The sequence below is a fragment of the Streptococcus sp. 27098_8_66 genome (assembly GCF_041431945.1).
GTDB lineage: Bacteria > Bacillota > Bacilli > Lactobacillales > Streptococcaceae > Streptococcus > Streptococcus dentalis.
Genome location: NZ_JAPVYS010000014.1, coordinates 1 through 46,876, shown reverse-complemented (window position 1 = coordinate 46,876; position 46,876 = coordinate 1). Strand labels below are relative to the sequence as shown.

The following is a 46,876-nucleotide window of genomic DNA, read 5'->3' as shown; positions in this document are numbered from 1 at the left end:
CGCACAATATAGAAAGTTATTGATACCTGACCTAATAATTAAAGGAGTGGGATTGATTCTATCCTTAATTCTCTATCCTCCGATTATGATGTATAGTGTTTTGATTGCGGCATTTTACATCATAACTTTAAAAACACTATCTGAAAAAAGAGTGAATAACTAGAAAACGGTGACCAAAGTTAGGTGTATTATTTTAATGCTTACAGACCTAAACTATTCCCCTATTAAAACAATATTGATTCAAATTTTATGAAATGAATAAGTAGATTTCGTTCAGAAAATCCTTGATATTACGCTGTTTTTAGTCCAACTGAAATCCATACTTTCCAAACCAGGTCTTAAGAAAGCTCGTAAAGCATCACAATTATCAAAACGTTAATCAACACGCTTATATCAACGTTTACAGACATTTAAGAAATTTCTCTTGGATGTCTTTTTTTGTCTAGCTAAATTTTACAAATTGGGCAATTTAGGTTACTCAATAATATAAAAAAGATAAAAATTTAAAGTTCGAATTTTAATTTTAAAAAAAGTAATTATTATTGAATATCTGTTCAAACATTTTTTCTTTTCTAAGGTTAATATAAGTATATATACTTTAAAAAAGGAAGTCAAACATCTTGCTCATAGATTTTTGCATTTTTAAAAAATACATTTTGTCATATAATAATGTGGAAAATTGACGGATTCCTTAAATAATCATATAATATGAAAATGTAAACCCTTACATACTATTCTACTTATACTTGATAAAATGCAAGTTCTTGAGGATCTATAAATATATAGACACTCTTCTATTTATAAAGTGAAATAAAGAATCACGGAGAAAGTTTATGGATATTAAAGAGACATTCAACCAGCTAGACAATACAAAATTTAATGATTTCAATAATCGCCTTGAAGGTTTTGAGAAACTTTTTAAAGACAAATATTATTTTACCCATCCCGAAGATTTTAGCTCAATCTTTAGCATTTTGGTAAAGTATGGAAAAAGTACAAGTAAATATATTTTATCGAAAGGAGAGATATATGAGTGAAATAGTTATTAATGCTCAGAATTTATCTAAAAATTTTTATAATTTTGATTCAAGACTCCCATTTATCAAGAGATTTTTGAAACGTAATCAAATAACGATTCGAGCTGTTCAAGATATTAGTTTTACGATTAAGAGAGGGAGTATAGTTGGCTTTATTGGGAGTAATGGAGCTGGTAAATCCACAACGATTAAAATGTTGACTGGGACTCTTTATCCTAGTTCCGGAAAATTAGAAGTGAATGGAGAAATTCCATTTAAAAGAAGTATAAATTTTAGAAAAAAAATTTCAATAGTAGTAGGAAATAAATTACAGTTATTTCAAGATGTTTCGGCTATGGATTATTTTCAATTGATTGGTACTTTATATGAGGTAGAACCGGCGATTTTACAAGAACGAATTCAGGAATTAAGCAATTTGTTGAATGTAAAAGATCAGCTTTACCAGCAGGTCCGGACCCTCTCTCTTGGACAAAAAATGAAAATGGAGTTTATCGCGGCATCTTTAACAAGTCCGGAAATATTATTTTTAGACGAGCCTACTATAGGGTTAGATATACAGTCTAAAAAAGATATCAGAACATTTTTAAAGAAAATGAATGAAGAATGTCATACTACTATTATTTTAACGAGTCATGATATGGATGATATTTCGTCTGTTTGTGACGAATTAATCGTCATTGACAAAGGAAAAATTATTTTGCAGGAGTCAATGGATGTTATTTTATCTAAATTTTCTGATTTTAAATATTTAAAGATAAAAATGACATTAGATTTGGTACCAGAGTTATGCTCTGTTAAAGGAGTAGTAGTCATTTCTCAAACAAAATCGGAATGTATACTAAAAATACCTAGAGATTTTGTCTTTGAGACATTAGAATCAATCAATAAGCTTGTAGATATAGAAGATTTTGAAATATCAAATCTTTCTTTAGAAGAAATTATTTTACAAAACTATTTTACAAAAAAGGAGCACAATTGAAAAAAGAAATGTCTATTATTCTGATATCATTTCGATCTATTTTGAACTATAAATCAAGTGTACTATTGTTAATGTTACAGGCAAGTATACAAATTATGATATCAGTATTTTTATGGACGTATATATATCAGAGTAACCAGATAAATATAGCAGGATATGATTTTACCTCAATGGTTCAATACTATTTGGGGACTATAATTTTTTCATATTTTGTTTTTTATCCAGTTGATTGGGAAATCAATGACGATGTTCATTCAGGAAATTTTTTTAGCATATTAATAAAACCTGTTACTTTTTATAAGTATTATTTTTGTAAAATGCTTGGAGATAGGCTTGCTCATTTATTATTTATCATCATTCCTGTCATTTTATTCTCCAGTGTTTATTACAAGAATGAGTTATTAACCATTGAAATTCTTATTTTAGGAAGTATTGCAATTATTCTATCTATGGTTCTATGGTTTTTAATATCATGTTGTGTAGGTATGCTTTCTTTTTGGTTAGAAAATATATTTTTTGTCCTTACTGTTAAAGAAATAGTAATTCAGTTTTTATCAGGAATATTATTGCCTTTAAGTTTTTTTTCAAATAATTTTCGTCTGTTTTTAGATGTATTACCTTTTAAATACTTAGTATATGAACCGCTTCAGATGTTTAGTAATGATACATATAAATTAATAGACTATTTGAGAATTATTTGTATTCAATTGATTTGGTGCATCATTTTTTATATTATATCAAGATTCATATTGAGAAAAGGAGTGGAGCACTTCTCAAATGTGGGAGGATAAAATGTTTAGAATAAAAGTAATTTTTAGGCTACTTCATTTTGGTTTTAAATCTGATATGAATTTTCATTTTGACTTCTTTTGTGGTCTATTTTCGTCGATACTGTGGATTGGTTTACCTATTGTATTTTTTAGATTGATTTTCTTAAACATAGACTCTTTTAATGGTTGGGACTATTATCAAATTTTATTTTTGGTAGGTTCCTACACTATTGTAGATGGAGTTATGATGGGATTGTTAATTAGAAGTATGGGAATTTTAGAATCAGATATTTTGAGTGGTAACTTGGATCAAATTTTATTGAGGCCGTTTGATACTCAGTTGTTCTATATTTTTAGATCATTTAATTTAGTTCAATTCGTGAATACTTTTTTTGGTCTTGCGATCATTTTTATAAGTTATGGAAATTTAAATGTACATTTAAATTCATTAAAAATATTATTTTATATCCTTTCTTTAATGTGTGGTTGTATTATATATTATTCAATTTGGTTTCTAATAACGATTAGTTCATTTTGGTTCCCAACTAAATTTTCAAAAGTAGATGTATTTTTGAATTATATTGGAATTTCTAAGTATCCATATAATATTTTTACAGGTATTAACAGATTGATCACTATGTTATTTGTTCCCAATTTATTAATTGCCAATCCTGCAGTATTAATATTTTTAGGGAAAGATACATTGAACCTATTTTTCTATCAAATAGTTTTTACAGTTTTTTTGATTATTATCAGTCGTACAATTTTTAGAAAAGGATTGAAAAAATATGAAAGTGCAGGAAGATAAACAATGTTGTTCAGTTATATGTTTGACTAAAGGAAGTGATTCGCTGTACTTTGTTTTGTGGTCATTGAAACATCAGATAATTATAAACTATAATTTAAAGAATAGTATTATTAACTTATAGGTGCTAAGAAAAAATTTAAAGAAATTCCCTCATTCAATCAAACTTATTCATATTTTTTAAAATAAGAAAATAGTTGGATTTTGATGATGGTTGATATAAAGCTAAACTGAAAGTACCTGAAATCCAACTGTGTCAAACCAGGTCATACGATCTGTGAGAAAAAGAACACATAACAAAAAGAGGAGCTTCACAATAAAGTTCCTCTTCTTTTATATATCCGAATCATTATTCTTATTTCAAAAAAGGTAGTGAAAAAGGTAGTGATTCGGTTGATTTATATTGCAATGTAGTGAAATTTAGAATTTCAAGAATCGCTTAAAATCAAGGTTTCTAACATCTATTGACGTGTAGTGAACCCCTATTTCACCTCTGTAAACACAACGTGTTTGCGAAGTTTTGGTGAGTATTTCTTCAATTGAAGACGGTCTGGAGTGTTACGTTTGTTTTTAGAAGTAAGGTACAAGCGTTCACCAGATTCTTTGTGTTCAAGTGTAATATTTACTCGCATGGTATCTCCCTTCTATTATTCAGCTGATGCAGCTTTAGCGATCTTACGTCCTTTGTAGTATCCTTTAAGTGATACACGGTGTGAACGTGAGTAATCTCCAGTTGCTTCGTCAAAGTTTACAGATGGAGCTGTTACTTTGTAGTGCGTACGACGTTTGTTTTTCTTCGCTTTTGATGTGCGACGTGCAGGTACTGCCATTTCGTTTTTCTCCTTTTAAGATATAAATTCAATTAGGTTTGATTTTCATCAACTGTAACAGTATAACAAAACTTTTTTGTAAAGTAAAGTTACTTGACAAAAAATTGTTAAAAAAATCTCCCGCCCCATCAAATGGAACAGGAGTTCTCCTTAAAGGTCTATTTCAAATGGCTCATCAATCGTTTCCGAAACGTATTTGCCATCCTTTTTTCGTTGTTTGACACATTCTGTCAGCAGGTACTCGATCTGCCCATTGACCGATCGAAAGTCATCTTCTGCCCATGATGCGATAGCAGCATATAACTTGGCTGACAATCTAAGTGGAATCTGTTTTTTCTTTTGGTCAGCCATTCTTAATAGAGACTTCCCGTATTAACAATTGGTTGTGCATCATGATTGCCACAGAGAACGACAAGAAGGTTCGAAACCATGGCAGCCTTCCGTTCTTCGTCTAGCTCTACAATCTCTCCTTCGCTCAGGCGTTCAAGGGCCATTTCAACCATCCCAACTGCTCCGTCGACAATCATCTTCCGCGCATCGATAATGGCAGAAGCTTGTTGGCGTTGAAGCATGACAGCTGCGATTTCTGGAGCATAGGCCAAGTAGGTAATACGAGCTTCAAGAATTTCGAGTCCAGCATCTTTTACACGTGCTTGAATCTCTTCTCGAATACGACTGGCCACAATTTCACTGGAACCTCTTAGACTACCCTCATCTGCCTGGCCGTCTCCTGTCGTATCGACATTAGGAGCTACATCATAAGGGTAGATGCGGACAATATTACGAAGAGCACTATCACACTGCAATGAGAGATATTCTTTGTAGTTATCCACATTGAAGACTGCTTTAGCCGTATCCACTACACGCCAAGTGACTGCAATACCGATTTCTACAGGATTTCCCAAACAGTCATTAATCTTCTGACGAGAGTTATTCAAGGTCATCACTTTTAAGGAAATATTCTTTTTACCTGTCTCGATAGAAATATTGTTACCTTCTGCTGTTTTTCTGACAGACATGGGTGACTTGGTGGTGACATCACCACTTTGGCCCAAGCGGGTGTTATTGGCAGGATTGACAGCGACACAGAAGGGATTGACAAAGTAAATACCCGCTTCTCGAATGGTTCCAATATAGTTCCCAAACAAGGTCAAAACCAAGGCCTCTTGCGGTTTAATAATTTTGATCCCCGCATAGCACACCAGACTAGCAATAAAGAGAAAAATACAGGTAATAACTGCAATCGCAAGTGGAAAACCTTCTGGTAGACTAGCAATCGCACTAATAAAGGCTAAAACTAAGACAAGATCCCCAACTAGCAAGCCTATAAGGGCAGCTAAGCCGTTTTTCTTTTGGGTTAAAATTTTTTCTTCCATGGGACGAGCCCTTCTTTCTTTGTGATATCTAAATGATATCACTTTGCTTTCAAAAGTCAAGATATAACTGTAAATTATTTTAGCAAGAAACCGAGCAAGCTGAATTGTCTGAAAATTCAAGAATTTTCTTCTATCGTTGAAGCTTGAATTGTGCTATAATAATAAAAAATACGATGAGAGGGAATCAGATGACAGAATTAGATACACGCCATCGCAGTAACGTCTACGACAGCATGGTTAAATCCCCTAACCGGGCTATGCTTCGGGCAACTGGGATGACAGATGAAAACTTTGAAAAACCAATCGTAGGGGTAATCTCTACTTGGGCTGAAAACACACCGTGTAACATGCACCTCCATGATTTTGGGAAATTGGCCAAAGAAGGTGTAAAAGATGCGGGAGCTTGGCCGGTTCAATTTGGAACCATTACGGTTGCGGATGGGATCGCTATGGGAACGCCGGGGATGCGCTTCTCCTTGACTTCTCGTGATATCATTGCGGACTCTATCGAAGCGGCTATGGGAGGGCACAACGTGGATGCCTTTGTGGCCATCGGGGGCTGTGACAAGAACATGCCAGGATCGATGATTGCCATTGCCAACATGGATATTCCGGCTATTTTTGCCTACGGAGGAACCATTGCTCCAGGTAATCTGAACGGCAAGGATATCGACCTGGTTTCTGTTTTCGAAGGGATCGGGAAATGGAACCATGGTGACATGACTGCTGAAGAAGTGAAAGATCTTGAGTGTAATGCCTGCCCTGGCCCTGGTGGCTGTGGTGGAATGTACACTGCCAACACCATGGCGACAGCGATCGAGGTCCTTGGTATGAGCTTGCCAGGTTCCTCTTCTCACCCTGCTGAATCAGCAGATAAAAAAGCTGATATCGAAGAAGCGGGTCGTGCAGTTGTGAAAATGCTTGAAATGGGACTCAAACCATCGGACATCTTGACCCGTGAAGCCTTTGAAGATGCTATTACCGTGACCATGGCCCTGGGTGGTTCCACCAACGCGACCCTTCACTTGCTCGCGATTGCTCACGCAGCCAATGTGGACTTGACCCTTGAAGACTTCAATGATTTCCAAGAGCGCGTGCCTCACTTGGCTGACTTGAAACCATCAGGTCAATATGTTTTCCAAGACCTTTACAATGTCGGTGGGGTGCCCGCCGTCATGAAATACCTTCTTAAGAATGGTTTCCTTCATGGGGATCGTATCACATGTACTGGTAAGACTGTTGCTGAGAACTTGGAAGCCTTCGCTGATTTGACACCAGGTCAAAAAGTCATCATGCCACTTGAAAATCCTAAACGTGCGGATGGTCCATTGATCATCTTAAAAGGGAACTTGGCTCCAGAAGGGGCAGTCGCCAAAGTATCAGGTGTGAAAGTTCGTAACATCACGGGTCCTGCTAAGGTCTTTGACTCTGAAGAAGCTGCCATTGAAGCGGTTCTTTCGGATGAAATCGTGGATGGCGACGTTGTTGTTGTTCGTTTCGTGGGTCCTAAGGGTGGTCCTGGTATGCCGGAAATGCTGTCCTTGTCATCTATGATCGTTGGGAAAGGCCAAGGAGATAAGGTGGCCCTCTTGACAGACGGACGCTTCTCAGGTGGGACTTACGGTCTCGTTGTCGGTCACATTGCGCCTGAAGCTCAGGTTGGTGGCCCAATCGCCTACCTCCACACTGGGGATCTGGTGACAGTTGATCAAGATACCAAAGAAATCACCATGCACGTTTCAGACGAAGAGTTAGCGAAACGCAAGGCGGAAACAACCTTGCCACCACTGTATAGCCGTGGGGTTCTGGGTAAATACGCCCACATCGTTTCCTCAGCATCACGTGGTGCTGTAACCGACTTCTGGAATATGGAACAGTCTGGTAAACAGTAATTACAAGGACGACTTTGTCCAAAGAGAGAGTGGGACAGAAATCGGTAATTCGTTAGAATTCGATTTCGTCGTCCCACCTCCGCACAGTTGAGTAGGGCTGTAAAAGCTGATGAAATCAGTGTAGTAGAGCCCACTCAACCACTGCATCTTGCTCGACAATCCAAAAATAATTGAGAGGCTAGGACTTTTGTCCCAGCCTCTTTTTTGGCTCAAAGTCGCTATTTTTAACCCTGTCGCTGAAGCGTATGAATATTACTTTTTGGGGGATTTGAGTGTATCATCTGTCATTTTTCTTGTAAATCCGTCTATAATTTGCTATAATTGTGGCTAATCGAATCAATCCTTTAATACTGTCCAGAGAGGCAGGCAAGGAGCTATGGAAATGAAAGGCCTGGGAAGACCAGCCTATATTTTGTGTATCTCCTTGTTGTGGGGGATTTTTTTGTATATTGAAAAGTGGTTTGATAAAAAAGAAATCGTCGATGATGGAAGCAGGGAGTCCATCCTTACGATTTGGTCATCGAAGGTACACGTTTTTGTTCAGCCATAGCTTGTCGCATCTTAATTTTAGGAGGTTTTTACGATCGTGAATGACGTTAAATATGATGTGAATGATATGCCAAAACCTGGTTTATTGATTGGTTTATCTTTCCAGCATTTGTTTGCCATGTTTGGGGCGACAGTGCTGGTGCCGATTTTGGTTGGGATTGATCCTGCCATTGCTTTGTTCTCATCTGGTTTGGGGACCTTGGCTCACTTAACCGTGACCAAGTATAAGATTCCAGCCTACATGGGATCTAGTTTTGCTTATATTGCTGCTATGCAGATGTTGATGAAGACAGATGGAATCGCAGCGGTTGCCCAAGGTGCCATGGCGGGCGGTTTGGTCTACTTGTTTGTAGCTCTGATTGTTAAGCATGCGGGTAAAGATTGGATTAATAAGGTCCTTCCACCAATCGTGGTTGGTCCCATTATCATGGTCATTGGTTTGAGTCTTGCGAAGAATGCCGTCACTGATGCGACAACCTTAAATAATAGCTACAGCGGCTATGCTCTATTGATTTCGATGGTGACCCTCTTTGCGGTTATCCTATTTAACATGTATGGCAAGAAGATTGTCGGTGTCGTCCCAATTTTACTTGGATTAATTGTGGGCTATATTTTCTCATTGGCTCTTGGTTTGCTGACAGGACATAGTTTTGTCAATTTCTCAGAGGTAAGTGCGGCGCATTGGATTCAAGTTCCAAACTTTGACATTCCATTTGTAGATTATAGCTTTAAACTCTATCCAAGTGCGATTTTGACCATGGCTCCGATTGCCTTTGTGACCATGACGGAACATTTTGGTCACCTCATGGTTTTAAATAGTTTGACTGAGCGTGATTACTTCAAGGATCCAGGGCTTGACCATACGCTTACTGGAGATGGCTTGGCACAGATTATTGCTGGATTCTTTGGAGCTCCTCCGGTAACCTCTTATGGGGAAAACATTGGGGTGATGGCCCTTAGTAAGGTCTACTCAGTTTACGTTATTTCAGGCGCAGCAGTGATTGCGGTTGTCATGAGCTTTATTGGGAAGCTATCAGCACTCTTGCACTCCATTCCAACTCCTGTATTGGGAGGCTTGTCTATTGCCCTCTTTGGGGTTATCGCTGCTAGCGGTTTGAAAATTTTAGTTGAACATAAGATTGATTTTGATAATAAAAAGAATCTCTTGATTGCAAGTGTGATCCTAGTATCAGGGATCGGTGGTTTGATGATTGACCTCGGTGGTCTTCAAATCACGGGTGTGGCAACGTCAACCATTCTTGGAATTGTGTTGTATCAAATCCTTCCAGAACCAAAAGTTGACGAGGCTTAGTCCATTCTGGCAGTGAAAAAGTTTGAATGGATTCAAACATTATAAAAACGAGGAACAAACTCTGATGGCAGAGTTGGTGTTCCTCGTTTTTATTGTGGATCGGATTTCCAAAGAGGCCTTCCTTTATTAGTTGAATGCATTTTTTAAAAGGTAATGCTTATTATCGTGGTGGAAGACCAAGGGCGATGCGCCCGTATCGGCTGATTCGTGTAATTTTCCAAGCGGGTGACCAAGTCACTTCAACCTTGACATCTTCGATCCCCTCGATTTCTTTTAGGCGAGCGACGATTTCGATCGGAAGGCTCTCAGCACAGCTGCAAGCCGTATCGGTAAAGGTCATAACCACCTTGCAAGTGCCGGCTTCATCTAGATGGATCTCGTAGATCAGTCCTAGGTTATAGACATCTAACTCAACATCGGTATCAAATACAAGCTCCAATTTTTCGATTAACGGCTTCTCTAGTGCCAGGGCGCGGTCATTGATTTTGATATCCTCTCTCATCGCAAGATCCTTTCAGTGTAGTATGGCTTCCATTTTCTCATAATTCGGCTGATAAGGCAAGAAGAGAAAGAGGTTTTGAAGGTGTCGAACGAAGGAAATTCGGTCCAGCCTCCATTTCTCTTCGAATTTGTGGTAAAATAGAGGCAAAAGTAAGACAAAGGATGAAGGCTATGAAATTACAAAAACCAAAAGGGACCCAGGATATCCTTCCTGGCGATTCAGCGAAATGGCAATATGTAGAAGGCTTTGCACGCAAGGTCTTTGCGCGATACAATTATGATGAAATCCGCACACCGATCTTCGAACATTATGAAGTCATCAGCCGTTCAGTAGGGGATACGACGGATATCGTTACCAAAGAAATGTATGATTTCTATGACAAGGGAGACCGTCATATCACGCTTCGTCCAGAAGGAACAGCTCCTGTTGTCCGCTCGTATGTAGAAAACAAACTCTTTGCGCCTGAGGTACAAAAACCAAGTAAGTTCTATTACATAGGCCCAATGTTCCGCTACGAACGTCCTCAAGCAGGTCGTTTGCGTCAATTCCACCAAATTGGGGTAGAATGCTTTGGATCGAGCAATCCTGCAACGGATGTCGAAACCATTGCCATGGCAGCGCAATTCCTGAAAGAATTAGGAATTGACAATGTGACCTTGCACTTGAACACCTTGGGAAGCCCTGCCAGTCGTCAGGCTTATCGTCAAGCCTTGATTGATTATCTCTTGCCAATGAAGGATCAATTGTCTAAGGACAGCCAACGTCGCTTAGAAGAAAATCCGCTTCGTGTCTTGGATTCAAAAGAAAAAGAAGACAAGGCCGCGGTTGAACAGGCTCCTTCCATCCTAGACTATCTGGATGAAGAAAGCCAAGCGCATTTTGATGCGGTTCGTCGGATGTTAGAAGACTTGGGGGTAGCCTATGTCATCGATACCAATATGGTGCGTGGCCTGGATTACTACAACCACACGATTTTTGAGTTCATTACAGAAATTGAAGGCAATGAATTGACAGTCTGTGCAGGTGGTCGCTATGATGGTTTGGTTGAATACTTCGGTGGCCCTGCGACAGCTGGTTTTGGATTTGGTATCGGTGTGGAACGGATCCTTCTCGTCCTTGAAAAGAAAGGCATAGAATTGCCGATCGAAACAGGCCTAGATGCCTATATCGCCGTCCTAGGAGATGAGGTCAATGAAGCAGCGCTTAGCTTGGTTCAAGCCCTTCGAATCCAAGGTTTCAAGGCAGAACGTGACTATCTTGGACGCAAACTCAAGGCCCAATTTAAGTCAGCAGATGTCTTTGCGGCCAAAGCCTTGATTACCTTAGGAAGTAGTGAAGTTGAGAGCGGTCAAGTTACTGTGAAAAATAACCAAACTCGTCAAGAAGTAACGGTAGCTCTTGAAAGCTTGAAGAAAGACTTCCCATCTGTTTTAGCAGAGTTGGGATTGGCTTGATCAAGTCTTACAGACACCTGTAAAACAGATTCGCATGGGAGTGGGAGCAAAGTCGTTGCGCCTGCTCTCTTTTATCTAGCTTCTGTTTACCGACCTTTGCCAAGATTTGGCGAAAAGCCGTTAAATTTTCTGACATTTATGATATAATGAGAAGACTACTAGTAAAGGAATGAATCAGTCATGACATTAGTTTATCAATCAACACGAGATGAAAAGAATACTGTAACAGCTAGTCAAGCCATCCTTCAAGGATTGGCGACAGATGGCGGTTTGTTTACTCCAGTCTCTTATCCTCAAGTAGAGCTGGATTTTGATACCCTCAAAGATGCCTCTTATCAAGAAGTGGCCAAGCTTGTTTTGTCAGCCTTTTTGGGCGACTTTACAGCAGAAGAGTTGGACTACTGTATTTCTCATGCTTATGACAGCAAGTTTGATACTCCAGCTATTGCTCCGCTTGTCAAACTCGATGGGCAATACAATTTGGAACTCTTCCATGGTTCAACCATTGCCTTTAAAGATATGGCTTTGTCGATCTTGCCTTACTTTATGACAACAGCAGCTAAAAAGCACGGTTTGGAAAATAAAATTGTCATCTTGACGGCGACTTCTGGAGATACTGGAAAAGCTGCGATGGCAGGTTTTGCTGATGTTCCAGGAACAGAGATCATTGTCTTTTATCCAAAAGATGGTGTCAGCAAGGTGCAAGAATTGCAAATGACGACTCAGACTGGAGACAATACCCATGTCATCGCGATCGATGGAAATTTTGACGATGCCCAAACCAATGTCAAACACATGTTCAATGATGTGGCGCTCCGTGAAAAATTAGCAGCCAATAAGATGCAATTCTCATCAGCCAACTCTATGAACATTGGCCGTTTGGTGCCTCAGGTTGTCTATTACGTATACGCCTATGCTCAATTGGTTAAGACAGGCCAAATCACAGCGGGAGAAAAAGTCAACTTTACCGTCCCAACAGGAAACTTTGGAAATATCTTGGCAGCTTTCTATGCCAAACAAATCGGTCTTCCAGTTGGGAAATTGATCTGTGCGTCAAATGAAAACAATGTCTTGACAGACTTCTTCAAAACACATGTCTATGATAAGAAACGTGAGTTCAAGGTGACCACCAGTCCATCGATGGATATCTTGGTCTCTTCAAACTTGGAACGCTTGATTTTCCACTTGGTTGGCAATGATGCCACAAAGACTAAAGAGTTGATGGAAAGCCTCGTTGCAACAGGTCAGTACCAGTTGTCCAACTTTGATGCAGACATCTTAGATTTGTTTGCGGCTGCATACGCAGATGAAGCAGAAACTGCTGCAGAGATCAAGCGGGTCTATGAAGCGTCTGATTACATCGAAGACCCTCATACAGCCGTAGCATCAGCCGTTTATCAAAAATACCGGACCCAAACAGGGGATACTGCTAAAACAGTCATTGCCTCTACAGCAAGTCCTTATAAATTCCCAGTGGTAGCAGTAGAAGCGGTGACAGGCGAGACAGGTCTAGGCGATTTCGAAGCCTTGGCTAAATTACACACACTCTCAGGTGTTCCTGTACCACCGGCTGTAGACGGCCTTGAAACTGCACCGGTTCGCCATCGTACAAGCGTGGCAGCCAAAGACATGCAAGCAGCCGTAGAAGACTACTTGGGACTTTAATTCTCTGTATTAGAAAGATCAAAAGAGCCGTTTGGCTCTTTTATATACTCATGAATTCATACAAAAAAATCTTAAACATCGCCCTTCCTGCCATGGGTGAAAATTTCTTACAAATGCTGATGGGCATGGTGGACTCTTATTTAGTGGCTCACCTGGGCTTGATTGCCATTTCAGGTGTTTCCGTCGCAGGAAACATCATCACCATCTATCAGGCTATCTTTTTGGCACTGGGTGCGGCAGTTGCCAGTGTCATGTCCAAAAGCTTGGGCGAAAAAGATCAAGATAATATTGCCTACCATGCGACAGAGTCACTGAAGGTGACCTTACTGTTGAGTGCTCTCTTAGGAGGGGCTTCGCTGTTATTTGGACGCCAGATGATTTCGCTGTTGGGGACTGAAGCTGCAGTAGCCGAAAGCGGGGGGATTTACCTTTCCTTGGTTGGCGGGACCATAGTTCTCTTAGGATTGATGACGACCTTGGGCTCCTTGGTTCGGGTGGCCAACAATCCACGTATTCCTATGTATGTGAGCTTGTTGACCAATGTTTTGAATGCTCTATTCTCCTCTGTGGCCATTTTCCTTTTTGGTTGGGGCATTGTCGGAGCAGCTTTGGGGACGGTGCTGGCCCGTCTGGTGGGCGTCATCCTCTTGTGGCAAAAGGTCCAGCTACCTTTTGCACCCCTTGGTTGGGGATTGGATCGTAAGCTCTTGAACTTAGCACTTCCAGCTGCCGGAGAGCGGCTGATGATGCGGGCTGGAGATGTGGTAATCATTGCGATCGTGGTTGCTTTTGGGACCGAGGCAGTCGCAGGAAATGCCATCGGAGAGACCTTGACCCAGTTTAACTACATGCCTGTGTTTGGGGTGGCCACAGCGACGGTCATGCTCGTAGCACGGAGCCTGGGTGAAGGTGATCTTGAGCAGATTGCCCGCCTTCGAAAGCAGTCTTACTGGTTGTCCTTCGTGTTCATGTTACCCATTGCCTTGGGAATCTTTTTCGGTGGCACTCTTCTAACCCATCTCTACACACAAGATACAAAAGCAGTAGAAGCTAGTTTATCGGTTGTCCTCTTTTCTTTGTTGGGAACGCCGTTTACAGCAGGAACGGTCATCTATACAGCTGTTTGGCAAGGCTTGGGAAATGGGAAGCTTCCATTTTATGCGACGACGATTGGCATGTGGGTCATTCGAATTGGAGCCGGTTATCTGCTTGGAGTAACCCTTGGCTTTGGCCTTCCAGGGGTCTGGACGGGGACACTGCTCGACAATGGTTTCCGTTGGCTATTTTTGAGTCAGCTCTATAGACGAAAAGTAGGAGAGAAGAAAAAATGACAAAACGAGCCTTTATTTGGGATTTGGACGGAACTTTGCTGGATTCCTATGATGCTATTTTAGCAGGTCTTGAGGAGACCTATGCAACTTATCAGCTTCCCTTTGATCGAGCCAGCATTAAAGACTACATCTTGAAGCATTCGGTTCAAGATCTTTTAGTAGCTGTGGCGGAGGAGTATCATCTGGATGTGACCGACTTGAATCATCGCCGAGCAGAAAGTCTAGCGGAGAAAAATGCCCAGGTCCTTCTGATGGATGGGGCGCGTGATGTCCTATCCTGGGGACAAGAAGCTGGAATTGAGCAGTTTGTCTATACTCATAAGGGAGAGAATGCCTTTGTCATCCTACGGGATTTGGGTTTGGAATCTTTTTTTACAGAGATTTTGACCAGTCAAAGTGGTTTTGCCCGCAAGCCTGACCCAGAAGCTGCTAGGTATCTGATGGAGAAGTACGGGTTGGAGCCAGAAAATACCTACTATATTGGGGATCGGAGCCTGGATATTGACTTTGCAAGAAATAGCCAGATTCAGAGTATCAATTTCTTGACGTCTGACTATCAAGGCAACCATCAGATGAACACCTTACTAGATATCCCAGGTATTTTAAACGCTGAAAAGAATCTGTAAAGAATTTGTTTTCATTTTGAAATAAAGTCGTAAGCTTTCTTTAAGAAATGTCCGCTATAATAAAAGCATAAACAAAGACCTCCTAACTTTGTTTAGAAAAATCCTAAAACTTTTCTTTTTCATAATAATCTCCCTAAGAGTCGCCAAATCAGGCGGCTTTTTTTGTGTGAAAGAATAGTGCAAGTTCTTTTTCTTGCAAGAGGATATGAAATATTTTATAATTGATTAGTCAATTATTGATTTATCAAAAATGAATAGAGGAAGGGACATGGCAGAAATAAATGATTTGCTCTACCAACTACGTTTGGCAGATCAATCAACTACGCAACTTTTTGAAAAGCGCCTAGGGATTAGCTTAACACGTTATCAAATTTTGCAGGATTTATTAGAACAAGCACCTTGCAATCAGATCGCGGTTCAGGAGCGCTTGCGGATTGATCCAGCGGCTTTAACGCGGCATTTCAAAATATTAGAAAAGGAAGGATTTGTCCATCGGAGTCGAAATCCAAAGAATCAGCGGGAAATCTTAATTCATTTGACGGATATGGCCTATAATCGTTTGGTCAAACATCCCCCTCGCCATCATGTGGCGGTGAAAGAACAGATGAGTCGGATTTTGACTGCTCAAGAACAAGAGCAATTTTCTTACCTGCTGGACAAATTAGTATCTGGCATTGAACAAATAACAGTTGAATAAAAAGGAGAATCTACGATGTCATTACTGACGATTATTTTAGCAAGTCTTGCTGCACTGGAGCATTTATATATTTTTTATTTGGAGAGCATCAAAACCACATCTGATACCACAAGTCGGGTTTTCAACATGGATAAAGAAGAACTCGCTCGCCCATCTGTGACCTCTTTATTTAAGAATCAAGGGATATACAATGCCTTGATTGGGGTGTTCCTATTGTATGGATTGTTTGTTTCTAAAAATATTGAAGTTGTTACGATTTTTGTGCTTTTTATTATTGGAGCTGCAGTCTACGGTGCGATGACAGCTAATAAAAAGATTATCTTGACCCAAGGTGGCCCTGCAATTTTGGCTTTGTTGAGTATCTTATTTTTGGGATAAAAAGGACGGGCTGCTAGGGCTCTTTGAGCTGATTTTATTAAATTAGTGTAGAAAAAAGTATAAAAAAAGACTAAAATTTTTATTGACTTTCTAAGAAAAAGGGTTATAATGGTAGCAACAGAAAAGTAATGAGTCAGCTATTTCCAGGGAGCTTGTGGGAATTGTGAACAAGCAATAGCGACTGATGAAAATTGGACTGTTATGATCAATGAATTCTAACCCATGTGAATTCGGTTGGCACCCCTTACCGTGCAACTCCTTGATAGAGGAGATAGAGATGTAGGGAAAGACCAGCTATTTTTCCCTATAAAAGAGGTGGCACCGCGTACACTACGCCCTCACACAGTTTTTGTGTGAGGGCTTTTCTATGTGCCTTAGCGAGCGAAGCGAGCTTAGGCACATTGATCCCAAAGCGTAAACAGAGCGATGGGATAACCTTAATAGCCTTAGCGAGCGAAGCGAGCTTAGGCACATTGATCCCAAAGCGAGAATTGGGCGATGGGATACCCTTGATCGCCTTAGCAAGCCAAGGTGCGGTTGAATTCATTAGAATAAAAGAGTTCTAAAAGAGAGGTTTCTGATATGAAAAAAGTTTTATCTGCTGATGTGTTGAGTCCAATTTTGGCTTATATGCGTTTGGAAGCGCCCCATAAAATGATCTTGGAGTCGATCCCTCGTGAAAAAGAGAATGCGCGTTTTTCAATTGTAGCCTATCGGCCAGTCAGTGAAGTCAAATTTGAAAATGGCGTCCTCTATTACAATGATCAAATTGTTGAAGAGGATCCTTTGGACTTTTTGAATCGCATCACGGTCAAAACGAAAACTTCCGAAGAACTTCCTTTTAACGGTGGGGCGATTGGATTTGTCGGCTATGACTTGATTGGCCTCTATGAGAACATCGGTTCTATTCCTGAAGATACGATCGGCACCCCAGATCTCCACTTTTTCTTATATGAAAGCTATGTGATTTTTGACCACAAAAAGGAAAAGGTCTATGTGGTGGAAGAGAACCTCTATAGTGGGCGAAGTGAAGCAGAGCAAGCGTCGAGCTTGGAGCAAGTGTTAGCACAATTGGCAAGACCTGCAAAGGAAGAGTTTCAGGACAAGGACCTGCATGCGCTTCATTTCCACAATCATTTGGAGCAAAAAGAGTTTGAGGAAATGGTGGCCTTAGCCCGGGACTATATACGAAAAGGAGATATGTTCCAATGCGTGCTCAGTCAACGTTTTTCAGCTGATTTTTCAGGAAAACCGCTAGATTATTACCGCAATTTGCGCGTGACCAATCCTTCGAATTATCTCTACTTTTATGATTTTGGGGAGTATCAAATTATCGGTGCCAGTCCAGAAAGTCTGGTGTCGGTCAAGGATCGAGTGGTGACAACCAATCCCATTGCTGGCACGCGACCAAGAGGGATCGATGAGGAGTCTGATCGGCAATTGGCAGCTGATTTGGCAGGGGATCCAAAAGAAGTCGCAGAACACCGGATGTTGGTGGATCTAGGGCGAAACGATATTGGGCGTATCGCTCAAAATGGGTCAGTTGAAGTGACCAAATATATGGAAGTGGAGTTCTTCCGTTATGTCATGCACCTGACGAGTGTGGTCAAGGGACAATTACTTCCTGGACTAGCCTCCATTGAGGCTCTGAAGGCAACTCTTCCAGCTGGAACCGTTTCGGGTGCTCCCAAGATTCGAGCCATGAAGCGGATCTATGAGGCAGAAAAAGAAAAACGAGGCGTCTATGCGGGGGCTATTGGCTATCTCTCTGTGACGGGGGATCTCGATTTTGCTATTGCGATTCGAACCATGATCCTCAAAAATAAGAAGGCTTATGTGCAGGCCGGAGCAGGAATCGTTTATGATTCGATTGCTGAAAATGAATACCAAGAAACCGTCAATAAGGCAAAATCGATGACAAGGATTGGAGAAGAAGGATGATTTTATTAGTCGATAATTACGATTCATTTACTTACAATTTAGCACAGTATATCGGAAAATTTGATGAGGTCCAGGTGCTTCGAAATGATGATCCGGATTTGTACCAAGTTGCCCAAGAAGCAGATGCCTTGGTCTTTTCTCCAGGTCCGGGTTGGCCAAAGGATGCGGGCAAGATGGAGGAGATGATCCGAGATTTCGCGGGGGTCAAACCAATCTTGGGGATCTGCTTGGGGCATCAAGCGATTGCGGAAGTTTTTGGAGGGCGTTTGGGATTGGCGCCACAGGTCATGCATGGCAAACAAAGCCAGATCCAGCTAGAAGCTCCCTCTCCTCTATACGCGGGTGTCGCAAAAGAAGTCCCAGTCATGCGTTACCATTCGCTGACGATTGAAGACATGCCAGAGGATTTTGTCATTACCTCTCGGACGACGGATGATCAAGCGATTATGGGAATTCAACACCGCAGCTTACCGATTTATGGTTTTCAATACCATCCAGAAAGTATCGGGACGCCAGATGGGCTCAAGACCATCGAAAATTTTGTCAAACTAGTCAAGGAGCGGAAGATGAAACAAGTGCTTGCAAAAGTAGCGGAAGGAATGGATCTAACCAGTGCAGAGTTAGAAGCTGCCATGGAGGAAGTTGTTGCTGGTCGTGCTTCAGAAGCACAGGTGACGGCCCTTCTTCTAGGTCTCAAAATGAAGGGAGAAACGGTTGAAGAGCGGACGGCTATTGCAAAAGTGATGCAGGCCTATGCAGTTGCTATTCCTACAGAAGTTCAAGGAGCAATGGACAATTGTGGAACGGGGGGCGATCGTTCTTATAGTTTCAATATTTCAACAACAGCTGCCTTCGTCCTTGCTGGTGGTGGCATCAAGATGGCGAAACACGGAAATCGTTCGATCTCTTCTAAATCTGGTTCTGCGGATGTACTAGAAGCTCTAAGGATTAACCTTGATTTGGGTCCAGAAGACTTGGGACGAGTGTTTGAAAAGGCGGGAATTGTCTTCCTATTTGCCAAAAATTTGCACCCTGGCATGCGCTATATTATGCCCGCTCGCTTGGCACTAGGGGTTCCAACGGTGATGAACTTAACTGGTCCTCTTATCAATCCGATTCCTCTAGAAACCCAGCTATTGGGAACCAGTCGTCCAGATATGCTAGAAAGTACGGCGGAGATTCTAAAGAATTTGGGACGGAAACGCGCAGTGGTAGTGAGTGGCCCGCAAGGTTTGGACGAGGCAGGCCTTGATGGAGAAACCCAGCTCGCTATTCTGGAAGATGGACAGGTTACCTTATCCAGCTTTCAACCAGAAGATATGGGAATGGAGCGCATTGAAATTGATCAAGTACGAGGTGGAGACGCCAAACGCAATGCGGAAATTTTGCTCAGTGTCTTGAAGAATGAAGCGAGTCCCTTCTTAGAAGTGACTGTATTGAATGCTGGCCTTGGTTTTTATGCCAACGGCAAGGTAGATTCTATCAAGGAGGGGATTGCCTTGGCACGTGAAGTGATTGCCAGTGGGGCTGCCCTTGAGAAATTGAGATTATTACAGGAGTATCAAAAATGAGTCGAGAATTCTTACCAAAGATTCTAAAGGAAAAGGCGCGTGAAGTGGCTGCGATGAAAGAAGAGGAACTCCAACCTTTGCGTGAGACCTACCGCTTGTATGATTACCTAAAGAGTCATCCAGAAAAGCTTCAGGTTATTGCGGAAGTGAAAAAGGCTAGCCCGAGTCTGGGAGATATTCATGTTGATGTGGATATCGTCGCGCAGGCTAAGACTTACGAAGAAAATGGGGCTGTGATGATTTCTGTCTTGACTGATCAAGTGTTTTTCAAGGGCAGTATCGAGTATCTCAGCGAAATATCTAGTCAAGTGCGTATTCCCACCCTCAATAAAGATTTCATTGTAGATGAAAAGCAAATGATTCGGGCGCGAAACGCAGGGGCGACCGTGATCTTGTTGATAGTTGCAGCCTTACCAGAGGCTCGTCTGAAAGAACTCTTCGATTTTGCGACCCATCTTGGCCTGGAGGTCTTGGTGGAGACCCATAATCTGACAGAACTAGAGATCGCTCACAGGATTGGGGCTCAGATCATCGGGGTCAATAATCGCAACTTGGTGACCTTTGAGACAGATCTTCATACTAGTCTTGAATTGGCGACCAGTTTTGAACAAGAACCGGTTTACATCTCTGAGTCTGCTATTTTCACAGTAGCAGACGCGCGCATGCTGGCTCCTTATTTTAATGGCATTCTCGTTGGGACAGCCTTCATGAAGGCAGACAATGTGGCTGAAAAAGTAAAGGAGTTGCAGATTGACAAAGGTTAAAATTTGCGGATTGTCCACTCCAGAAGCCGTGCAGACGGCTGTTGAAGCCGGTGCGGACTACATTGGTTTTGTTTTTGCACCAAGCAAACGGCAAGTGACGCTGGAGCAAGCTCGGGAGTTGGCTACAGGGATTCCAAAGGGGGTTCAAAAAGTTGGTGTTTTTGTATCGCCACGAAGAGAAGAAGTGGAGCAAGCTTGCCAAGTTGTGGGCTTGGACCTGATACAAGTGCATGGACCGATAGATGATACCATCTTGCAAGACCTTCCCCAACAGACGATTCGCGCTGTTCAAGTGGGGAAAGATGCAACTCTTCCTGAGACCAGTGCCAATTATCTGCTCTTTGATGCTCCTGTAGCAGGAAGTGGACAGACCTTTGACTGGCAAGAACTCGAAACCCAAAACTTCACAAAGCCTTTCTTTATTGCAGGAGGCTTGACAGCAGACAATGTAGCAGATGCCATTCGCTTCTTTTATCCTTATGCGGTGGATGTATCCAGTGGAGTCGAGACAAATGGAAAAAAAGATCAAGAAAAGATAAAACGATTTATAGAAAGGGTCAAGCATGGCATATAAACAACCAGATAAAAATGGATTTTACGGGCGGTTCGGGGGACGATTTGTCCCTGAAACCTTGATGACAGCAGTTTTAGAATTAGAAGAAGCCTACAGAGAAAGTCAAGCAGATCCTTCTTTTCAAACAGAATTGGATCAGCTTCTGAAACAATATGTCGGTCGGGAAACACCGCTCTATTACGCTAAGAATCTAACCAAGTATGTCGGTGGAGCCAAGATCTTTCTTAAAAGAGAAGACCTCAACCACACAGGGGCTCATAAAATTAATAATGCCCTAGGACAGGTTTTATTGGCACACCGGATGGGCAAAAAGAAGATCATCGCAGAAACAGGGGCTGGACAGCACGGTGTTGCAACGGCAACGGCTGCTGCTTTATTTGATATGGAATGTACCATCTACATGGGAGAAGAAGATGTCAAACGCCAAGCCCTCAATGTCTTTCGGATGGAATTGTTGGGCGCCAAGGTTCAATCAGTAACAGATGGGTCGCGTGTTCTCAAGGATGCGGTCAATGCTGCCCTCAGAGCCTGGGTAGCAAATGTGGAGGATACCCACTATATCATGGGTTCTGCTCTAGGACCTCATCCATTCCCAGAAATTGTCCGTGATTTTCAAAGTGTCATCGGTCGAGAAGCCAAACGCCAATTTGCAGAGCAAAATGATGGTGCGCTACCAGATGCAGTCTTAGCCTGTGTAGGAGGTGGATCGAACGCCATTGGGCTCTTCTATCCTTTTGTTGAGGATACCTCTGTTGCCATGTATGGGGCAGAAGCTGCTGGCCTTGGGGTAGATACAGACCAGCATGCAGCAACCTTGACCAAGGGGCGTCCGGGAGTCCTTCACGGCGCCTTGATGGATGTTTTACAGGATGCGCATGGACAGATTTTAGAAGCTTTCTCGATTTCAGCAGGTCTCGATTACCCAGGGATTGGGCCAGAGCATTCTTATTTCCATGAAATCAAGCGGGCGACCTATGTGCCTGTGACAGACCAAGAAGCACTAGAAGCTTTTCAATTGCTTTCAAAAGTAGAAGGAATCATTCCAGCTCTGGAATCGAGCCATGCTATCGCCTATGCGGTGAAATTGGCCAAGGAGATGGGGCCTGAAAAATCCATGATTGTTTGCTTATCAGGTCGTGGGGATAAAGATGTGGTACAAGTCAAAGACCGCCTAGAACAAGAGAGAGGAGAGTAAGATGGGAAAGACCTTAACAGAGCATTTACAAAAGCTGAAAGACCAGCAGCAAGGGATCTTTGTTCCTTATATCATGGCAGGAGATCATGAAAAAGGCCTGGCAGGTTTGCAGGAAACCATCCAATTTTTGGAGGAGCTTGGTGTCTCAGCCATTGAAGTTGGCATTCCTTTTTCAGATCCGGTGGCAGATGGCCCTGTGATTGAAGAGGCAGGATTGCGCAGTTTAGCCCATGGGACAACGACAGAGGGTCTGGTGCAAACGATCCAGCACTTGGAGACAAGTGTTCCTTTGGTTATCATGACCTATTTCAACCCCTTGTTCCAATATGGGCTCGAAAACTTTTTTAGAGATGTAGAAGGAACAGCGGTCAAGGGAGTGATTATTCCGGATCTTCCTCATGAGCATGCGGATCTGGTAGAGCCTCTATTAGTGGATAAAGACATCGCTTTGGTGCCGCTAGTGAGCCTAACCACAGGAATCGAGCGCCAAAAGAAATTGATCCAAGATGCAGAAGGATTTATCTATGCCGTTGCTGTCAATGGAGTGACGGGGAAAGCTGGTAGCTATCGAGATGATTTGGATCACCACTTGGCCCAATTACACGAAATAGCATCCATTCCTGTTTTAACAGGTTTTGGAGTTTCCAGCATGGAGGATGTTCACCGTTTCAACAAGGTCTCAGATGGGGTTATTGTGGGGTCTAAAATCGTTAAGGCTCTCCACCAAGGGGAGACAGACGCCATCGCACGTTTTATTTCTCAAGCAGTGAAGGGCTAGAAGGTTCATTCCATTCATCATCAGCTTGATTCTCCTAGATCAAGCTCTTTGTCTACTATTTTAAACATTCCCCTCGTTTGTCTTTACAAACGAGGCTTTCTCGTTACAATAGAGGTAGTAACAAGAAAAGAGGAGAAGAGAATGATAAGCCTTGAAGAGATTGATCAAGTTGTCCAGTCAGGTCCTTTTGAACCAACCTGGGACTCTCTTAGCCATCAAGTCTGTCCAGATTGGTATCGAGATGCCAAATTTGGAATATTTATCCACTGGGGGGTCTACAGTGTACCTGCCTTTGGTTCGGAATGGTATTCGCGAAATATGTATATCCAAGGGAATCCTTGCTATGACTATCATCGAGAGCATTTTGGAGACCAGGCTAGCTTTGGTTATAAGGATCTCATTCCTCTATTTACAGCCGATCGTTTTGATCCGGCATCTTGGCTAGATCTCTTTCAAAAAGCGGGAGCTCAGTATCTTTTCCCAGTTGCGGAGCACCACGATGGCTTTCAGATGTATGCCTCTACTCTCTCGTCTTATAATAGCTTAGAAATGGGGCCGAGACGAGATGTTTTAGGGGAGTTGAGGGAGGAAGCAGAAAAACGTGGCCTGCACTTCTGTACGTCCTCTCACCGGGCAGAACACCAGTTTTTCTTTTCACATGGCAAGGAATTCACTAGTGACATTCCACAAGAAGTCCCAAGAGACAGCCTTTATTGGCCAGCGGAGCCAGAGCCCAAGGATCATTTTGATCTGACTTCTAAGCCTTATCCAAGTAAAGAATTCTTGGAAGATTGGCTGTTGCGAACCTGTGAACTGGTGCGGGACTACCAACCAGAGCTCCTATATTTTGACTGGTGGATCCAGCATGAGAGTTTCCGTCCCTACTTGATGCGCTTTTTGGCTTATTATTACAATCTAGCAGCACAAGAGGATTGCAAGGTGGCTGTTTGTTACAAACAGGACGCCCTCCCTTTCGGTTCAGGAATCGTTGAGATGGAGCGGGGAGGATACGGAGAGACGCAAGTCTTTCCGTGGCAAATGGATACCGCGATCGCCCGTAATTCTTGGTGTTATACCCAGGATCTAGCCTACAAGACCAGTAAGGAATTGCTACAAAATTTAGTTGATGTTGTGGCCAAAAATGGCAATCTTCTGCTCAATATTGGACCCAAAGCTGATGGAACCATCCCTGAGCAAGACCAAGACATCCTCACAGAGATCGGGGACTGGCTGGCGGTAAATGGAGAAGCCATTTATCAGAGTCGGCCTTGGCGGGTGTCATCAGACGGACCGACCGAGGCCCAGGAAGGTTCCTTCTCAGACGGGCAAGCGCCACTCTATACCAGCCAAGATTTTCGCTATACCATGCGTGAAGGCCTACTTTATGCTATCCAGCTGGAACCAAGTGGAAGGACAGAAGAGCTGGCCTTGCCGTCTCTCGCCTATGATCTCAAGCAACCGAGAATCCTTCATGCGCGCATTCAAAAGGTGGAACTCCTTGGAGAAAGTCAGCCCTTTTCTTGGAGCCAAGATGAGACAGGGCTCCATCTTCAGTTACCAGCTTGCAGCAAAAAACAACCGCGTGTTTTGCGCCTCAGCTTTTAGTTTTCTTGAAGCTTTCTATAAGGAATCGTTTAGGTTTCTCTTGTATACTGTACTCATCCAATAAGAAATGAGGTACAGAAAATGAAAATCTCAGTTAATTATCCAAAACGCTTTAAGAAATTGCCACAACAAGGTTCTTGTTACGGCGAATAAACACTTCTCTTCATTTTTCATAAGAAACTCCTAAAGAAGGCTCTACCCGAAAGGGTAGAGTTTTTATGTACCAGAGACCTTGTGATTCGTGGTATAATAGGCCTATGGAAAAAAAGAATAAATTACTACTCATCGACGGGTCTTCCGTCGCTTTTCGTGCCTTTTTCGCACTTTATAATCAAATCGATCGCTTCAAAAATGCCAATGGTTTGCATACCAATGCGGTCTATGGCTTTAACCTCATGTTGAGTCATCTCTTGGAGCGCATCCAACCGACCCATGTCCTCGTTGCTTTTGATGCAGGAAAGACGACTTTTCGGACGGAGATGTATGCCGACTACAAAGGGGGCCGTGCAAAAACTCCAGATGAGTTCCGTGAGCAGTTTCCTTTCATTCGTGAGCAATTAAATCATTTGGGAATCCGTCATTATGAGCTGGCCCAGTATGAAGCGGATGATATTATTGGAACGCTGGATAAGATGGCAGAAACTAGCTCGGTGCCATTTGATGTGACCATTGTCTCTGGGGACAAGGATTTGATCCAGCTGACAGATGACAATACGGTGGTTGAAATCTCTAAAAAAGGGGTGGCGGAGTTTGAGGAATTCACTCCAGCCTATCTGAAAGAAAAGATGGGGCTGACACCAGAGCAATTTATCGACCTCAAGGCCTTGATGGGAGATAAGTCGGATAATATCCCAGGTGTCACCAAGATCGGAGAAAAGACCGGGATCAAACTACTCCTAGAATACGGCTCTCTCGATGGCATTTACGAGCATATCGATGAGATGAAGGCTTCTAAGATGAAGGAAAACCTCATCAACGACAAGGAGCAGGCCTATCTGTCTAAGACTCTCGCAACCATCGATACCAATGCGCCTATTGAAATTGGCCTGGACGATATCACCTATACGGGTCCTCATCTAGAAAATCTCGCCAAGTTTTATGAGGAGATGGGCTTTAAGCAACTCCGTCAAGCCTTGGATCTCAGTGGAGAAGAAGCGGCTCCTTTAGCTATTGACTATACAGAAGTCGAGCAAGTCACTTCAGATATGCTCACGGAAGATAGTTTCTTCCATTTTGAGATTTTTGGGGACAATTACCATACGGAACCCATCATCGGTTTCGCATGGGGGATCAAAGGTCAGCTCTACGCGAGTACAGATACTGGTCTTTTACAAACACCGATTTTCAAAGAATTTCTCGAAAAAACGCTCCTCAAGGTCTATGACTTCAAGCGGGCCAAGGTCTTGCTCAGCCACTTGGGCATTTCCCTTCAAAATCCCGCGTTTGACAGTCGATTGGCCAAGTATCTCTTGTCGACCGTAGAGGACAATGAAATTTCAACCATTGCGAGTCTCTATAGTCAGATTGCGCTGCCGCTGGACGAAGTCGTTTATGGCAAGGGAGTCAAAAAAGCTATCCCAGAGAAGGCGGTCCTATTAGAGCATTTGGCACGGAAAGTCGCTGTTCTACTGGATACCGAAGAGCCCATGGTGGAACAGTTGCAAGCCCATGACCAGCTAGATTTGCTCTATGATATGGAGCAACCACTAGCAGCTGTTTTGGCCAAGATGGAAATCGCAGGGATTAAGGTAGAACGCCAGACCCTAGAAGACATGCAGGCGGAAAACGAAGTGGTTTTGGAACGCTTGACCCAAGAAATCTACGAGCTAGCAGGCGAAGAGTTTAACATCAATTCTCCAAAACAATTGGGTGTCATCCTCTTTGAAAAATTGGAACTCCCTCTTGAATATACTAAGAAGACCAAAACCGGCTATTCAACAGCCGTTGATGTCTTGGAACGCCTGGCTCCAATTGCACCGATTGTGTCTAAGATTCTTGAATACCGCCAAATTGCTAAGATCCAGTCGACCTATGTCATCGGTCTTCAAGATTGGATTTTGGAAGATGGGAAGATCCATACCCGCTATGTACAGGATTTGACGCAGACAGGCCGTTTGTCTAGCGTGGATCCCAATTTGCAAAATATCCCTGTCCGATTGGAACAAGGTCGCCTTATTCGTAAGGCCTTTGTCCCAGAAGAGGAAAACAGTGTCTTGCTGAGTTCGGACTATTCACAGATCGAATTGCGCGTCTTGGCCCATATTTCGGGAGATGAGCATTTGATTGATGCCTTTAAACATGGGGCAGATATCCATACATCGACTGCTATGCGCGTTTTCAATATTGAAAAACCAGAAGACGTGACGCCGAACGACCGTCGCAATGCAAAAGCAGTAAACTTCGGTGTGGTTTATGGAATTTCCGACTTTGGACTGTCTAACAACTTAGGGATCAGTCGAAAAGAAGCCAAGGCCTACATTGAGACCTACTTCGAACGCTACCCTGGCATCAAGGACTATATGGAGAGAGTGGTACGGGAAGCGCGTGACAAAGGCTATGTAGAAACCCTCTTCAAGCGTCGTCGGGAGATTCCAGATATCAATTCTCGCAACTTCAATGTTCGAGGCTTTGCGGAGCGGACAGCTATCAACTCACCCATCCAAGGATCGGCAGCAGATATCTTGAAAATTGCCATGATCCACTTGGACCAAGCGCTAGAAAGAGGAGCATACAAGACCAAGATGCTTCTTCAGGTGCACGATGAAATCGTTCTGCAGGTACCAAGTGATGAACTGGCAGCGATCAAAGAACTCGTCAAAGAGACCATGGAATCCGCTATCGAACTTGTGGTACCACTGGAAGCCGATGAAAATGAAGGCAAAACATGGTATGAAGCCAAATAAAATGGACGTCATACAAGCACGTCCAGTACCATATAAATTCTTAAGACAAGAAACACAAAAGGAGATTCTTATGGCTTATTCATTTCGCAATCCTAGTGATGGCATTATCAAACATTACCTAGAAACGAGCAAGATCATCGCTGTAGTTGGATTATCTGATCGTGAAGATACGACCAGTCATCGTGTCAGCAAGGAGATGCAAGAACGGGGCTATCGGATTATTCCCGTTAATCCTCGTGCAGCTGGTGGCCAGATCCTTGGAGAAACGGTGTACGCTAGCTTACAGGAGATCCCATTCCCAGTAGATATCGTTGATGTATATCGTCGCAGTGAGTTTTTACCAGATGTGGCACGTGATTTTATTGAGACGGATGCGAAAATTTTCTGGGCACAATTGGAGCTGGAAAATCAAGAAGCAGAAGAAATCCTTCGTGGAGCTGGACGAGAAGATATCGTCATGAACCGCTGTATCAAACGGGAACACACCCGACTGATCTTAGAAGATTCCCTGTACGGTTTATAAATGATAAACAATTGACATAGAAGAAAACCCCAGCAAGCTGGGGTTTTCTTCTTACTCTTATTCAGTTTCATGGCTTGGATGGTCTGTAAAATGGCGCGGCCCTTGTTTAATCTGCTTGATTTGATCATAAAAGGCAATTTGGCAGTTGATAAAATAAGGCATGGTATAAAAGCCGATGACATCGCGCGTGAAGTAATTCAGAAAGTACCAACCAACCAAGGTTAGATCGAGCACCAAGCGATTGCTGCGGAACCCTTTCATGGTTTCACGACTTTGGCGAAGGACTCCAAAGGCTCCCTTGTAGTCGCTGTCTCGTAATTGCTCATAGAGGATCAATTCGACCAAGCTGAGACTGTAGTATTGTGGCAGATAAAAGAGGAGGCCAATCAGGCCAAGTACAACACCAGCAGTCATCAGAGGCATTTGTTGCATGAGAGATTGGAATTCAGGACTGGAAGCACTCAAAGTGCTAGGGTTACTCACCTTATCATAGATCGCCAAAAATCGAATGCTAGCGTAGGTGCTGATGAGACTCCCTACATAGAGGATGAGTCCCCATAAAAAGAGGACGACTTGCTTTAAGATCAAGGTGGCAAATACAGAGGTAAAGCGATCTTGTTTAAAGATATCTAAGACGCGTGTTCGGTGTTCGATCTTGGGATTAATCGTATCTAAATAGCTAAAAGTCGCACCAACCACTAAAATGGAGATGACAAAGGAGACGACAGAAGGAAAGAGCTGCCGCTGGATCATGTAGATACTTGCTTGCAGCAAGGTCATATCCGGTAGTAGATTGATCAGATCTTGCCCACTTAAGAGAAAGTTAGTAAGAATGGTCAACAGGACCGGAAGAGCAAAAAGGATAGCTAGGCCCGGTTGCTGGACTTGCATGGTACGTGCCCGGAGGCGAATCAGTTTAAGGTTCATAGATGACACTCTCTTCATAGTAGTACTTTTTATTATAACATAAGTCCGTGACAGATCCGGTAAAATTTGGTACAATCGTACAGGTGCTCACAGGAAAACTGTGACAGGAATAAGAAGGCTGGGACTGTTTTTCCCAGTACGGAGGTAACCATGACAGATTCACCGATTCAATATCGATTAATCAAAAAAGAAAAGCATACAGGTGCTCGTCTGGGAGAAATTATCACTCCTCACGGGACCTTCCCGACCCCAATGTTTATGCCTGTAGGGACTCAGGCAACTGTTAAGACTCAATCGCCAGAAGAACTCAAGGAAATGGGCTCCGGAATTATCTTGGCCAACACCTACCATCTCTGGCTTCGTCCCGGGGATGATCTAGTTGCAAAAGCAGGTGGACTGCACCAGTTCATGAACTGGGACCAGCCCATTTTGACAGATAGTGGAGGTTTCCAGGTCTATTCATTGGCGGATACCCGCAATATCACTGAAGAAGGGGTAACCTTTAAAAACCACCTCAACGGCTCGAAGATGTTCCTCTCTCCAGAAAAGGCCATCTCCATCCAAAACAATCTAGGAAGTGACATCATGATGTCCTTTGATGAATGTCCTCAGTTCTATCAGCCCTATGATTATGTGAAGAAATCAATCGAACGGACCAGTCGTTGGGCAGAACGTGGCCTGAAGGCTCACCGTCGCCCTCATGATCAAGGTCTTTTCGGGATTGTCCAAGGGGCTGGATTTGAAGATTTGCGCCGTCAGTCCGCCCAAGATCTGGTCAGTATGGACTTCCCAGGCTATTCTATCGGTGGCTTAGCTGTTGGAGAAAGCCATGAAGAGATGAATGCGGTTCTGGATTTCACAACTCCGCTATTACCAGAGAACAAGCCACGCTATCTCATGGGAGTAGGAGCTCCAGACAGTCTGATCGATGGCGTTATTCGTGGAGTGGACATGTTTGACTGTGTCTTGCCGACGCGGATTGCGCGAAATGGTACCTGTATGACTAGTCAAGGACGCCTGGTGGTGAAAAATGCGCAATTTGCAGAAGACTTTACACCGCTGGATCCCGAATGTGATTGCTATACTTGTAAGAATTACACCCGGGCTTATCTTCGCCACCTCCTCAAGGCAGATGAGACCTTCGGCATTCGCTTGACCAGCTACCACAACCTATACTTCTTGATTAACCTCATGAAACTGGTCCGTCAAGCCATCATGGATGACAATCTCTTAGAATTCCGTGAGCATTTCGTAGAAAAATATGGCTATAATAAATCAGGACGGAATTTCTAGAATGAATCACGAAAGATTATAGACCGCTTTGGTAAAAATGAAAGATGAAGCAGATAGCCTTGTCAATTCATCACAAGATCAGTTTCATGTTGAAAAGAATGGAAAGTTCTACGAAAAAGTAGAACTTTTTTCTATATAATAGCAAATAATAGCAACTTTTTTAGTACTCAATTTCTTTCGAAAACACTTTCATCAAAAAAACGAAAAAAATCTTCTCAAATCCCTTGCATTGGGCCTTTGTTTGTGTTAAACTACTATGGTGCCGTGAAAAACAGCTATTAGCTTTGATGCAAGAGGTTGCGACACGCTCGGTTGCATTGCCACGCAACGCGCGTCGGTTTTCTTGTGGAGCTAGCCTATTATCTTAAATAGACGAAAAGGAGAAAAAGATGGCAAACAAAAAAATCCGCATCCGTTTGAAAGCGTACGAACACCGTACACTCGACACAGCGGCTGCAAAAATCGTAGAATCAGCTACTCGTACAGGTGCACAAGTTGCGGGTCCAATCCCACTTCCAACTGAGCGTAGCCTCTACACAATCATTCGTGCGACTCACAAATACAAAGATTCTCGCGAACAATTCGAAATGCGTACACACAAACGTTTGATCGACATCATCAACCCAACTCAAAAAACAGTTGACGCTTTGATGAAATTGGATCTTCCAAGTGGTGTAAACGTAGAAATCAAACTTTAATCTAAAGCTTGATCCAGAGCATAAAAAACGCTCGTTAAAAACTTTTTGAATAAAAAACTATAGAAAAGGAACTATTTTCTCATGACAAAAGGAATCTTAGGGAAAAAAGTGGGAATGACTCAAATCTTCACTGAAGCTGGCGAATTGATCCCTGTAACAGTTATCGAAGCAACTCCAAACGTTGTTCTTCAAGTTAAAACTGTTGAAACAGATGGTTACAACGCTATCCAAGTTGGTTTCGATGACAAACGCGAAGTATTGAGCAACAAACCTGCTAAAGGACATGTAGCAAAAGCTAACACGGCTCCTAAGCGCTTCATTCGTGAATTCAAAAACGTTGAAGGCTTGGAAGTTGGTGCTGAAATCACAGTTGACACTTTCGAAGCTGGAGACATTGTTGATGTAACTGGTACTTCTAAAGGTAAAGGTTTCCAAGGTGTTATCAAACGCCACGGACAATCACGTGGACCAATGGCTCACGGTTCTCGTTACCACCGTCGTCCAGGTTCTATGGGACCTGTTGCACCTAACCGCGTATTCAAAGGTAAAAACCTTGCAGGACGCATGGGTGGCGATCGTGTAACAATTCAAAACCTTGAAGTTGTACAAGTTGTTCCAGAAAAGAACGTTATCCTTATCAAAGGTAACGTACCAGGTGCTAAGAAATCTCTTATCACTATCAAGTCAGCAGTTAAGGCTGGTAAATAATAAGGAAAGGGGAATACAGTCAAAATGGCAAATGTAACATTATTCGACCAAACTGGTAAACAAGCGGGCGAAGTTGTTCTTAACGATGCGATCTTTGGTATCGAACCAAACCAAGCAGTTGTATTTGATGTGATCATCAGCCAACGTGCTAGCCTTCGTCAAGGAACTCACGCAGTTAAAAACCGTTCAGCCGTTTCAGGTGGCGGACGCAAACCATGGCGTCAAAAAGGAACTGGACGTGCGCGTCAAGGTTCTATCCGCTCTCCACAATGGCGTGGTGGTGGAATCGTCTTCGGACCAACTCCACGTAACTATGCGTACAAACTTCCTCAAAAAGTTCGTCGCCTTGCACTTAAATCTGTTTACTCAGAAAAAGTTGCTGAAAACAAATTTGTAGCCGTTGATTCTCTTGAATTTACAGCTCCAAAAACTGCTGAATTTGCAAAAGTTCTTGCAGCTTTGAGCATCGATTCTAAAGTCCTTGTTATTCTTGAAGAAGGAAATGAATTCGCAGCTCTTTCAGCTCGTAACCTTCCAAACGTGAAAGTTGCGACTGCTACAACTGCAAGTGTTCTTGACATCGCAAATAGTGACAAACTTCTTGTTACTCAAGCAGCTATCTCTAAAATCGAGGAGGTTCTTGCATAATGAATTTGTATGATGTTATCAAAAAACCTGTTATCACTGAAAAGTCAATGGCTCAACTTGAAGCAGGCAAATATGTATTCGAAGTTGACACTCGCGCTCACAAACTTTTGATCAAACAAGCTGTTGAAGCTGCGTTTGAAGGTGTAAAAGTTGCGAATGTGAACACTGTAAACGTAAAACCTAAAGCAAAACGCGTTGGACGTTACACTGGTTTTACTTCAAAAACTAAAAAAGCTATCATCACGCTTGCAGCTGATTCTAAAGCAATCGAGTTGTTTGCTACTGAAGCTGAATAATCTAAGGAGGAAATATCGTGGGAATTCGTGTTTATAAACCAACAACAAACGGTCGCCGTAATATGACTTCTTTGGATTTCGCTGAAATCACAACAAACACACCTGAGAAAACTTTGCTTGTTTCTCTTAAAAACAAAGCAGGTCGTAACAACAACGGTCGTATCACTGTTCGTCACCAAGGTGGTGGACACAAACGTCATTACCGTTTGATCGATTTCAAACGTAATAAAGATGGAGTTGAAGCAGTCGTTAAAACGATCGAATACGATCCAAACCGCTCAGCTAACATCGCGCTTGTACACTACACTGACGGTGTGAAAGCTTACATCATCGCCCCTAAAGGCCTTGAAGTAGGTCAACGCATCGTATCAGGACCAGAAGCAGATATCAAAGTCGGAAATGCTCTTCCACTTGCTAACATCCCAGTTGGTACTTTGATCCACAACATCGAATTGAAACCTGGTAAAGGTGGAGAATTGGTACGTGCTGCTGGAGCTTCTGCTCAAGTATTGGGTTCTGAAGGTAAATATGTACTTGTTCGTCTTCAATCAGGCGAAGTTCGTATGATTCTTGGAACTTGCCGTGCTACAGTTGGTGTTGTCGGAAACGAACAACATGGACTTGTAAACCTTGGTAAAGCGGGACGTAACCGCTGGAAAGGTGTTCGCCCTACAGTTCGTGGTTCTGTAATGAACCCGAATGATCACCCACACGGTGGTGGTGAAGGTAAAGCACCAGTTGGACGTAAAGCGCCATCTACTCCTTGGGGTAAACCTGCGCTTGGTCTTAAAACTCGTAACAAGAAAGCGAAATCAGACAAACTTATCGTTCGTCGTCGCAACCAAAAATAATCATAAGCAACTAGCTTACACTTTCCGCCAGCTCGGTAGCGCTGCCTAGCAGCGCAAGCCGCTGTGGTACTAAATTTTAAAGGAGAAAATTACAAAATGGGACGTAGTCTTAAAAAAGGACCTTTCGTCGATGAGCATTTGATGAAAAAAGTTGAAGCTCAAGCAAACGACGAAAAGAAGAAAGTAATTAAAACTTGGTCACGTCGTTCAACGATCTTCCCAAGTTTCATCGGATACACTATCGCAGTTTATGATGGACGTAAACATGTACCTGTTTACATCCAAGAAGACATGGTAGGTCACAAGCTTGGTGAATTTGCACCAACTCGTACTTACAAAGGTCACGCGGCAGACGACAAGAAGACACGTAGAAAATAAGGAGAACATAAATGGCAGAAATTACTTCAGCTAAAGCAATGGCTCGTACAGTGCGTGTTTCACCTCGTAAATCACGTCTTGTTCTTGACAACATCCGTGGTAAAAGCGTAGCCGATGCCATCGCTATTTTGACATTCACACCAAACAAAGCTACAGGGATCATCCTTAAAGTGTTGAACTCAGCAGTAGCAAACGCTGAAAACAACTTTGGTTTGGAAAAAGCTAACTTGGTAGTATCTGAAGCATTCGCAAACGAAGGACCAACAATGAAACGTTTCCGTCCACGTGCGAAAGGTTCAGCTTCACCAATCAACAAACGTACAGCTCACATCACAGTAGCTGTTGCAGAAAAATAAGGAGGTAAACTCGTGGGTCAAAAAGTACATCCAATTGGTATGCGTGTTGGTATCATCCGTGATTGGGATGCCAAATGGTATGCTGAAAAAGAATACGCGGATTACCTTCATGAAGATCTTGCAATCCGTAAATTCATTCAAAAAGAATTGGCTGACGCAGCCGTTTCAACTATTGAAATCGAACGCGCAGTAAACAAAGTTAACGTTTCTCTTCACACTGCTAAACCAGGTATGGTTATCGGTAAAGGTGGAGCAAACGTTGATGCACTTCGTGCAGCTCTTAACAAATTGACTGGTAAACAAGTACACATCAACATCATTGAGATCAAACGTCCTGACTTGGATGCTCACCTTGTTGGTGAAGGAATCGCTCGTCAATTGGAACAACGTGTTGCTTTCCGTCGTGCACAAAAACAAGCAATCCAACGTGCTATGCGTGCTGGAGCTAAAGGGATCAAAACTCAAGTATCAGGTCGTTTGAACGGTGCAGATATTGCCCGTGCAGAAGGATACTCTGAAGGAACTGTTCCACTCCACACACTTCGCGCTGATATCGATTACGCTTGGGAAGAAGCAGATACTACTTACGGTAAACTTGGTGTTAAAGTATGGATCTACCGTGGTGAAGTTCTTCCAGCTCGTAAAGACGCTAAAGGAGGTAAATAACCAATGTTAGTACCTAAACGTGTAAAACACCGTCGCGAATTCCGTGGTAAAATGCGCGGTGAAGCAAAAGGTGGAAAAGAAGTAGCATTCGGTGAATACGGTCTTCAAGCTACAACTAGCCACTGGATCACAAACCGTCAAATCGAAGCTGCTCGTATCGCCATGACTCGTTACATGAAACGTGGTGGTAAAGTTTGGATTAAGATTTTCCCACACAAATCATACACCGCTAAAGCTATCGGGGTACGTATGGGATCTGGTAAAGGGGCTCCTGAAGGTTGGGTAGCACCAGTTAAACGTGGTAAAGTGATGTTCGAAATCGCTGGTGTATCTGAAGAGATCGCACGCGAAGCACTTCGTCTTGCTAGCCACAAATTGCCAGTTAAAACTAAATTTGTGAAACGTGAAGCAGAATAAGGAGAGGTCATGAAACTTACAGAAGTAAAAGAATTTGTTAAAGAACTTCGTGGTCTTTCTCAAGAAGAACTCGCGAAGCGTGAAAATGAATTGAAGAAAGAATTGTTTGAACTTCGTTTCCAAGCAGCTGCTGGTCAATTGGAACAAACTGGACGTTTGAAAGAAGTGAAAAAACAAATCGCTCGTATCAAAACTGTTCAATCAGAAGCTAAATAATAGACTAGGGAAGGAGAATTTCAATGGAACGCAATAATCGTAAAGTTCTTGTTGGACGCGTTGTGTCTGACAAAATGGACAAAACAATCACAGTTGTAGTTGAAACTAAACGTAACCACCCAGTCTATGGTAAACGTATCAACTATTCTAAAAAATACAAAGCTCATGATGAAAACAATGTTGCTAAAGAAGGCGATATCGTTCGTATCATGGAAACTCGTCCGCTTTCAGCTACAAAACGCTTCCGTCTTGTAGAAGTCGTTGAAGAAGCGGTCATCATCTAATCATACCTGAAAGGAGAAAACGTAAATGATTCAAACAGAAACTCGTTTGAAAGTCGCTGACAACAGTGGCGCACGCGAAATCTTGACAATCAAAGTTCTTGGTGGTTCAAAACGTAAATTCGCGAGCATCGGTGATGTAATCGTTGCATCTGTAAAACAAGCTACTCCTGGTGGTGCGGTTAAGAAAGGTGACGTTGTAAAAGCTGTTATCGTTCGTACTAAATCAGGTGCTCGTCGTAAAGATGGTTCATACATCAAGTTCGACGAAAATGCAGCAGTGATCATCCGTGACGACAAAACTCCTCGTGGAACTCGTATCTTTGGCCCAGTTGCACGTGAATTGCGTGACGGTGGTTTCATGAAGATCGTATCACTTGCTCCAGAAGTACTTTAATCAATAAAAAAACAAACACAGTCCCCTGGCTTAGCCAGGGTGCCCATCGGGCGTAAGAATAAAAGGAGAATAAAATGTTTGTAAAAAAAGGCGACAAAGTTCGCGTTATCGCTGGTAAAGACAAAGGCGTAGAAGCTGTTGTTCTTACTGCTCTTCCAAAAGTAAATAAAGTTGTTGTAGAAGGTGTAAACATCATCAAGAAACACCAACGTCCAAATAACGAAAACCCTCAAGGTGCAATCGTTGAAAAAGAAGCTCCAATCCATGCTTCTAACGTTCAAGTTTTGGACAAAAACGGTGTTGCTGGACGTGTTGGCTACAAATTTGTAGACGGCAAAAAAGTTCGCTACAACAAAAAATCAGGCGAAGTGCTTGACTAATCACGAAGGAAAGGAGAAGTATAATGGCTAATCGTTTAAAAGAAAAATACCTTAATGAAGTAGTACCATCATTGACTGAACAGTTCAACTATTCATCAGTTATGGCTGTGCCAAAAGTTGATAAAATCGTTTTGAACATGGGTGTTGGTGATGCAGTATCAAATGCTAAAAACCTTGAAAAAGCTGCTGAAGAGCTTGCTTTGATCTCAGGTCAAAAACCATTGATCACTAAGGCTAAAAAATCAATCGCCGGCTTCCGTCTTCGTGAAGGTGTTGCGATCGGTGCAAAAGTTACCCTTCGTGGTGAACGTATGTACGAATTCTTGGATAAATTGGTAACAGTTTCACTTCCACGTGTACGTGACTTCCATGGTGTTCCGACAAAATCATTTGATGGACGCGGAAACTACACACTTGGTGTGAAAGAACAATTGATCTTCCCAGAAATCAACTTTGATGATGTTGATAAAACTCGTGGTTTGGATATCGTAATCGTAACTACAGCGAACACAGACGAAGAATCACGTGCATTGCTTACTGGCCTCGGTATGCCGTTTGCAAAATAATATAGGAGGTAAAACTAATGGCTAAAAAATCTATGATTGCTAAGAACAAACGCCCAGCGAAGTTCTCTACTCAAGCATACACTCGCTGTGAACGTTGTGGACGTCCACACTCAGTTTACCGCAAGTTTAAACTTTGCCGTGTTTGCTTCCGTGAATTGGCATACAAAGGTCAAATTCCAGGTGTCACAAAAGCATCTTGGTAATAGCATGATACAAAGAGAGTAACAACCCCAGCAAAAATAGGAGGTTTGGTGCAGGAGCTCTGCTCCAAGACAAATCTATCTTTTTTGCCCAGGTTGTAGCTCGTGTTCAAATGAGAAATGCTCATTTGTATGTATCAAAACTTTCTGAGCCTAGCTCAATCATTAACTAGCAAGTGCAACTTGCAAACTACTAGTAAGAGGAGAAATTATAATGGTTATGACTGACCCAATCGCAGACTTCCTTACACGTATTCGTAACGCTAACCAAGCAAAACACGAAGTACTTGAAGTACCTGCATCAAACATCAAAAAAGGGATTGCTGAAATCCTTAAACGCGAAGGTTTTGTAAAAAACGTTGAATTCATCGAAGATGACAAACAAGGCATCATCCGTGTATTCTTGAAATACGGACAAAACGGTGAAAAAGTTATCACAAACTTGAAACGTGTATCTAAACCAGGTTTGCGTGTTTACAAAAAACGTGAAGATCTTCCAAAAGTTCTTAACGGACTTGGAATTGCTATCCTTTCAACTTCTGAAGGTTTGCTTACTGATAAAGAAGCACGCCAAAAGAACGTCGGTGGAGAAGTTATCGCTTACGTTTGGTAATATTTAGCTCCCAATTTCGTTGTGACTCTTCGTTATTGTCTCTTGCCTAACCCAAAGTTATGTCTGCGAGATAATGCCTCGATTCACTTAGAAATTGAGACCTAAACATTAACTTTTAAATCAAAAAGATTTAAACCCCGTGAAAACTGGCCTGCAAAGGTCTGACAATTTAACAGGAGAATAAAAAACATGTCACGTATTGGTAATAAAGTTATCGTGTTGCCTGCTGGTGTTGAAATCACTAACAATGACAACGTTGTAACTGTAAAAGGACCTAAAGGAGAACTTACTCGTACGTTCTCAAAAGATATTGAAATCCGTGTGGAAGGTACTGAAGTAACACTTCACCGTCCAAACGATTCAAAAGAAATGAAAACAATCCACGGAACAACTCGTGCCCTTTTGAACAACATGGTTACTGGTGTATCAGAAGGATTCAAGAAAGAACTTGAAATGCGCGGGGTTGGATACCGTGCACAACTTCAAGGATCAAAACTTGTTTTGGCTGTTGGTAAATCACACCCAGACGAAGTTGAAGCTCCAGAAGGAATTACTTTTGAACTTCCAAACCCAACAACAATTGTTGTTAGCGGAATTTCAAAAGAAGTAGTTGGTCAAACAGCTGCTTATGTACGTAGCCTTCGTTCACCTGAACCATACAAAGGTAAAGGGATCCGTTATGTTGGTGAATACGTTCGCCGCAAAGAAGGTAAAACTGGTAAATAATGTAGTTTGGTTGTTTTTCAACCAACCTTCATCTTACCAACTCAGTGCTTAGCACATGATTTTAAAATTAAGAGGTGAAAATTGTGATTTCGAAACCAGATAAAAACAAAATCCGTCAAAAACGCCACCGTCGCGTTCGCGGAAAACTCTCTGGAACTGCTGATCGCCCACGTTTGAACGTATTCCGTTCTAATACAGGCATCTACGCTCAAGTAATTGATGACGTAGCGGGTGTAACGCTCGCAAGCGCTTCAACTCTTGACAAAGAAGTTTCAAAAGGAACTAAAACTGAACAAGCCGTTGTTGTCGGCAAACTCGTTGCTGAACGTGCAGTTGCTAAAGGTATTTCTGAAGTGGTGTTCGACCGCGGTGGATATCTATATCACGGACGTGTTAAAGCTTTGGCTGATGCAGCTCGTGAAAACGGATTGAAATTCTAATAGGAGGACACTAGAAAATGGCATTTAAAGATAATGCAGTTGAACTTGAAGAACGCGTAGTTGCCATCAACCGTGTAACAAAAGTTGTTAAAGGTGGACGTCGTCTTCGTTTTGCAGCTCTTGTAGTTGTTGGTGACCGTAATGGCCGTGTTGGATTTGGTACTGGTAAAGCTCAAGAAGTTCCAGAAGCAATCCGTAAGGCTGTTGAAGATGCTAAGAAAAACTTGATCGAAGTTCCTATGGTTGGAACAACAATTCCACATGAAGTAACATCAGTATTTGGTGGAGCTCGTGTATTGTTGAAACCAGCTATCGAAGGGGCTGGGGTTGCTGCAGGTGGAGCAGTTCGTGCCGTTGTCGAATTGGCAGGTATTGCAGATGTTACATCTAAATCACTTGGATCAAACACTCCAATCAACATCGTTCGTGCAACTGTTAACGGTTTGGCACAATTGAAACGCGCTGATGAAGTTGCTGCCCTTCGTGGTATTTCAGTTTCTGACTTGGCTTAAGAAAGGAGATTCAAATGGCTCAAATTAAAATTACTTTGACTAAGTCTCCAATCGGACGCATCCCGTCACAACGTAAAACTGTTGTAGCACTTGGACTTGGCAAATTGAACAGCTCTGTTATTAAAGAAGATAACCCAGCGGTACGTGGTATGATCACTGCTGTATCTCACTTGGTAACAGTTGAAGAAGTAAAATAATCTATTTAAATATTTAAAATAGAAACAAAGTTTTCAGGGGTATGAGAGGTTCTCATCCCCTAAAACTAAATATAAGTATAGGCGAGTTTGTAGTTAGGACACCTTTTCCTGATTACATGCGTTAGCAATTTACAAAAGAGGAGAAAATAAATAATGAAACTTCATGAATTACAACCTGCTACAGGTTCACGTAAAGTCCGCAACCGTGTTGGTCGTGGTACTTCATCTGGTAATGGTAAAACTTCTGGCCGTGGTCAAAAAGGTCAAAAAGCTCGTAGCGGTGGCGGTGTACGTCTTGGTTTTGAAGGTGGACAAACTCCATTGTTCCGTCGTCTTCCAAAACGTGGATTTACAAACATCAACGCTAAAGAATATGCTATTGTGAACCTTGATCAATTGAACGCCTTTGAAGATGGTGCTGAAGTAACTCCAGTAGAACTTGTAGAATCAGGAATTGTAAAAGCTGAAAAATCAGGTATCAAAATTCTTGGTAACGGAGAATTGACTAAGAAGTTGACTGTTAAAGCAGCTAAATTCTCTAAATCAGCTGAAGAAGCTATCACTGCTAAGGGTGGTTCAGTTGAAGTCATCTAAGTGAGGTGACCTATGTTTTTTAAATTATTAAAAGATGCTTTTAAGGTAAAACAGGTACGATCAAAGATTTTGTTTACAATCTTTATCATTCTTGTTTTCCGCATTGGAACTACGATTACAGTGCCTGGCGTAAATGCGAAAATTCTGAACAACCTTCAAGATGTGTCCTTCTTGAACATGCTCAGTTTGGTTTCTGGGAATGCCATGAGGAACTTCTCAGTTTTCGCATTAGGGGTTAGCCCATACATCACAGCTTCGATCGTCGTTCAACTTTTGCAAATGGATCTGTTACCTAAGTTTGTTGAATGGGGCAAACAAGGGGAAGTTGGTCGAAGAAAGCTCAACCAAGCAACACGCTATATTTCTTTGGTTCTAGCCTTTGTTCAATCCATCGGGATTACAGCAACCTTCCACACCTTGTCTCAGGCGAAATTAGTCGCAACTCCAAATACTAAGACTTATCTATTAATCGGTGCGATTCTGACGACCGGTTCCATGATTGTGACTTGGCTTGGAGAACAAATCACAGATAAAGGATACGGAAATGGTGTTTCAATGATTATCTTTGCGGGGATTGTGTCATCAATTCCTGAGATGATTAAAGAAATCTATGAAAATGCATTTGTGAACGTTCGTTCTGGTCAAATGACCAATTCCCTCATTTTTGTCGGGGTATTAATCCTTGCGGTCTTGGTTATTGTTTACTTTACAACCTTTGTAGAGCAAGCACAATACAAGATTCCAATCCAATATACAAAGATTGCACAAGGAGCTCCATCAAGTTCTTACCTTCCTTTGAAAGTAAACCCAGCAGGAGTTATTCCTGTCATCTTCGCTAGTTCGATTACAGCAGCGCCTGCTGCAATTTTCCAAGTGATTAGCGCTATGGGTTACAATGCAGGATGGGTGAGAACAGCTCAAGCCATGTTGGCTACAAACACACCAACTGGTGTTGCAATGTATGCCTTATTGATCATTCTCTTCACCTTCTTCTACACGTTTGTTCAGATCAATCCTGAAAAAACGGCAGAAAACCTTCAAAAGAGTGGTGCCTATATCCCAGGCGTTCGTCCTGGTAAGGGGACAGAAGAGTTTATGTCTCGTTTGCTACGTCGTTTAGCAAGTGTCGGATCAGTATTCCTTGGCTTTATTACCATCATTCCAATCCTAGCTCGAGATTTATTTGGTTTGACAGATGCAGTTGCTCTTGGAGGAACTAGTTTGTTAATCATTATTTCAACAGGTATTGAGGGAATGAAACAATTAGAAGGCTACTTATTAAAACGTAAGTATGTCGGATTTATGGACACAACAACAGAATAGAATAAGGTTGACTTTGTCAGCCTTCTATTTTGTTTTCAAATGGAAATAGGAATTCGCTCCTGCTTCCATTTAAAAACAAAATAAGGAGTATTCATCATGAATCTTTTAATTATGGGGTTGCCTGGAGCAGGTAAAGGAACTCAAGCAGCTAAAATCGTTGAAGAGTTTCACGTAGCGCACATCTCAACTGGAGATATGTTCCGCGCAGCGATGGCTAACCAAACTGAAATGGGTGTGCTTGCAAAATCATACATTGACAAGGGTGAATTGGTCCCAGATGAGGTAACCAATGGAATCGTAAAAGAACGCCTTGCTCAAGATGATATTAAAGAAACAGGTTTCCTTTTGGATGGTTATCCACGGACAATTGAACAAGCTCATGCCTTGGATCAAACTTTGTCAGATCTTGGTATCACGTTAGAAGGTGTCATCAACATTGAAGTGAACCCAGAAAGCTTATTAGAACGTTTGAGTGGTCGATTCATCTGCCGTACTTGTGGTGCAACTTACCACAAAGTATTTAATCCTACAAAAGTTGAAGGAACTTGTGATAACTGTCAAGGTCATGATTTCTACCAACGTGAAGATGACAAACCAGAAACGGTTAAACGTCGTTTGGACGTCAATATTGCACAAGGAGAACCAATCATTGCATTTTATCGTTCAAAAGGACTCGTACATGACATCCAAGGGAACCAAGATATCAATGATGTATTTTCAGACATTGAAAAAGTCTTGTCAAATTTGAAATAAAAGCGTTTTTCATGCTTGCAATATTGGACAACTAGTGTTACAATTAGTTAGTCTGACTTATAATTGTTACCTCTGTGCTCAGAGGAATGAATCGAAATTTATGGAGGTACTTTTGCGTGGCAAAAGACGATGTGATTGAAGTAGAAGGCAAAGTAGTCGATACGATGCCGAATGCTATGTTTACGGTTGAACTTGAAAATGGACATCAGATTTTAGCAACAGTTTCTGGTAAAATTCGTAAAAACTATATTCGTATTTTAGCGGGAGATCGTGTTACAGTGGAGATGAGTCCGTATGATTTGACACGTGGACGTATCACATACCGCTTTAAATAGTCGAAAAACTTGGAGGGATAAAAATGAAAGTAAGACCATCGGTCAAACCAATTTGCGAATACTGTAAAGTAATTCGTCGTAATGGTCGTGTTATGGTAATTTGCCCAGCAAATCCAAAACACAAACAACGTCAAGGATAAAATAGAAAGGAGAAAACATGGCTCGTATTGCTGGAGTTGACATTCCAAATGACAAACGTGTAGTAATTTCATTGACTTATGTGTACGGTATCGGACTTCCAACATCTAAGAAAATCCTTGCTGCTGCAGGCGTTTCTGAAGACATTCGTGTTCGTGATCTTACACCAGATCAAGAAGATGCTATCCGTCGTGAAGTTGACGCAATCAAAGTTGAAGGCGACCTTCGTCGTGAAGTAAACTTGAACATTAAACGCTTGATGGAAATCGGTTCATACCGTGGTATCCGTCACCGTCGTGGACTTCCAGTTCGTGGACAAAACACTAAAAATAATGCTCGCACTCGTAAAGGTAAAGCTGTTGCGATTGCAGGTAAGAAAAAATAAAATAAAATAAGGAGGTAAAAATCTTGGCTAAACCAACACGTAAACGTCGTGTGAAAAAGAATATCGAATCTGGTATTGCCCATATTCACGCTACATTTAACAACACAATTGTTATGATTACTGATGTGCATGGTAACGCAATCGCTTGGTCATCTGCAGGTGCACTTGGATTTAAAGGTTCTCGTAAATCTACACCATTTGCTGCTCAAATGGCATCAGAAGCTGCTGCAAAGGCTGCTCAAGAACATGGACTTAAATCTGTTGAAGTATCTGTTAAAGGTCCTGGTTCAGGTCGTGAGTCTGCTATTCGTGCACTTGCTGCTGCTGGTCTTGAAGTAACTGCAATCCGCGATGTAACTCCTGTACCACACAATGGTGCTCGTCCTCCAAAACGTCGCCGTGTATAATCATCAACAATTACACAGCTTTTCGTTTAAGAGGGAGTATAGCAAATGATTGAGTTTGAAAAACCAAATATAACAAAAATTGATGAAAACAAAGATTATGGCGTGTTTGTCGTAGAACCACTTGAACGTGGCTATGGTACAACACTTGGAAACTCACTTCGTCGTGTACTTCTGGCTTCACTTCCAGGTGCAGCTGTCACTTCAATTAACATTGAAGGTGTACTCCACGAATTTGATACCGTTCCAGGAGTCCGTGAAGACGTTATGCAAATTATTCTTAACGTTAAAGGAATCGCCGTTAAATCTTACGTCCAAGACGAAAAGATTATTGAACTTGATGTAGAAGGACCTGCAGAAGTAACTGCTGGAGACATTCTTACGGATAGTGACATCGAAATTGTAAACCCTGATCATTATCTATTTACAATCGGAGAAGGAGCATCGTTGAAAGCAACGCTTACTGTAAACAGTGGACGTGGCTATGTTCCAGCTGATCAAAACAAAAAAGATGATGCACCAGTGGGAACACTTGCTGTAGATTCAATCTATACGCCAGTGACAAAAGTCAATTATCAAGTTGAACCAGCACGCGTTGGTAGCAACGATGGCTTTGACAAGCTAACCCTTGAAATTTTGACAAATGGGACAATTATTCCAGAAGATGCCTTAGGTTTGTCTGCCCGTATTTTGACAGAACACCTAAATCTATTCACAAACTTAACTGAAATTGCTATTGCAACAGATGTTATGAAGGAAGTAGATACAACTTCTGATGATCGCATTTTAGAACGTACGATCGAAGAATTAGATCTTTCAGTTCGTTCATATAACTGTTTGAAACGTGCTGGCATTAATACTGTTTACGATTTGACTGAAAAATCAGAAGCAGAAATGATGAAAGTTCGTAACTTGGGACGTAAGAGTCTTGAAGAAGTTAAAATCAAACTTGCCGACTTAGGCCTTGGGTTAAAAAACGATAAATAGAGGAGGAATACATGGCTTACCGTAAACTAGGACGCACTAGCTCACAACGTAAAGCGATGCTTCGCGATTTGACAACAGATCTTATCATCAATGAAGCAATTGTAACAACTGAAGCACGTGCGAAAGAAATCCGTAAATCAGTTGAAAAAATGATTACTTTGGGTAAACGTGGTGATTTGCATGCACGTCGTCAAGCTGCTGCATTCGTACGTAACGAAGTTGCATCACAAAACTTTGATGAAGAAACAGGTAAATACTCAGAAACAACTGCACTTCAAAAATTGTTCTCTGAACTAGCACCTCGTTATGCTGAGCGCAATGGTGGATATACTCGTATCCTTAAAACTGAACCACGTCGTGGTGATGCTGCGCCAATGGCTATCATCGAATTGGTATAATATCATCAATTTTGTTGAGTGTTATGATGATGGAATACACTGTTATTCTTAGTCTAGCTCTGGTCTACCGCTGGGGATTTTCCCCAGCGGGAACACTCATCATATTGAATGAATGGTAGACGCTTGTTTACGAAATTGCTTTAATTTAAAACAATTTCGTAAGCAGGCGTTTTGTCTTTCTTTTCATGAGTAGTCGAGAATAGCAAAAAATGATATAATGGAACCCATATCTCCAACAGAAGAAAAAAGGATTCAATGACAAAACAACAAGCAATTAAATTACTAAAAGAGAAGTACCTTAGTAATATGAAAGAGGATTCGAAACTCTTTGTCGGAGTTGAATTAGAGTTTCCGATTGTAGAAACAAATGGAAACAAAACAAATATAGAGGTGACGAAAAATCTTTTTCGAACCTTAGCAAACTTATCAGATTTTGAAGTTGAAAAAATAGATGACAATCAAAATCCCATTCAATTGATTCACTGCTCTTCTAAAGATCGTATTCTATTTGAGTTGAGTTACAATACAATTGAATTTGCATTTGAGAGAGCTTGTTCTATAAATGAGGTGGCCAAACGTTTTGAGGACTATTTGAAGATCATTCAACCGATTTTACAAGAAAATAATCACGAAATTCAAGGGCACGGAATCCATCCTTTTTGGAAAGAAAATGATAATAGCCCAGTGAAAATCGAACGATACAAGATGTTAATGGCTTTCCTTGCAATGAATGGTACAGGGATGAAGACACACTCCTATCCTTCGTACGGAGCATTTATATGCGGAAACCAGGTTCAATTGGATGTGAGGCGCGGTAACTATATTCGCATCATTAATGCATTTAATAAAATTGAAACAGCAAAAGCATATTTGTTTTCTAACTCAGAATTTTCAGCAGAGTCTTGGGATACAAAAATTGCCAGAGATATTTTCTGGGAAGAATCCTTACATGGTTATTATAAGGAGAATGTAGGGATTTATCCAAAGGACTACCAAAGTGAAGAAGAGTATTTTAATAATCTTGCTTGCACAGCTGTTTTTACTGCAACTAGAGAAGATAAATCCTTTTGTTTTAAACCTATTCGCGTAAAAGACTATCTAGAACAAAAAGAAATCACAGCCTATACAACTGATGGAAACGAAAAAATCATCATACCTGCAAAAGAAGACCTAAAACAGCATCGAAGTTACCAATTCCAGAATCTAACTGCCCGTGGGACAGTAGAATTTAGAAGTGTTTGTACACAACCATTAGAAACCACTTTTTCCCCGATAGCTTTTGAACTAGGCTTATTTGTACAATTAGAAAAAATGGAAAATTATTTAGAACATTGCCCATTTTTTAAAAATGAAGAACAGGACTATCGAAAACTTAGAAAGAAATATTCAAAGAAAATTCTAAGTGATAAGGAAAAAGAAGCCATTCAATCCTTTTCAAAAGATCTTATAGACATAGCTAGATCAGGTTTAATAAAAAGAGGCTACGGAGAAGAAAAATTTCTAATCATCAACAAAGAACTTGACTAATAGAAAAGCCCGTATTACAGGATTTTTTTGATACCCTCAAAAAACTTTCAATAAAATAAAATTTTTTTAAAAAAAGTGTTGACAGTAAGAGTAGGTCATGATATACTAATATAGTTGTCGCGCGAGAGCGACAAAGACCTTTGAAAACTGAACAAGACGAACCAATGTGCAGGGCGCTATAACGCAAGTTATAGTAACTGAACAATAAA

Annotated in this window: 58 protein-coding genes and 1 pseudogene; 53 read left to right on the top strand and 6 right to left on the bottom strand. The window is 41.8% G+C overall.

Going from position 1 to position 46,876, the window contains the following annotated elements; all coding sequences use genetic code 11:
- Positions 1–833 precede the first annotated feature (833 nt).
- Genes O3642_RS09185 through O3642_RS09170 form a run of 4 tightly spaced genes read left to right on the top strand, consistent with a single transcriptional unit; the run spans position 834 to position 3,594 of the window.
- Positions 834–1,037 (top strand): hypothetical protein, encoded by a 204-nt coding sequence (locus O3642_RS09185; protein WP_003010127.1) that lies wholly within the window; start codon positions 834–836, stop codon positions 1,035–1,037.
- Positions 1,030–2,016 carry an ATP-binding cassette domain-containing protein gene (locus tag O3642_RS09180; protein WP_003010129.1) on the top strand — a complete coding sequence of 329 codons (987 nt, stop codon included), beginning with the start codon at positions 1,030–1,032 and terminating at the stop codon, positions 2,014–2,016. The genes O3642_RS09185 and O3642_RS09180 overlap by 8 nt, the downstream gene beginning before the upstream one ends.
- On the top strand, positions 2,013–2,807 hold the full coding sequence (locus O3642_RS09175) for an ABC-2 family transporter protein (RefSeq protein WP_003013825.1): 795 nt from the start codon (positions 2,013–2,015) through the stop codon (positions 2,805–2,807). Before O3642_RS09180 ends, O3642_RS09175 begins: the two co-directional genes overlap by 4 nt.
- A 1-nt stretch (position 2,808) precedes the next feature.
- Positions 2,809–3,594, top strand: coding sequence for an ABC transporter permease (locus O3642_RS09170; RefSeq protein ID WP_003013947.1), 786 nt, complete (start codon positions 2,809–2,811; stop codon positions 3,592–3,594).
- 479 nt (positions 3,595–4,073) lie between these two features.
- Here O3642_RS09170 and rpmG read toward each other — a convergent pair whose 3' ends face one another.
- The 4 genes from rpmG to O3642_RS09150 form a co-directional block, all read right to left on the bottom strand.
- A complete protein-coding gene (gene rpmG / locus O3642_RS09165; protein WP_001265622.1) occupies positions 4,074–4,223 on the bottom strand; it encodes a 50S ribosomal protein L33 in 150 nt (49 codons plus the stop codon).
- A gap of 15 nt (positions 4,224–4,238) precedes the next feature.
- Positions 4,239–4,421 (bottom strand): 50S ribosomal protein L32, encoded by a 183-nt coding sequence (rpmF, locus tag O3642_RS09160; protein WP_003009516.1) that lies wholly within the window; start codon positions 4,419–4,421, stop codon positions 4,239–4,241.
- A gap of 150 nt (positions 4,422–4,571) precedes the next feature.
- Positions 4,572–4,772, bottom strand: a complete 201-nt coding sequence (locus tag O3642_RS09155; RefSeq protein WP_003011522.1) for a PTS ascorbate transporter subunit IIC — start codon at positions 4,770–4,772, stop codon at positions 4,572–4,574.
- A 2-nt stretch (positions 4,773–4,774) separates the two neighbouring features.
- Positions 4,775–5,797 (bottom strand): SPFH domain-containing protein, encoded by a 1,023-nt coding sequence (locus tag O3642_RS09150; protein ID WP_003011526.1) that lies wholly within the window; start codon positions 5,795–5,797, stop codon positions 4,775–4,777.
- A gap of 188 nt (positions 5,798–5,985) precedes the next feature.
- Between O3642_RS09150 and ilvD the strand changes: the two genes are divergently transcribed.
- Together ilvD and O3642_RS09140 are read left to right on the top strand one after the other, a co-directional pair.
- Positions 5,986–7,689, top strand: coding sequence for a dihydroxy-acid dehydratase (ilvD, locus tag O3642_RS09145; protein ID WP_371605828.1), 1,704 nt, complete (start codon positions 5,986–5,988; stop codon positions 7,687–7,689).
- A gap of 586 nt (positions 7,690–8,275) precedes the next feature.
- Positions 8,276–9,550: a uracil-xanthine permease family protein gene (locus tag O3642_RS09140; protein WP_070666723.1), complete on the top strand. Its 1,275-nt coding sequence runs from the start codon at positions 8,276–8,278 to the stop codon at positions 9,548–9,550.
- Between the two features lie 160 nt (positions 9,551–9,710).
- Here O3642_RS09140 and O3642_RS09135 read toward each other — a convergent pair whose 3' ends face one another.
- Entirely contained in the window at positions 9,711–10,052 is a 342-nt protein-coding gene (locus tag O3642_RS09135) for a metal-sulfur cluster assembly factor (protein WP_003010891.1), read from the bottom strand.
- Positions 10,053–10,222: 170 nt separating this feature from the next.
- On the opposite strand from O3642_RS09135, the gene hisS reads away from it, so the two are divergent.
- From hisS to O3642_RS09055, 16 genes and pseudogenes are all read left to right on the top strand, one after another.
- Positions 10,223–11,506: a histidine--tRNA ligase gene (hisS, locus tag O3642_RS09130; RefSeq protein WP_003010893.1), complete on the top strand. Its 1,284-nt coding sequence runs from the start codon at positions 10,223–10,225 to the stop codon at positions 11,504–11,506.
- A 180-nt stretch (positions 11,507–11,686) separates the two neighbouring features.
- Complete coding sequence (gene thrC / locus O3642_RS09125; protein WP_003010885.1) at positions 11,687–13,171, top strand: threonine synthase; 1,485 nt, start codon at positions 11,687–11,689, stop codon at positions 13,169–13,171.
- Between the two features lie 50 nt (positions 13,172–13,221).
- Entirely contained in the window at positions 13,222–14,502 is a 1,281-nt protein-coding gene (locus tag O3642_RS09120) for an MATE family efflux transporter (protein WP_003010865.1), read from the top strand.
- Positions 14,499–15,128 (top strand): HAD-IA family hydrolase, encoded by a 630-nt coding sequence (locus O3642_RS09115; protein WP_003010895.1) that lies wholly within the window; start codon positions 14,499–14,501, stop codon positions 15,126–15,128. The genes O3642_RS09120 and O3642_RS09115 overlap by 4 nt, the downstream gene beginning before the upstream one ends.
- Positions 15,129–15,396: 268 nt before the next feature.
- Positions 15,397–15,825: a MarR family winged helix-turn-helix transcriptional regulator gene (locus O3642_RS09110; protein ID WP_003010887.1), complete on the top strand. Its 429-nt coding sequence runs from the start codon at positions 15,397–15,399 to the stop codon at positions 15,823–15,825.
- Positions 15,826–15,840: 15 nt separating this feature from the next.
- On the top strand, positions 15,841–16,203 hold the full coding sequence (locus O3642_RS09105) for a DUF1304 domain-containing protein (protein WP_003010841.1): 363 nt from the start codon (positions 15,841–15,843) through the stop codon (positions 16,201–16,203).
- A 582-nt stretch (positions 16,204–16,785) separates the two neighbouring features.
- Complete coding sequence (gene trpE, locus O3642_RS09100; RefSeq protein ID WP_003010881.1) at positions 16,786–18,144, top strand: anthranilate synthase component I; 1,359 nt, start codon at positions 16,786–16,788, stop codon at positions 18,142–18,144.
- Positions 18,141–18,701, top strand: a pseudogene (locus O3642_RS09095) (aminodeoxychorismate/anthranilate synthase component II); the annotation flags it as partial. The gene trpE and the pseudogene O3642_RS09095, both read left to right, overlap by 4 nt.
- 9 nt (positions 18,702–18,710) lie before the next feature.
- Positions 18,711–19,715: an anthranilate phosphoribosyltransferase gene (gene trpD / locus O3642_RS09090; RefSeq protein WP_037606248.1), complete on the top strand. Its 1,005-nt coding sequence runs from the start codon at positions 18,711–18,713 to the stop codon at positions 19,713–19,715.
- Positions 19,712–20,479 (top strand): indole-3-glycerol phosphate synthase TrpC, encoded by a 768-nt coding sequence (trpC, locus tag O3642_RS09085; protein ID WP_003010844.1) that lies wholly within the window; start codon positions 19,712–19,714, stop codon positions 20,477–20,479. The genes trpD and trpC overlap by 4 nt, the downstream gene beginning before the upstream one ends.
- Positions 20,466–21,053, top strand: a complete 588-nt coding sequence (locus O3642_RS09080; RefSeq protein ID WP_151379392.1) for a phosphoribosylanthranilate isomerase — start codon at positions 20,466–20,468, stop codon at positions 21,051–21,053. The genes trpC and O3642_RS09080 overlap by 14 nt, the downstream gene beginning before the upstream one ends.
- A complete protein-coding gene (gene trpB / locus O3642_RS09075) occupies positions 21,043–22,248 on the top strand; it encodes a tryptophan synthase subunit beta (RefSeq protein WP_003010834.1) in 1,206 nt (401 codons plus the stop codon). The genes O3642_RS09080 and trpB overlap by 11 nt, the downstream gene beginning before the upstream one ends.
- 1 nt (position 22,249) lies before the next feature.
- On the top strand, positions 22,250–23,026 hold the full coding sequence (gene trpA / locus O3642_RS09070) for a tryptophan synthase subunit alpha (protein WP_151379391.1): 777 nt from the start codon (positions 22,250–22,252) through the stop codon (positions 23,024–23,026).
- Between the two features lie 141 nt (positions 23,027–23,167).
- Entirely contained in the window at positions 23,168–24,631 is a 1,464-nt protein-coding gene (locus tag O3642_RS09065) for an alpha-L-fucosidase (RefSeq protein ID WP_371605827.1), read from the top strand.
- Positions 24,632–24,888: 257 nt separating this feature from the next.
- Positions 24,889–27,534 (top strand): DNA polymerase I, encoded by a 2,646-nt coding sequence (polA, locus tag O3642_RS09060; protein ID WP_371605826.1) that lies wholly within the window; start codon positions 24,889–24,891, stop codon positions 27,532–27,534.
- A gap of 70 nt (positions 27,535–27,604) precedes the next feature.
- Positions 27,605–28,057, top strand: a complete 453-nt coding sequence (locus O3642_RS09055) for a CoA-binding protein (protein ID WP_004219529.1) — start codon at positions 27,605–27,607, stop codon at positions 28,055–28,057.
- Positions 28,058–28,114: 57 nt separating this feature from the next.
- On the opposite strand, the gene O3642_RS09050 is transcribed toward O3642_RS09055, so the two are convergent.
- Entirely contained in the window at positions 28,115–28,984 is an 870-nt protein-coding gene (locus O3642_RS09050; protein ID WP_371605825.1) for a DUF975 family protein, read from the bottom strand.
- Positions 28,985–29,134: 150 nt separating this feature from the next.
- On the opposite strand from O3642_RS09050, the gene tgt reads away from it, so the two are divergent.
- The 31 genes from tgt to O3642_RS08895 all read left to right on the top strand — a co-directional run bounded on the left by tgt (position 29,135) and on the right by O3642_RS08895 (position 46,667).
- On the top strand, positions 29,135–30,277 hold the full coding sequence (gene tgt, locus O3642_RS09045; protein WP_003002324.1) for a tRNA guanosine(34) transglycosylase Tgt: 1,143 nt from the start codon (positions 29,135–29,137) through the stop codon (positions 30,275–30,277).
- A gap of 389 nt (positions 30,278–30,666) precedes the next feature.
- Positions 30,667–30,975, top strand: coding sequence for a 30S ribosomal protein S10 (rpsJ, locus tag O3642_RS09040; protein ID WP_003009585.1), 309 nt, complete (start codon positions 30,667–30,669; stop codon positions 30,973–30,975).
- 81 nt (positions 30,976–31,056) lie between these two features.
- Complete coding sequence (rplC, locus tag O3642_RS09035) at positions 31,057–31,683, top strand: 50S ribosomal protein L3 (RefSeq protein WP_003010846.1); 627 nt, start codon at positions 31,057–31,059, stop codon at positions 31,681–31,683.
- 24 nt (positions 31,684–31,707) lie between these two features.
- Positions 31,708–32,331: a 50S ribosomal protein L4 gene (gene rplD / locus O3642_RS09030; RefSeq protein WP_003010827.1), complete on the top strand. Its 624-nt coding sequence runs from the start codon at positions 31,708–31,710 to the stop codon at positions 32,329–32,331.
- Positions 32,331–32,627: a 50S ribosomal protein L23 gene (locus O3642_RS09025; protein ID WP_003009593.1), complete on the top strand. Its 297-nt coding sequence runs from the start codon at positions 32,331–32,333 to the stop codon at positions 32,625–32,627. The genes rplD and O3642_RS09025 overlap by 1 nt, the downstream gene beginning before the upstream one ends.
- 17 nt (positions 32,628–32,644) lie before the next feature.
- The gene (rplB, locus tag O3642_RS09020; protein WP_000512900.1) at positions 32,645–33,478 is read left to right on the top strand and encodes a 50S ribosomal protein L2; all 834 of its coding nucleotides are present in this window, start codon (positions 32,645–32,647) and stop codon (positions 33,476–33,478) included.
- Between the two features lie 96 nt (positions 33,479–33,574).
- Positions 33,575–33,856 (top strand): 30S ribosomal protein S19, encoded by a 282-nt coding sequence (gene rpsS, locus O3642_RS09015; protein WP_000533766.1) that lies wholly within the window; start codon positions 33,575–33,577, stop codon positions 33,854–33,856.
- Between the two features lie 11 nt (positions 33,857–33,867).
- Entirely contained in the window at positions 33,868–34,212 is a 345-nt protein-coding gene (gene rplV, locus O3642_RS09010; protein ID WP_371605824.1) for a 50S ribosomal protein L22, read from the top strand.
- A gap of 12 nt (positions 34,213–34,224) precedes the next feature.
- Positions 34,225–34,878 (top strand): 30S ribosomal protein S3, encoded by a 654-nt coding sequence (gene rpsC / locus O3642_RS09005; RefSeq protein WP_003002336.1) that lies wholly within the window; start codon positions 34,225–34,227, stop codon positions 34,876–34,878.
- 3 nt (positions 34,879–34,881) lie between these two features.
- Positions 34,882–35,295, top strand: coding sequence for a 50S ribosomal protein L16 (gene rplP / locus O3642_RS09000; RefSeq protein ID WP_000960947.1), 414 nt, complete (start codon positions 34,882–34,884; stop codon positions 35,293–35,295).
- A gap of 9 nt (positions 35,296–35,304) precedes the next feature.
- Positions 35,305–35,511 (top strand): 50S ribosomal protein L29, encoded by a 207-nt coding sequence (gene rpmC, locus O3642_RS08995; RefSeq protein ID WP_003002350.1) that lies wholly within the window; start codon positions 35,305–35,307, stop codon positions 35,509–35,511.
- A gap of 23 nt (positions 35,512–35,534) precedes the next feature.
- Positions 35,535–35,795 carry a 30S ribosomal protein S17 gene (gene rpsQ, locus O3642_RS08990; RefSeq protein ID WP_000440801.1) on the top strand — a complete coding sequence of 87 codons (261 nt, stop codon included), beginning with the start codon at positions 35,535–35,537 and terminating at the stop codon, positions 35,793–35,795.
- A 25-nt stretch (positions 35,796–35,820) separates the two neighbouring features.
- Complete coding sequence (rplN, locus tag O3642_RS08985; protein ID WP_003002384.1) at positions 35,821–36,189, top strand: 50S ribosomal protein L14; 369 nt, start codon at positions 35,821–35,823, stop codon at positions 36,187–36,189.
- A gap of 74 nt (positions 36,190–36,263) precedes the next feature.
- Entirely contained in the window at positions 36,264–36,569 is a 306-nt protein-coding gene (gene rplX, locus O3642_RS08980; protein ID WP_003002315.1) for a 50S ribosomal protein L24, read from the top strand.
- Positions 36,570–36,592: 23 nt separating this feature from the next.
- Positions 36,593–37,135 (top strand): 50S ribosomal protein L5, encoded by a 543-nt coding sequence (rplE, locus tag O3642_RS08975; RefSeq protein WP_003009606.1) that lies wholly within the window; start codon positions 36,593–36,595, stop codon positions 37,133–37,135.
- 17 nt (positions 37,136–37,152) lie between these two features.
- Entirely contained in the window at positions 37,153–37,338 is a 186-nt protein-coding gene (locus O3642_RS08970; RefSeq protein WP_001085699.1) for a type Z 30S ribosomal protein S14, read from the top strand.
- Positions 37,339–37,549: 211 nt separating this feature from the next.
- Entirely contained in the window at positions 37,550–37,948 is a 399-nt protein-coding gene (rpsH, locus tag O3642_RS08965) for a 30S ribosomal protein S8 (protein ID WP_003010897.1), read from the top strand.
- 189 nt (positions 37,949–38,137) lie between these two features.
- Positions 38,138–38,674 carry a 50S ribosomal protein L6 gene (gene rplF / locus O3642_RS08960; protein ID WP_003010839.1) on the top strand — a complete coding sequence of 179 codons (537 nt, stop codon included), beginning with the start codon at positions 38,138–38,140 and terminating at the stop codon, positions 38,672–38,674.
- 83 nt (positions 38,675–38,757) lie between these two features.
- Positions 38,758–39,114 carry a 50S ribosomal protein L18 gene (gene rplR, locus O3642_RS08955; protein ID WP_003010871.1) on the top strand — a complete coding sequence of 119 codons (357 nt, stop codon included), beginning with the start codon at positions 38,758–38,760 and terminating at the stop codon, positions 39,112–39,114.
- Positions 39,115–39,131: 17 nt separating this feature from the next.
- Entirely contained in the window at positions 39,132–39,626 is a 495-nt protein-coding gene (gene rpsE, locus O3642_RS08950; protein ID WP_003009617.1) for a 30S ribosomal protein S5, read from the top strand.
- 14 nt (positions 39,627–39,640) lie between these two features.
- Complete coding sequence (gene rpmD, locus O3642_RS08945; protein ID WP_002894509.1) at positions 39,641–39,823, top strand: 50S ribosomal protein L30; 183 nt, start codon at positions 39,641–39,643, stop codon at positions 39,821–39,823.
- Positions 39,824–39,976: 153 nt separating this feature from the next.
- Positions 39,977–40,417, top strand: coding sequence for a 50S ribosomal protein L15 (gene rplO / locus O3642_RS08940; protein ID WP_371605823.1), 441 nt, complete (start codon positions 39,977–39,979; stop codon positions 40,415–40,417).
- A 12-nt stretch (positions 40,418–40,429) separates the two neighbouring features.
- Entirely contained in the window at positions 40,430–41,740 is a 1,311-nt protein-coding gene (gene secY / locus O3642_RS08935; protein WP_003010849.1) for a preprotein translocase subunit SecY, read from the top strand.
- A 96-nt stretch (positions 41,741–41,836) separates the two neighbouring features.
- Complete coding sequence (locus O3642_RS08930; protein ID WP_003010875.1) at positions 41,837–42,493, top strand: adenylate kinase; 657 nt, start codon at positions 41,837–41,839, stop codon at positions 42,491–42,493.
- Between the two features lie 116 nt (positions 42,494–42,609).
- Entirely contained in the window at positions 42,610–42,828 is a 219-nt protein-coding gene (infA, locus tag O3642_RS08925; protein WP_001029883.1) for a translation initiation factor IF-1, read from the top strand.
- 23 nt (positions 42,829–42,851) lie between these two features.
- Entirely contained in the window at positions 42,852–42,968 is a 117-nt protein-coding gene (rpmJ, locus tag O3642_RS08920; RefSeq protein WP_001808836.1) for a 50S ribosomal protein L36, read from the top strand.
- A 17-nt stretch (positions 42,969–42,985) separates the two neighbouring features.
- Positions 42,986–43,351 carry a 30S ribosomal protein S13 gene (gene rpsM / locus O3642_RS08915; protein ID WP_003009631.1) on the top strand — a complete coding sequence of 122 codons (366 nt, stop codon included), beginning with the start codon at positions 42,986–42,988 and terminating at the stop codon, positions 43,349–43,351.
- A gap of 23 nt (positions 43,352–43,374) precedes the next feature.
- Positions 43,375–43,758, top strand: coding sequence for a 30S ribosomal protein S11 (rpsK, locus tag O3642_RS08910; protein ID WP_003010879.1), 384 nt, complete (start codon positions 43,375–43,377; stop codon positions 43,756–43,758).
- A gap of 45 nt (positions 43,759–43,803) precedes the next feature.
- Entirely contained in the window at positions 43,804–44,742 is a 939-nt protein-coding gene (locus O3642_RS08905; protein WP_003009635.1) for a DNA-directed RNA polymerase subunit alpha, read from the top strand.
- A gap of 11 nt (positions 44,743–44,753) precedes the next feature.
- Positions 44,754–45,140: a 50S ribosomal protein L17 gene (rplQ, locus tag O3642_RS08900; protein WP_003002399.1), complete on the top strand. Its 387-nt coding sequence runs from the start codon at positions 44,754–44,756 to the stop codon at positions 45,138–45,140.
- A 255-nt stretch (positions 45,141–45,395) separates the two neighbouring features.
- Positions 45,396–46,667 (top strand): gamma-glutamylcysteine synthetase, encoded by a 1,272-nt coding sequence (locus O3642_RS08895; protein WP_371605822.1) that lies wholly within the window; start codon positions 45,396–45,398, stop codon positions 46,665–46,667.
- Positions 46,668–46,876: the final 209 nt, after the last annotated feature.

What these genes read in the sequence shown, in the direction of transcription:
- O3642_RS09185 (WP_003010127.1), top strand. Translation starts at nt 834, where the DNA reads ATGGATATTAAAGAGACATTCAACCAGCTAGACAATACAAAATTTAAT.
- O3642_RS09180 (WP_003010129.1), top strand. Translation starts at nt 1,030, where the DNA reads ATGAGTGAAATAGTTATTAATGCTCAGAATTTATCTAAAAATTTTTAT.
- O3642_RS09170 (WP_003013947.1), top strand. Translation starts at nt 2,809, where the DNA reads ATGTTTAGAATAAAAGTAATTTTTAGGCTACTTCATTTTGGTTTTAAA.
- rpmG (WP_001265622.1), bottom strand. Translation starts at nt 4,223, where the DNA reads ATGCGAGTAAATATTACACTTGAACACAAAGAATCTGGTGAACGCTTG.
- rpmF (WP_003009516.1), bottom strand. Translation starts at nt 4,421, where the DNA reads ATGGCAGTACCTGCACGTCGCACATCAAAAGCGAAGAAAAACAAACGT.
- O3642_RS09155 (WP_003011522.1), bottom strand. Translation starts at nt 4,772, where the DNA reads ATGGCTGACCAAAAGAAAAAACAGATTCCACTTAGATTGTCAGCCAAG.
- O3642_RS09150 (WP_003011526.1), bottom strand. Translation starts at nt 5,797, where the DNA reads ATGGAAGAAAAAATTTTAACCCAAAAGAAAAACGGCTTAGCTGCCCTT.
- ilvD (WP_371605828.1), top strand. Translation starts at nt 5,986, where the DNA reads ATGACAGAATTAGATACACGCCATCGCAGTAACGTCTACGACAGCATG.
- O3642_RS09135 (WP_003010891.1), bottom strand. Translation starts at nt 10,052, where the DNA reads ATGAGAGAGGATATCAAAATCAATGACCGCGCCCTGGCACTAGAGAAG.
- hisS (WP_003010893.1), top strand. Translation starts at nt 10,223, where the DNA reads ATGAAATTACAAAAACCAAAAGGGACCCAGGATATCCTTCCTGGCGAT.
- thrC (WP_003010885.1), top strand. Translation starts at nt 11,687, where the DNA reads ATGACATTAGTTTATCAATCAACACGAGATGAAAAGAATACTGTAACA.
- O3642_RS09120 (WP_003010865.1), top strand. Translation starts at nt 13,222, where the DNA reads ATGAATTCATACAAAAAAATCTTAAACATCGCCCTTCCTGCCATGGGT.
- O3642_RS09115 (WP_003010895.1), top strand. Translation starts at nt 14,499, where the DNA reads ATGACAAAACGAGCCTTTATTTGGGATTTGGACGGAACTTTGCTGGAT.
- O3642_RS09110 (WP_003010887.1), top strand. Translation starts at nt 15,397, where the DNA reads ATGGCAGAAATAAATGATTTGCTCTACCAACTACGTTTGGCAGATCAA.
- O3642_RS09105 (WP_003010841.1), top strand. Translation starts at nt 15,841, where the DNA reads ATGTCATTACTGACGATTATTTTAGCAAGTCTTGCTGCACTGGAGCAT.
- trpE (WP_003010881.1), top strand. Translation starts at nt 16,786, where the DNA reads ATGAAAAAAGTTTTATCTGCTGATGTGTTGAGTCCAATTTTGGCTTAT.
- trpD (WP_037606248.1), top strand. Translation starts at nt 18,711, where the DNA reads ATGAAACAAGTGCTTGCAAAAGTAGCGGAAGGAATGGATCTAACCAGT.
- trpC (WP_003010844.1), top strand. Translation starts at nt 19,712, where the DNA reads ATGAGTCGAGAATTCTTACCAAAGATTCTAAAGGAAAAGGCGCGTGAA.
- trpB (WP_003010834.1), top strand. Translation starts at nt 21,043, where the DNA reads ATGGCATATAAACAACCAGATAAAAATGGATTTTACGGGCGGTTCGGG.
- trpA (WP_151379391.1), top strand. Translation starts at nt 22,250, where the DNA reads ATGGGAAAGACCTTAACAGAGCATTTACAAAAGCTGAAAGACCAGCAG.
- O3642_RS09065 (WP_371605827.1), top strand. Translation starts at nt 23,168, where the DNA reads ATGATAAGCCTTGAAGAGATTGATCAAGTTGTCCAGTCAGGTCCTTTT.
- polA (WP_371605826.1), top strand. Translation starts at nt 24,889, where the DNA reads ATGGAAAAAAAGAATAAATTACTACTCATCGACGGGTCTTCCGTCGCT.
- O3642_RS09055 (WP_004219529.1), top strand. Translation starts at nt 27,605, where the DNA reads ATGGCTTATTCATTTCGCAATCCTAGTGATGGCATTATCAAACATTAC.
- O3642_RS09050 (WP_371605825.1), bottom strand. Translation starts at nt 28,984, where the DNA reads ATGAACCTTAAACTGATTCGCCTCCGGGCACGTACCATGCAAGTCCAG.
- tgt (WP_003002324.1), top strand. Translation starts at nt 29,135, where the DNA reads ATGACAGATTCACCGATTCAATATCGATTAATCAAAAAAGAAAAGCAT.
- rpsJ (WP_003009585.1), top strand. Translation starts at nt 30,667, where the DNA reads ATGGCAAACAAAAAAATCCGCATCCGTTTGAAAGCGTACGAACACCGT.
- rplC (WP_003010846.1), top strand. Translation starts at nt 31,057, where the DNA reads ATGACAAAAGGAATCTTAGGGAAAAAAGTGGGAATGACTCAAATCTTC.
- rplD (WP_003010827.1), top strand. Translation starts at nt 31,708, where the DNA reads ATGGCAAATGTAACATTATTCGACCAAACTGGTAAACAAGCGGGCGAA.
- O3642_RS09025 (WP_003009593.1), top strand. Translation starts at nt 32,331, where the DNA reads ATGAATTTGTATGATGTTATCAAAAAACCTGTTATCACTGAAAAGTCA.
- rpsS (WP_000533766.1), top strand. Translation starts at nt 33,575, where the DNA reads ATGGGACGTAGTCTTAAAAAAGGACCTTTCGTCGATGAGCATTTGATG.
- rplV (WP_371605824.1), top strand. Translation starts at nt 33,868, where the DNA reads ATGGCAGAAATTACTTCAGCTAAAGCAATGGCTCGTACAGTGCGTGTT.
- rplP (WP_000960947.1), top strand. Translation starts at nt 34,882, where the DNA reads ATGTTAGTACCTAAACGTGTAAAACACCGTCGCGAATTCCGTGGTAAA.
- rpmC (WP_003002350.1), top strand. Translation starts at nt 35,305, where the DNA reads ATGAAACTTACAGAAGTAAAAGAATTTGTTAAAGAACTTCGTGGTCTT.
- rpsQ (WP_000440801.1), top strand. Translation starts at nt 35,535, where the DNA reads ATGGAACGCAATAATCGTAAAGTTCTTGTTGGACGCGTTGTGTCTGAC.
- rplN (WP_003002384.1), top strand. Translation starts at nt 35,821, where the DNA reads ATGATTCAAACAGAAACTCGTTTGAAAGTCGCTGACAACAGTGGCGCA.
- rplX (WP_003002315.1), top strand. Translation starts at nt 36,264, where the DNA reads ATGTTTGTAAAAAAAGGCGACAAAGTTCGCGTTATCGCTGGTAAAGAC.
- rplE (WP_003009606.1), top strand. Translation starts at nt 36,593, where the DNA reads ATGGCTAATCGTTTAAAAGAAAAATACCTTAATGAAGTAGTACCATCA.
- O3642_RS08970 (WP_001085699.1), top strand. Translation starts at nt 37,153, where the DNA reads ATGGCTAAAAAATCTATGATTGCTAAGAACAAACGCCCAGCGAAGTTC.
- rpsH (WP_003010897.1), top strand. Translation starts at nt 37,550, where the DNA reads ATGGTTATGACTGACCCAATCGCAGACTTCCTTACACGTATTCGTAAC.
- rplF (WP_003010839.1), top strand. Translation starts at nt 38,138, where the DNA reads ATGTCACGTATTGGTAATAAAGTTATCGTGTTGCCTGCTGGTGTTGAA.
- rpsE (WP_003009617.1), top strand. Translation starts at nt 39,132, where the DNA reads ATGGCATTTAAAGATAATGCAGTTGAACTTGAAGAACGCGTAGTTGCC.
- rpmD (WP_002894509.1), top strand. Translation starts at nt 39,641, where the DNA reads ATGGCTCAAATTAAAATTACTTTGACTAAGTCTCCAATCGGACGCATC.
- rplO (WP_371605823.1), top strand. Translation starts at nt 39,977, where the DNA reads ATGAAACTTCATGAATTACAACCTGCTACAGGTTCACGTAAAGTCCGC.
- secY (WP_003010849.1), top strand. Translation starts at nt 40,430, where the DNA reads ATGTTTTTTAAATTATTAAAAGATGCTTTTAAGGTAAAACAGGTACGA.
- O3642_RS08930 (WP_003010875.1), top strand. Translation starts at nt 41,837, where the DNA reads ATGAATCTTTTAATTATGGGGTTGCCTGGAGCAGGTAAAGGAACTCAA.
- rpmJ (WP_001808836.1), top strand. Translation starts at nt 42,852, where the DNA reads ATGAAAGTAAGACCATCGGTCAAACCAATTTGCGAATACTGTAAAGTA.
- rpsM (WP_003009631.1), top strand. Translation starts at nt 42,986, where the DNA reads ATGGCTCGTATTGCTGGAGTTGACATTCCAAATGACAAACGTGTAGTA.
- O3642_RS08905 (WP_003009635.1), top strand. Translation starts at nt 43,804, where the DNA reads ATGATTGAGTTTGAAAAACCAAATATAACAAAAATTGATGAAAACAAA.
- rplQ (WP_003002399.1), top strand. Translation starts at nt 44,754, where the DNA reads ATGGCTTACCGTAAACTAGGACGCACTAGCTCACAACGTAAAGCGATG.
- O3642_RS08895 (WP_371605822.1), top strand. Translation starts at nt 45,396, where the DNA reads ATGACAAAACAACAAGCAATTAAATTACTAAAAGAGAAGTACCTTAGT.